Source organism: Variovorax sp. 10L421 (assembly GCF_056395365.1).
This window is the reverse complement of record NZ_JBFTJJ010000009.1, coordinates 112,427-166,657: the sequence shown is the minus strand read 5'-3', so window position 1 is coordinate 166,657 and position 54,231 is coordinate 112,427. Positions and strand designations below refer to the sequence as shown.

Annotated in this window: 58 protein-coding genes and 1 pseudogene (2 of these 59 only partly in view); 41 read left to right on the top strand and 18 right to left on the bottom strand. The window is 66.6% G+C overall.

All coding sequences use genetic code 11. The features are described from left to right. Positions 1-461 carry the 5' portion of a peptidoglycan recognition protein family protein gene (locus AC1DFC_RS14680; protein ID WP_478179475.1) on the bottom strand. Its footprint begins 205 nt before the window's first position, so 461 of the gene's 666 nt are visible here — the first part of the coding sequence; the start codon lies at positions 459-461; its stop codon lies off the left edge, out of view. A 258-nt stretch (positions 462-719) separates the two neighbouring features. On the opposite strand from AC1DFC_RS14680, the gene AC1DFC_RS14675 reads away from it, so the two are divergent. Genes AC1DFC_RS14675 through AC1DFC_RS14665 form a run of 3 tightly spaced genes read left to right on the top strand, consistent with a single transcriptional unit; the run spans position 720 to position 4,000 of the window. After that, the gene (locus tag AC1DFC_RS14675; RefSeq protein WP_478179474.1) at positions 720-1,748 is read left to right on the top strand and encodes an aldo/keto reductase; all 1,029 of its coding nucleotides are present in this window, start codon (positions 720-722) and stop codon (positions 1,746-1,748) included. Between the two features lie 18 nt (positions 1,749-1,766). Beyond that, positions 1,767-2,939, top strand: a complete 1,173-nt coding sequence (locus AC1DFC_RS14670; RefSeq protein WP_413331587.1) for an NAD(P)/FAD-dependent oxidoreductase — start codon at positions 1,767-1,769, stop codon at positions 2,937-2,939. 47 nt (positions 2,940-2,986) lie between these two features. Then, a complete protein-coding gene (locus tag AC1DFC_RS14665) occupies positions 2,987-4,000 on the top strand; it encodes a class I fructose-bisphosphate aldolase (protein ID WP_007839321.1) in 1,014 nt (337 codons plus the stop codon). A gap of 6 nt (positions 4,001-4,006) precedes the next feature. On the opposite strand, the gene msrA is transcribed toward AC1DFC_RS14665, so the two are convergent. From msrA to AC1DFC_RS14645, 4 genes and pseudogenes are all read right to left on the bottom strand, one after another. Beyond that, entirely contained in the window at positions 4,007-4,708 is a 702-nt protein-coding gene (msrA, locus tag AC1DFC_RS14660; protein WP_007839322.1) for a peptide-methionine (S)-S-oxide reductase MsrA, read from the bottom strand. A gap of 95 nt (positions 4,709-4,803) precedes the next feature. Beyond that, complete coding sequence (locus AC1DFC_RS14655; RefSeq protein WP_007839323.1) at positions 4,804-5,040, bottom strand: pentapeptide MXKDX repeat protein; 237 nt, start codon at positions 5,038-5,040, stop codon at positions 4,804-4,806. A gap of 105 nt (positions 5,041-5,145) precedes the next feature. After that, entirely contained in the window at positions 5,146-5,937 is a 792-nt protein-coding gene (locus AC1DFC_RS14650) for a molybdopterin-binding protein (protein ID WP_478179473.1), read from the bottom strand. Between the two features lie 142 nt (positions 5,938-6,079). Continuing rightward, positions 6,080-6,724: pseudogene (locus tag AC1DFC_RS14645) on the bottom strand (cytochrome b/b6 domain-containing protein); the annotation flags it as partial. A 97-nt stretch (positions 6,725-6,821) separates the two neighbouring features. On the opposite strand from AC1DFC_RS14645, the gene AC1DFC_RS14640 reads away from it, so the two are divergent. Beyond that, positions 6,822-7,547, top strand: coding sequence for a response regulator transcription factor (locus AC1DFC_RS14640; RefSeq protein WP_413747515.1), 726 nt, complete (start codon positions 6,822-6,824; stop codon positions 7,545-7,547). After that, positions 7,544-9,034 carry a sensor histidine kinase gene (locus tag AC1DFC_RS14635; protein WP_478179472.1) on the top strand — a complete coding sequence of 497 codons (1,491 nt, stop codon included), beginning with the start codon at positions 7,544-7,546 and terminating at the stop codon, positions 9,032-9,034. Before AC1DFC_RS14640 ends, AC1DFC_RS14635 begins: the two co-directional genes overlap by 4 nt. A 34-nt stretch (positions 9,035-9,068) precedes the next feature. Here AC1DFC_RS14635 and AC1DFC_RS14630 read toward each other — a convergent pair whose 3' ends face one another. The 3 genes from AC1DFC_RS14630 to AC1DFC_RS14620 all read right to left on the bottom strand — a co-directional run bounded on the left by AC1DFC_RS14630 (position 9,069) and on the right by AC1DFC_RS14620 (position 12,225). After that, entirely contained in the window at positions 9,069-9,968 is a 900-nt protein-coding gene (locus AC1DFC_RS14630) for a transglutaminase family protein (RefSeq protein WP_007829270.1), read from the bottom strand. A gap of 123 nt (positions 9,969-10,091) precedes the next feature. Next, positions 10,092-11,933, bottom strand: coding sequence for a bifunctional tRNA (5-methylaminomethyl-2-thiouridine)(34)-methyltransferase MnmC2/FAD-dependent 5-carboxymethylaminomethyl-2-thiouridine(34) oxidoreductase MnmC1 (gene mnmC / locus AC1DFC_RS14625; RefSeq protein WP_478179471.1), 1,842 nt, complete (start codon positions 11,931-11,933; stop codon positions 10,092-10,094). A 16-nt stretch (positions 11,934-11,949) separates the two neighbouring features. Continuing rightward, the gene (locus tag AC1DFC_RS14620; protein ID WP_007829266.1) at positions 11,950-12,225 is read right to left on the bottom strand and encodes an oxidative damage protection protein; all 276 of its coding nucleotides are present in this window, start codon (positions 12,223-12,225) and stop codon (positions 11,950-11,952) included. Positions 12,226-12,371: 146 nt separating this feature from the next. Here AC1DFC_RS14620 and AC1DFC_RS14615 point away from each other — a divergent pair, with 146 nt between their 5' ends. From AC1DFC_RS14615 to AC1DFC_RS14570, 10 genes are all read left to right on the top strand, one after another. Beyond that, the gene (locus tag AC1DFC_RS14615) at positions 12,372-13,424 is read left to right on the top strand and encodes a sulfate ABC transporter substrate-binding protein (RefSeq protein ID WP_007829264.1); all 1,053 of its coding nucleotides are present in this window, start codon (positions 12,372-12,374) and stop codon (positions 13,422-13,424) included. Between the two features lie 101 nt (positions 13,425-13,525). Beyond that, entirely contained in the window at positions 13,526-14,110 is a 585-nt protein-coding gene (gene ssuE, locus AC1DFC_RS14610) for an NADPH-dependent FMN reductase (protein WP_007829262.1), read from the top strand. Positions 14,111-14,235: 125 nt separating this feature from the next. Next, positions 14,236-14,373, top strand: coding sequence for a hypothetical protein (locus tag AC1DFC_RS14605; protein ID WP_007829260.1), 138 nt, complete (start codon positions 14,236-14,238; stop codon positions 14,371-14,373). Positions 14,374-14,401: 28 nt separating this feature from the next. Then, positions 14,402-15,364, top strand: a complete 963-nt coding sequence (locus AC1DFC_RS14600; RefSeq protein WP_007829258.1) for a sulfonate ABC transporter substrate-binding protein — start codon at positions 14,402-14,404, stop codon at positions 15,362-15,364. Further along, positions 15,364-16,533: an FMNH2-dependent alkanesulfonate monooxygenase gene (gene ssuD, locus AC1DFC_RS14595; RefSeq protein ID WP_007829256.1), complete on the top strand. Its 1,170-nt coding sequence runs from the start codon at positions 15,364-15,366 to the stop codon at positions 16,531-16,533. Before AC1DFC_RS14600 ends, ssuD begins: the two co-directional genes overlap by 1 nt. A gap of 121 nt (positions 16,534-16,654) precedes the next feature. Next, on the top strand, positions 16,655-17,500 hold the full coding sequence (gene ssuC, locus AC1DFC_RS14590; protein WP_007829255.1) for an aliphatic sulfonate ABC transporter permease SsuC: 846 nt from the start codon (positions 16,655-16,657) through the stop codon (positions 17,498-17,500). A 10-nt stretch (positions 17,501-17,510) separates the two neighbouring features. Next, entirely contained in the window at positions 17,511-18,482 is a 972-nt protein-coding gene (locus AC1DFC_RS14585; protein ID WP_007829254.1) for an aliphatic sulfonate ABC transporter substrate-binding protein, read from the top strand. Between the two features lie 3 nt (positions 18,483-18,485). Beyond that, positions 18,486-19,316: an ATP-binding cassette domain-containing protein gene (locus AC1DFC_RS14580; protein ID WP_007829253.1), complete on the top strand. Its 831-nt coding sequence runs from the start codon at positions 18,486-18,488 to the stop codon at positions 19,314-19,316. A 151-nt stretch (positions 19,317-19,467) separates the two neighbouring features. Next, positions 19,468-20,754, top strand: a complete 1,287-nt coding sequence (locus AC1DFC_RS14575) for an O-acetylhomoserine aminocarboxypropyltransferase/cysteine synthase family protein (protein ID WP_413311604.1) — start codon at positions 19,468-19,470, stop codon at positions 20,752-20,754. 62 nt (positions 20,755-20,816) lie between these two features. After that, on the top strand, positions 20,817-21,032 hold the full coding sequence (locus tag AC1DFC_RS14570; protein WP_007829250.1) for a TOBE domain-containing protein: 216 nt from the start codon (positions 20,817-20,819) through the stop codon (positions 21,030-21,032). Between the two features lie 255 nt (positions 21,033-21,287). On the opposite strand, the gene AC1DFC_RS14565 is transcribed toward AC1DFC_RS14570, so the two are convergent. Then, positions 21,288-21,419 carry a hypothetical protein gene (locus AC1DFC_RS14565; protein WP_478179470.1) on the bottom strand — a complete coding sequence of 44 codons (132 nt, stop codon included), beginning with the start codon at positions 21,417-21,419 and terminating at the stop codon, positions 21,288-21,290. Between the two features lie 207 nt (positions 21,420-21,626). Between AC1DFC_RS14565 and AC1DFC_RS14560 the strand changes: the two genes are divergently transcribed. The 7 genes from AC1DFC_RS14560 to AC1DFC_RS14530 all read left to right on the top strand — a co-directional run bounded on the left by AC1DFC_RS14560 (position 21,627) and on the right by AC1DFC_RS14530 (position 28,034). Further along, on the top strand, positions 21,627-22,190 hold the full coding sequence (locus AC1DFC_RS14560; protein WP_478179469.1) for a hypothetical protein: 564 nt from the start codon (positions 21,627-21,629) through the stop codon (positions 22,188-22,190). Positions 22,191-22,364: 174 nt separating this feature from the next. Then, positions 22,365-23,318 (top strand): TauD/TfdA dioxygenase family protein, encoded by a 954-nt coding sequence (locus AC1DFC_RS14555; protein WP_478179468.1) that lies wholly within the window; start codon positions 22,365-22,367, stop codon positions 23,316-23,318. Positions 23,319-23,445: 127 nt separating this feature from the next. After that, positions 23,446-23,925, top strand: coding sequence for a rhodanese-like domain-containing protein (locus AC1DFC_RS14550; protein WP_007829249.1), 480 nt, complete (start codon positions 23,446-23,448; stop codon positions 23,923-23,925). Between the two features lie 34 nt (positions 23,926-23,959). Further along, complete coding sequence (gene epsC / locus AC1DFC_RS14545) at positions 23,960-24,871, top strand: serine O-acetyltransferase EpsC (protein WP_007829248.1); 912 nt, start codon at positions 23,960-23,962, stop codon at positions 24,869-24,871. Then, positions 24,868-25,137: a helix-turn-helix domain-containing protein gene (locus tag AC1DFC_RS14540; protein ID WP_007829247.1), complete on the top strand. Its 270-nt coding sequence runs from the start codon at positions 24,868-24,870 to the stop codon at positions 25,135-25,137. The genes epsC and AC1DFC_RS14540 overlap by 4 nt, the downstream gene beginning before the upstream one ends. A 62-nt stretch (positions 25,138-25,199) precedes the next feature. Beyond that, a complete protein-coding gene (locus tag AC1DFC_RS14535; protein ID WP_478179467.1) occupies positions 25,200-26,132 on the top strand; it encodes a family 2A encapsulin nanocompartment shell protein in 933 nt (310 codons plus the stop codon). 66 nt (positions 26,133-26,198) lie between these two features. After that, entirely contained in the window at positions 26,199-28,034 is a 1,836-nt protein-coding gene (locus tag AC1DFC_RS14530) for a family 2A encapsulin nanocompartment cargo protein cysteine desulfurase (protein WP_478179490.1), read from the top strand. Positions 28,035-28,044: 10 nt separating this feature from the next. On the opposite strand, the gene AC1DFC_RS14525 is transcribed toward AC1DFC_RS14530, so the two are convergent. Next, on the bottom strand, positions 28,045-29,013 hold the full coding sequence (locus AC1DFC_RS14525; RefSeq protein ID WP_478179466.1) for an alpha/beta hydrolase family protein: 969 nt from the start codon (positions 29,011-29,013) through the stop codon (positions 28,045-28,047). A 137-nt stretch (positions 29,014-29,150) separates the two neighbouring features. On the opposite strand from AC1DFC_RS14525, the gene AC1DFC_RS14520 reads away from it, so the two are divergent. Continuing rightward, entirely contained in the window at positions 29,151-30,509 is a 1,359-nt protein-coding gene (locus AC1DFC_RS14520) for an NAD(P)/FAD-dependent oxidoreductase (RefSeq protein ID WP_478179465.1), read from the top strand. Here AC1DFC_RS14520 and AC1DFC_RS14515 read toward each other — a convergent pair. Then, complete coding sequence (locus tag AC1DFC_RS14515) at positions 30,496-31,158, bottom strand: Asp/Glu/hydantoin racemase (RefSeq protein WP_478179464.1); 663 nt, start codon at positions 31,156-31,158, stop codon at positions 30,496-30,498. The genes AC1DFC_RS14520 and AC1DFC_RS14515 overlap by 14 nt on opposite strands. 4 nt (positions 31,159-31,162) lie before the next feature. Next, entirely contained in the window at positions 31,163-32,098 is a 936-nt protein-coding gene (gene panE / locus AC1DFC_RS14510; protein ID WP_478179463.1) for a 2-dehydropantoate 2-reductase, read from the bottom strand. Positions 32,099-32,408: 310 nt separating this feature from the next. Here panE and AC1DFC_RS14505 point away from each other — a divergent pair, with 310 nt between their 5' ends. Continuing rightward, positions 32,409-32,963 carry an NADPH-dependent FMN reductase gene (locus AC1DFC_RS14505; protein WP_413311623.1) on the top strand — a complete coding sequence of 185 codons (555 nt, stop codon included), beginning with the start codon at positions 32,409-32,411 and terminating at the stop codon, positions 32,961-32,963. 71 nt (positions 32,964-33,034) lie between these two features. Here AC1DFC_RS14505 and AC1DFC_RS14500 read toward each other — a convergent pair whose 3' ends face one another. After that, the gene (locus AC1DFC_RS14500) at positions 33,035-33,682 is read right to left on the bottom strand and encodes an FMN-dependent NADH-azoreductase (RefSeq protein ID WP_007829228.1); all 648 of its coding nucleotides are present in this window, start codon (positions 33,680-33,682) and stop codon (positions 33,035-33,037) included. Between the two features lie 136 nt (positions 33,683-33,818). On the opposite strand from AC1DFC_RS14500, the gene AC1DFC_RS14495 reads away from it, so the two are divergent. The 8 genes from AC1DFC_RS14495 to AC1DFC_RS14460 all read left to right on the top strand — a co-directional run bounded on the left by AC1DFC_RS14495 (position 33,819) and on the right by AC1DFC_RS14460 (position 40,667). Further along, the gene (locus AC1DFC_RS14495; protein ID WP_007829226.1) at positions 33,819-34,733 is read left to right on the top strand and encodes a LysR family transcriptional regulator; all 915 of its coding nucleotides are present in this window, start codon (positions 33,819-33,821) and stop codon (positions 34,731-34,733) included. Between the two features lie 154 nt (positions 34,734-34,887). Continuing rightward, positions 34,888-35,529 carry a peroxiredoxin gene (locus AC1DFC_RS14490; RefSeq protein ID WP_413331560.1) on the top strand — a complete coding sequence of 214 codons (642 nt, stop codon included), beginning with the start codon at positions 34,888-34,890 and terminating at the stop codon, positions 35,527-35,529. A gap of 139 nt (positions 35,530-35,668) precedes the next feature. Further along, entirely contained in the window at positions 35,669-36,244 is a 576-nt protein-coding gene (locus AC1DFC_RS14485; RefSeq protein WP_413331561.1) for an RBBP9/YdeN family alpha/beta hydrolase, read from the top strand. Next, positions 36,241-37,257 (top strand): sulfate ABC transporter substrate-binding protein, encoded by a 1,017-nt coding sequence (locus AC1DFC_RS14480; protein WP_007829223.1) that lies wholly within the window; start codon positions 36,241-36,243, stop codon positions 37,255-37,257. Before AC1DFC_RS14485 ends, AC1DFC_RS14480 begins: the two co-directional genes overlap by 4 nt. Then, on the top strand, positions 37,257-38,144 hold the full coding sequence (cysT, locus tag AC1DFC_RS14475; RefSeq protein ID WP_007829222.1) for a sulfate ABC transporter permease subunit CysT: 888 nt from the start codon (positions 37,257-37,259) through the stop codon (positions 38,142-38,144). Before AC1DFC_RS14480 ends, cysT begins: the two co-directional genes overlap by 1 nt. 1 nt (position 38,145) lies before the next feature. Then, complete coding sequence (gene cysW / locus AC1DFC_RS14470; protein ID WP_413331562.1) at positions 38,146-39,048, top strand: sulfate ABC transporter permease subunit CysW; 903 nt, start codon at positions 38,146-38,148, stop codon at positions 39,046-39,048. Between the two features lie 21 nt (positions 39,049-39,069). Beyond that, positions 39,070-40,167 (top strand): sulfate/molybdate ABC transporter ATP-binding protein, encoded by a 1,098-nt coding sequence (locus AC1DFC_RS14465; RefSeq protein ID WP_007829220.1) that lies wholly within the window; start codon positions 39,070-39,072, stop codon positions 40,165-40,167. Then, positions 40,164-40,667, top strand: coding sequence for a disulfide bond formation protein B (locus AC1DFC_RS14460; protein WP_007829219.1), 504 nt, complete (start codon positions 40,164-40,166; stop codon positions 40,665-40,667). The genes AC1DFC_RS14465 and AC1DFC_RS14460 overlap by 4 nt, the downstream gene beginning before the upstream one ends. Before the next feature lie 44 nt (positions 40,668-40,711). Here the strand turns inward: AC1DFC_RS14460 and AC1DFC_RS14455 are convergent, their stop codons facing one another. The 4 genes from AC1DFC_RS14455 to AC1DFC_RS14440 are packed head-to-tail and all read right to left on the bottom strand — an operon-like array spanning position 40,712 to position 44,119. After that, the gene (locus AC1DFC_RS14455; protein ID WP_478179462.1) at positions 40,712-41,488 is read right to left on the bottom strand and encodes a glycosyltransferase family 2 protein; all 777 of its coding nucleotides are present in this window, start codon (positions 41,486-41,488) and stop codon (positions 40,712-40,714) included. Then, entirely contained in the window at positions 41,455-42,252 is a 798-nt protein-coding gene (locus AC1DFC_RS14450) for a lysophospholipid acyltransferase family protein (protein ID WP_007829217.1), read from the bottom strand. The genes AC1DFC_RS14455 and AC1DFC_RS14450 overlap by 34 nt, the downstream gene beginning before the upstream one ends. 41 nt (positions 42,253-42,293) lie before the next feature. Beyond that, complete coding sequence (locus AC1DFC_RS14445) at positions 42,294-43,328, bottom strand: chorismate transformation FkbO/Hyg5 family protein (RefSeq protein WP_478179461.1); 1,035 nt, start codon at positions 43,326-43,328, stop codon at positions 42,294-42,296. A 2-nt stretch (positions 43,329-43,330) separates the two neighbouring features. Continuing rightward, entirely contained in the window at positions 43,331-44,119 is a 789-nt protein-coding gene (locus AC1DFC_RS14440) for a class I SAM-dependent methyltransferase (RefSeq protein WP_478179460.1), read from the bottom strand. Between the two features lie 117 nt (positions 44,120-44,236). On the opposite strand from AC1DFC_RS14440, the gene AC1DFC_RS14435 reads away from it, so the two are divergent. The 8 genes from AC1DFC_RS14435 to rng all read left to right on the top strand — a co-directional run bounded on the left by AC1DFC_RS14435 (position 44,237) and on the right by rng (position 51,259). Further along, positions 44,237-44,962, top strand: a complete 726-nt coding sequence (locus tag AC1DFC_RS14435; protein WP_007829214.1) for a YebC/PmpR family DNA-binding transcriptional regulator — start codon at positions 44,237-44,239, stop codon at positions 44,960-44,962. A gap of 46 nt (positions 44,963-45,008) precedes the next feature. After that, complete coding sequence (gene purD / locus AC1DFC_RS14430) at positions 45,009-46,307, top strand: phosphoribosylamine--glycine ligase (protein WP_413331566.1); 1,299 nt, start codon at positions 45,009-45,011, stop codon at positions 46,305-46,307. Next, positions 46,307-47,224, top strand: coding sequence for an oxygen-dependent coproporphyrinogen oxidase (gene hemF / locus AC1DFC_RS14425; RefSeq protein WP_007829212.1), 918 nt, complete (start codon positions 46,307-46,309; stop codon positions 47,222-47,224). The genes purD and hemF overlap by 1 nt, the downstream gene beginning before the upstream one ends. Continuing rightward, positions 47,221-47,850, top strand: a complete 630-nt coding sequence (gene nadD, locus AC1DFC_RS14420) for a nicotinate (nicotinamide) nucleotide adenylyltransferase (protein ID WP_413311647.1) — start codon at positions 47,221-47,223, stop codon at positions 47,848-47,850. Before hemF ends, nadD begins: the two co-directional genes overlap by 4 nt. Next, positions 47,850-48,533 carry a ribosome silencing factor gene (gene rsfS, locus AC1DFC_RS14415; RefSeq protein ID WP_007829208.1) on the top strand — a complete coding sequence of 228 codons (684 nt, stop codon included), beginning with the start codon at positions 47,850-47,852 and terminating at the stop codon, positions 48,531-48,533. The genes nadD and rsfS overlap by 1 nt, the downstream gene beginning before the upstream one ends. Continuing rightward, complete coding sequence (gene rlmH, locus AC1DFC_RS14410) at positions 48,530-49,009, top strand: 23S rRNA (pseudouridine(1915)-N(3))-methyltransferase RlmH (protein ID WP_007829199.1); 480 nt, start codon at positions 48,530-48,532, stop codon at positions 49,007-49,009. The genes rsfS and rlmH overlap by 4 nt, the downstream gene beginning before the upstream one ends. Before the next feature lie 113 nt (positions 49,010-49,122). After that, entirely contained in the window at positions 49,123-49,725 is a 603-nt protein-coding gene (locus AC1DFC_RS14405) for a Maf family protein (protein ID WP_413331567.1), read from the top strand. Positions 49,726-49,732: 7 nt separating this feature from the next. Next, positions 49,733-51,259, top strand: coding sequence for a ribonuclease G (gene rng, locus AC1DFC_RS14400; RefSeq protein ID WP_413331568.1), 1,527 nt, complete (start codon positions 49,733-49,735; stop codon positions 51,257-51,259). On the opposite strand, the gene msbA is transcribed toward rng, so the two are convergent. Then, a complete protein-coding gene (msbA, locus tag AC1DFC_RS14395; protein ID WP_007829191.1) occupies positions 51,256-53,040 on the bottom strand; it encodes a lipid A export permease/ATP-binding protein MsbA in 1,785 nt (594 codons plus the stop codon). The genes rng and msbA overlap by 4 nt on opposite strands. 254 nt (positions 53,041-53,294) lie before the next feature. Here msbA and tolB point away from each other — a divergent pair, with 254 nt between their 5' ends. Further along, positions 53,295-54,231, top strand: partial view of a Tol-Pal system beta propeller repeat protein TolB gene (gene tolB, locus AC1DFC_RS14390; protein WP_007829189.1) — the 5' portion only. 290 nt of this gene lie beyond the right edge of the window; 937 of the gene's 1,227 nt are visible here — the first part of the coding sequence; its start codon is at positions 53,295-53,297; the stop codon falls past the right edge of the window.

Below are 54,231 nucleotides of genomic sequence, written 5' to 3'. Positions count from 1 at the left end.
AAGTTTCTGTGCCGGGTTTCTGGCTTGAAACCTTCCGGCAGCCTTGCCCTGCCAACCATCTCGATTCCTATGGCTTCCATGTTGCTCGGATACCGGTCGCCAGGTGCCTTGCGCATTTCAATGCGATGCATCGCCGTGGCTCCCACTTTCTCAGGAAAGTCGCGCAACTTGCACGTCCGCATCACCAGGCATCTCGCCTTCAGCGGCCCCACATGATTCGTACGCTGATAAATCGCCGCAGTCTGATAGATGGTCCCATCCGTATCGATGAGAAAGTGCGCGCCATTCGCCTTCGGCCGCTTGTAGCTGTTCAGTGAAGATGCCGATGTGTCGGCATCGGTTTGATGAACGACGATGCCGGTGATCGCACCGGTCCGCCTGCCTCTTTCGATTTCGGGGCTGCGAGCACTTCTGACTCGCGCGTGATTGATCATTCCGTTCGCGTCAATTTCGACAAGCATGCGGGTCCTCCTGAAAATAATTATTTAGTTATCGATTCCCACCAAGGCGTGTCTTTCCATCAATTCACGGCCCAGATCACGGCTTCGCGGCGCATGCTACAGCAGGGAATTCAGTGACGGTTGTCAACTTATTCCGATCGATTTCCACAAAGTCCGCCGGCCTGCAGGGTTCACTGCTTCGTCCAAGAATGGCGCGACGACAAGCCGGTCGGCTTGTCGGTTTTCTCCCCGAATCCGCAAACACGAAGGAGCAGTACTTTGGAATACCGTCAACTAGGTAAATCGGGCCTCAAGGTCCCCGTGTTGAGCTTTGGCACCGGCACCTTCGGAGGCAAGGGCGAGTTATTCAGCGCCTGGGGGAGTACCGACGTGGCCGAGGCGCGCAACTTGATCGACATCTGCATCGATGCCGGCGTCAACATGTTCGACAGCGCCGACGTCTACTCGGGCGGCGCCGCCGAATCGGTGCTCGGCGAGGCGATCAAGGGCCGGCCGCGCGACCGGCTGCTGATCTCGACCAAGGCCACCTTCCGCAGCGGCGAAGGGCCGAACGACGTGGGCTCGTCGCGCCACCATCTCGTGCAGGCCGTCGATGGCGCGCTCAAGCGCTTGGGCACGGACTACATCGACCTCTACCAGCTGCACGGCTTCGACGCGAGCACACCGGTGGAAGAAACGCTTTCGACGCTCGACGACCTCGTGCGCGCGGGCAAGCTGCGCTACATCGGCGTGTCGAACTTCTCGGGCTGGCACCTGATGAAATCGCTGGCCACTTCAGAGCGCTACGGCCTCGCGCGCTATGTCGCGAACCAGGCTTACTACTCGCTGGTCGGCCGCGACTACGAATGGGAGCTGATGCCTCTCGCGCAAGACCAGGGCGTTGGTGCCGTGGTGTGGAGCCCGCTCGGATGGGGCCGGCTCACGGGCAAGATCCGCCGCGGCCAGCCGCTGCCCGCCAAAAGCCGCCTGCACGCGACAGCGGACATGGGCCCGCCGGTGCCGGACGAACTGCTTTACCGCGTGGTCGAGGCGTTGGAAAAGGTTGGCGCCGAAGTGGGCAAGACCGTGCCGCAGGTCGCGCTGAACTGGCTGCTGCAGCGACCGACGGTGTCGAGCGTGGTGGTGGGCGCGCGCGACGAGGCGCAGTTGCGCCAGAACCTCGGCGCCGTGGGCTGGAACCTCACACCCGCGCAGGTTGCGGAACTCGATGCGGCCAGCGCGACGACGCGGGCTTATCCGTACTGGCATCAGCAGGGCTTTCTTGAGCGCAATCCGAATCCGGTCTAGGCTGGCATGAGGCCCCGTATGCGTCGTGTGGTGATCATCGGAGGCGGGGCGATCGGCTCCGCCATCGCCTATTTCCTGACCCGGGACCCGAAGGAGGAGCCCTTCGAGGTCACGGTGGTCGAGCGCGACTTCTCTTACAAGCAGGCGTCCTCGGCCTTGTCCGCGAGCTCGATACGGCAGCAGTTCTCGACCGCCATCAACATCGAGATGTCGCTTTACGGCATCGACTTTTTCCGCGCGCTCGGCGAGACCCTGCGCGTGGGCGATGACGTGCCCGACATAGGCCTGGTCGAGCCCGGCTACCTGTACCTGGCCTCGCCGGCTGGCGTCGACGTGCTGCGCGAGAACCATGCGATGCAGAAGGCGCACGCGGTGGACGTGGCGCTGATGACGCCCGGCGAACTGAAGGCGCGCTTTCCATGGATTTCGACCGAGGGCATTGCGCTCGCGTCGCTGGGCCTCTCGGGCGAGGGCTGGTACGACGGCTACAGCCTGCTGCAGGCCTTTCGCAAGAAGGCCGCCTCTCAAGGCACGCGTTATGTGCAGGCTCATGCAACGGGTTTGCGCCGCAACGGCCGCGCCGTGACGGGTGTGCAGCTGGACCGTGGCGAGACCCTGGAAGCCGAGGTTGTCGTCAACGCCGCGGGCGCATGGGCCGCCCAGGTCGCCGGATGGGCCGGCATCGATCTTCCGGTGCGCGGCCGCCGTCGCAGCGTGTTCAGCTTCTCGTGCCCCGAGACATTGCCGGGCTGCCCGCTGGTGATCGACACCTCCGGCATCTGGCTGCGCCCCGAAGGCCGCCAGTTCATCTGCGGCTTCGCGCCGCCCGAGGACCAGGACCACGACGACGTTCCGCTCGACGTCGAGTACGAAGCCTTCGACAGCTTCATCTGGCCGTCATTGGCCGAGCGCGTGCCGGCCTTCGAGGCCATTCGCATGACCGGTGCGTGGGCCGGCTACTACGAGATGAACGTGTTCGACCACAACGCCATCCTCGGCCTGCACCCGGAGCGCGACAACCTGTACTTCGCCAATGGCTTCTCGGGCCATGGGCTGCAACAGTGCCCGGCCGCAGGGCGCGGCATTGCGGAACTGATCCGCTTCGGCGAGTACCGCAGCCTCGATCTATCGCCGGTGTCTTTCGCGCGCATCCTGGAGAACCGGCCGCTGCTGGAGAAGAACGTGATCTAGGCGGAGCCCGGGGGAGGGCGTACGATCTTCCGCAAAAGAGGTGCCCCATGACCGCACAGACGCTGATCGATACCGCCCGCGCGCTCGTCGCCGGCGACAAGGGCCTGCTCGCGATGGACGAGAGCAACGCCACCTGCAACAAGCGCTTTGCCGCGCTCGGCATCCCGCAAACCGAGGCGGCGCGGCGCGAATGGCGCGAACTGATCGTCACCGCGCCGGGCCTGGCCGACAGCATCAGCGGCGCGATCCTGTTCGACGAGACGATCCGCCAGCAGACCCATGCAGGTGTGCCCTTCGCGAAGGCGTTGTCCGACGCTGGCATCGTCCCCGGCATCAAGGTCGACACCGGAGCGAAGCCGCTGGCCGGACATCCGGGCGAAACCGTTACCGAAGGCCTCGACGGCCTGCGCGAGCGCCTCGCCGAATACGCTGGCATGGGTGCGCGCTTTGCCAAGTGGCGCGGCGTGATCGCCATCGGCGACGGCTTGCCGACGCGCGCATGCATCGACGTCAACGCGCATGCCCTGGCACGCTATGCGGCGCTGTGCCAGGAGGCCGGGCTGGTGCCCATCGTCGAGCCGGAGGTGCTGATGGACGGTGGCCATGCCTTGGCGCAATGTGCCGAGGTGACCGAAGAGGTGCTGCACCGGACCTTCGCCGAGTTGCGCGCGCAGGGTGTGCTGCTCGAAGGCATGCTGCTGAAGCCGAACATGGTGCTGCCTGGGCTGAAGGCGCCCACGCAGGATTCGGTCGAAGCGGTGGCCGAGGCTACGGTCGCCTGCCTGCTGCGCACAGTGCCCGCCGCTGTGCCCGGCGTGGCGTTTCTCTCGGGTGGCCAGCCGGCGCAGCTGGCTTCCGCCCGCCTCAATGAAATGAACGCCCGGTTCAGGCCGCGCGTGCCGTGGGCGCTGGCCTTCTCTTTCTCCCGTGCGGTGCAGCAGCCCGCGCTCGACGCATGGAAGGGCGATGCCGCCAACGCGTCCGCTGCGCAGCAGGCGCTGGTGCTTCGCACCCGATCCAACCAGGCCGCGCGCCGCGGGGCACTGGCCACAACGCCTTAATCGGCCTTAGCTGGCCTTGGCCGCCTTCACCAGTGAAGGCGTAGCCCGGTAGCTCTCGGGGAACAGCTTCTTCAGCTCGTCGATCTTCGGCATGTCGTTGATCGCGATGTAGGGCTGGCTCGGGTGCAGCGTCAGGTAGTCCTGGTGATAGTCCTCGGCCGCGTAGAAGGGTTTGGCCATCTCGACGGTGGTGGCCAGCGGCTTGCCGAAGGCCTTGGCCTGGTTCAGCTGCGCGATGTAGGCGCTGGCAATGCGGGCCTGCTCGGCGTTCTCGGCGAACACGGTGGAGCGGTATTGCGTGCCGGTGTCGGGACCCTGCCGATTGAGCTCGGTCGGGTCGTGCGCCACCGAGAAGTAGATCTGCAGCAGCTTGCCGTAGCTGATCTGCTGCGGGTCGTAGGTGATGCGCACCGATTCGGCATGGCCGGTGCGCCCGGAGCCGACCTCGTCGTAGCGCGCCGTCTTCGCATCGCCGCCGGCATAGCCCGACACCGCATTGCTCACGCCCTTGACGCGCTGGAACACGCCCTGCACGCCCCAGAAGCAGCCACCGGCGAACACGGCGGTTTCGGTCTTGGCGGCCGGCGGCGCCACGAGGTCGGCCGTGGGCGCGGGCACGCGGCGGGCGGTTTCGGCGAACGAGGGCACCGCGTACCAGACCAGGGCGGCAGCCGCCAGCGTGCCGGCAGTGAGTGCAAGGGATTTCATGAGGGTTCCTTGAGAGAGCTTTCAGTGGCTGGGAAACCGGCCGACGCGACATTGACGCCGAATCTGCCGGGCGTCAATGGCGGTTGCGAAGGCGCTTACTTCTTCATCTCGTCCTTGTCCATGCTGTCCTTTTTCATGGCGTCCTTCTTCATGCCGTCCTTCGACATCGAATCCTTGGCCATCGAGTCCTTCTTCATGCCGTCCTTCGACATGGCGTCCTTCTTCATGCCGTCCTTGGCCATGCCGTCTTTCACCATTTCGTCTGCGGCGAATGCCGAGGCGCCGGCGAAGGCCATGCAGGTTGCGAGCAGGGTTGCGGTGAGCTTGTTCATTTGGAATTTTCCTAGTGGTTGATGAAGTTTCGTTTTCAGGATCGGCTCGGTTCAATGAACACGGCCTCGCGCTTTCTTCGGCAGTCGAGCGGCTTCAGCAGCCCCTCAGCTCCCTCCGAACCAGTTGTAGCCCTGGTCTTCCCAGTAGCCGCCGGAATAGGTGTTGGTGACGAACATCGCCTTGATGTGCTTCGGGTTCTTGTAGCCAAGCTTCGTCGGCATGCGCAGCTTCATCGGAAAGCCGTACTTGGGCGGCAGGGGCTGTCCGTCGTAGGTGAGCGTCAGCAAGGTCTGCGGATGCAGCGCGGTGGGCATGTCGATGCTGGTGTAGTAGTCGTCGGCGCACTTGAAGCCGACGTACTTGGCAGTGGTGTCGGCGCCGATGTGGCGCAGGAAGTCGGCAAAGCGCACGCCGCCCCATTTGCCGATGGCGCTCCAGCCTTCCACGCAGATGTGGCGCGTGATCTGGTCGTGCTGCGGCATGGCGCGCAGCTCGGCGAGCGTCCAGGCGTGCCTGTCGGCGACCATGCCGGTCACTTCGAGCTTGTAGCTGGCCTCGTCCACCTCGCGCACCTCGTCCTCGCCGTAGTAGGCGTTGAAGGGGAAGGGACGCGTGATCTCTGCCTCCGAATAGGTCGGTGCGAGCTGCGTCGGGCTGAAGATCAGGCCCTGCACCTTGTCGTTGAAGCGCGAGATCTTCGTGAGCGCGGCTTCCACCTGCGCGTTGTCGCTGAGGCTGCAACCCGTGAGCAGCGAGAGGCCGCCGAGCGTCAGCGAGCGCTGCAGGAAGGCGCGGCGCGAGGGCTGGTCGAGCTGCTTCGCGATCAGTGTGCGGGCTTCGCGCAGCACGGCGTCACCGTCGATGCCGCTCAGGGTGGGGGCTTTGAAGATCTTCACGTCACTTTCCTGCGCTGTGTTGCGTAAGTTGCGCGGTCTCTTCGTGGGACACCGCGGAACCGGCTTTGCCGGGCCGCTGGTGTTGCCCCCGGAAGGGGGTTGACGGAGCGACACGAAGTGCGCGAAGGCTGGGGGAGAGCTCCGTTTTCGGCGCGCGGCCGCGGATCATGGTGAGCAGGGTTCGGGGCACCAGGGCGACCATCACGAGGTGCACGGCGACGAAGGCGACGATGGCCGCCATCGCGAAGAAATGGATGCGGCGCGCGAACTCGTAGCCACCCATCAGTTCGCGCAGCACGGGGAACTGCACCGACTTCCACAGCACCAGGCCCGACAGCACGATCACGATCAGGTCGAGCATCACGAACAGGTAGGCCAGCTTCTGCACGCTGTTGTAGTGGCGCGGGTCGGCATGCGAGAGCTGGCCTTTCAGTGCGGCCAGCGCGTCGTGCCAGACGCCGCGGGGCGTCACGGGAAAGAACTTGCGCGCCAGTCGTCCGCTGGCGATGTTGATGGCGAGGTACACGAAGCCGTTGAACACCAGCAGCCACATCGCCGCGAAGTGCCACTGCAGCGCACCGCCGAGCCAGCCGCCGAGCGTGATGACGGCCGGAATGGTGAACGGGAAGAACGGCGACGCGTCGTAGATGCGCCAGCCGCTCGTCGCCAGGATCATCACGGCCAGCGCGTTGAGCCAGTGCGTGATGCGCATCCACAGCGGATGGATCGGGCGGGGATCGGACGCCGCGGCCGGGTCGGCAGGAGGGGCGATGGCTGAGCTGTTCATGGGGTGGATTGTTGGGCGCACCCCATGGCCGATTCATCACGCAAAGTTCAATTAATCGTGATAACTCCAGAACCCGGATGGCGGGACAATCGAGGCCATGGACACCCCCAAACGCGTGCTGATCGTCGAGGACGACGCCCATATCGCCGAACTCCTGCGCATGCACCTGCGCGACGAAGGCTATGCGGTCGAGCACGCCGCCGACGGCCATGCCGGCCTGCGCGAGTTGGAGCGCGGCAGCTGGGACGCGCTGGTGCTCGACCTGATGCTGCCCGGCATCGACGGCCTCGAAATCTGCCGCCGTGCCCGCGCCATGACGCGTTACACGCCCATCATCATCATCAGCGCGCGGTCGAGCGAGGTGCACCGCATCCTCGGGCTGGAACTGGGCGCCGACGACTACCTGGCCAAACCTTTCTCGGTGCTGGAGCTGGTGGCCCGCGTAAAGGCGCTGCTGCGGCGCACCGATGCGCTGGCGCGCAACGCACGCATGGAGTCCGGCAGCCTCACGCTCGGCAACCTCGGCATCGAGCCGTTGGCGCGCGAGGTGCGCGTGGACGGCAGGCTCATCGAGCTCACGCCGCGCGAGTTCGACCTGCTGTACTTCTTCGCGCGCAACCCGGGCAAGGTGTTCTCGCGGCTCGACCTGCTCAACCAAGTCTGGGGCTACCAGCACGATGGCTACGAGCACACGGTGAACACGCACATCAACCGGCTGCGCACCAAGGTGGAGGCCGACCCGGCAGAGCCACGGCGCATCCTCACGGTGTGGGGGCGCGGCTACAAGTTGTCGGCCACCGGGAGCGGGGAGGACGTGGCGTGATCGCCTGGGCCACCCTGTCGCGGCGGCTGTCGGCCGTGTTCGCGGTGCTGCTGCTGGTTTGCTGCGGCGCCTCGGTGTGGCTGCAGGTGCGCTCCAATGGCATGCACGAGCAGGAGGTCGTCCAGCGCCTGTCGACCGGGCTGGCGGCGCACATCGCGGAAAACTCCGAGCTGATGAAGCCGGGCGGCCTCGACCAGGAAGCGGTAAAGGACCTGTTCGACAAGCTGATGGCCGTCAACCCGAGCGTGGAGGTCTACCTGCTGGGGCTCGACGGCCGCATCGAGGCGCAGGCCGCACCGCCCGGGCACCTGAAGCGCGACAGGGTCGCGCTGGGGCCGATCCGCAAGCTGCTGTCGGGCGCGCCACTGCCGATCGCGGGCGACGACCCGCGCAGCCTCACAACCTCCAAGGTATTCAGCGCCGCGCCGCTGCGCATGGGCGGGCGCGATGCGGGTTACGTCTACGTGGTGCTGCAGGGCGAGGACCACGACGCGCTGGTCGCCAACGTGGGCGCCGACAACGTGCTGCGCACCACGCTCTGGTCGATGGGGCTGGTGGCGCTGCTCGGGCTGCTCGCGGGCCTCGCGGCCTTTCGCCTCATCACGCGGCCGTTGCGCGAGCTGACGGCGGCGGTGAAGCGCTTCGAGACCGAGGGCATCGCTTCACTCGAAAGCGAAGCGCCCACGCTGGAGCGCCTCTCCCACGGCACTGACGAAATCGCCCAGCTGGGCCAGGCCTTCACGCAGATGACGCGCCGCATCGCAGAGCAATGGCGCGAGCTCACGCTGCAGGACCAGCAGCGCCGCGAGCTGTTCGCCAACATCTCGCACGACCTTCGCACGCCGCTCACTTCGTTGCATGGCTACCTCGAGACCCTGCTGCTCAAGGCGGGCACGCTCAGTGAAGAAGAGCGCCGGCGCTACCTGGAGATCGCGCTCGGCCAGAGCCGCAAGGTCGGCCGGCTCGCGCAAGAGGTGTTCGAGCTGGCGCGGCTCGAATACGGCGTGGTCAAGCCCGAGAAAGAGAACTTCGCGCTGGCCGACCTCGTGCAGGACGTGTTCCAGAAGTTCGAGCTGGCGGCCGAAGCGCGCCATCAACGCCTCGAGCCCGACATCGCACCGGGCCTGCCGGTGGTGTCGGCCGACCTCGGGATGATCGAGCGCGTGCTGACCAACCTGCTGGACAACGCCATCCGCCACACGCCCGAGGGTGGCGAGATCGTGGTGCAGCTGCGGGCGGAGAACGCGGGCGTGACGGTGCAGGTGAGCGACACGGGCCCGGGCATTCCGGGTGAACTGCAGAAGGCCCTGTTCATGCGCCCGGTGTTCATGAACGGTTCGCGCACCGACAGCGCCAGCAGCGGCGGGCTGGGCCTCGTGATCGTGAAGCGAATCCTGCAGCTGCACGGCAGCGACATCCGGCTGGTGCAGCAGCCCGACAAGGGCGCGGTGTTCCGGTTCCAGTTGGGCGGGGCGGCGGGGGGCTGAGGCCCAAGCGCCGGCGGCCCCCGGCGATGCCCGTTCAGTCCTTGCGGCGCGTGACGACCACCGTCGCTTCGAGGCCCTCATAGGCCTCGGCATCCCCATACCAGCTGCCTGAGATCGGCGCCGCCTGCGCCGGGTCGCGCGTGACGCCCACGCGGATCAGTTGGCCGCTGCCCATCAGATTGTTGGTCGGGTCGAAGGCCAGCCAGCCGATGCCCGGCAGGTAGGCCTGCAGCCAGGCATGCGTGGTGCCGGCGCCGGTCATCGATTCGCCCTGGGCCTGCGCGGCGTTGTCGAGCGCGGCGTCATAGATGTAGCCCGAGACGAAACGCGTCGCGATGCCCAGGCGCCGCGCGGCTTCCATCATCAGCAGCGCGTAGTCGCGGCAACTGCCGCTGCCGAGCGCCAGCGTGACGAGCGGCGTTTGCGTGCCTTCCTCATCGCGTGCCTTGTATTCGAGACTCTGGCCGATGTGCGCGTTCATGCGTGCGAGCACCTCGCGCGTGCTGTTGGGCTTGTCGGTGTGCAGGAACTGGTGGGCCCAGCGGATCAGCGTGCCCTGGGCGTCGTCGTCGTGGTGCGGGCGCAGGTAGTGCTCGAGGTCGAGACGCTCCTGCACCGAGTAGGCAAAGGGCAGGAATTCGGCGGCCGGGTCGAGCGCCAGCTGGTCTTGCTGCGCCGGCACCTGCTCGATGGTGAACGAGCAGACGATGCGCAACTCGGTCGCCTCGCCCATCGGCTGCACCAGCGCCACGGAGTTGGAATGCGGGTCTTGAATGAGCCGGGTGAAGGCCTGCGGGCTCACCTGCAGGTCGGTGGCCAGCACGCGCAGGTCATGGCTATCGCGCGGGCGGAACATCACACGGTGCTGGCCGAAGGTGACCGGCTTCTTGTAGCGGTAGACGGTTGTGTGCTTGATGTCGTACTGGATGGCCATGCGCCGCATTCTCACGCGTTCGCGTGGCAAAGCGGTGATTGCGCTGGCGCATGCCACAAAATCGGCGCACCTATGGGGACTGCCGGATCGACCACAGCGGGCAGCTTCGGGGCAGGGTGCTGGCTAGAGCCGCTGCGTTCCAAGCGCCTTGGCCAGCGTGGCCGGCAGGGGCAGCGGCTCGGCATGCCACTGCGCAGCCAGCAGTTCGGCGCACAGCGCAGCGAAGCTCAGGCCGCGCGAACCCAATGCGGTGCAGGCCCAGAGGCCCGGTGCTTCCGCGCCGATCGGGCCGACCAGCGGGCGCCGGTCGCCCGAAGCGCAGCGGATGCCAACCCAGCTGCGGACCTTGCCGTGCGCGAACGATGGAGCCAGTGCAGCGACCGACGCCGGGTGCAGCCGCGCAAGGCGCTCCCGGTTGGAGTCGCTGTCGGCCGCGGTCGGGGCGAGGTCCGTGCTGTCGCGATCGAAGGTCGCGCCGGCCAGCCAGATCGGGGTGCCTTCGGCATCGGGCACGCGTGCGACCAGATGGCCGTCGCCGTTCAGGGGTGTGGCGGGCAATTCGATGCCGTCGGCCATGTAGCCCCAGGCGACCTGGCCGCGCACCGGCTGCAGGGGCAGCTTGGGGGCGAAGCGGTCCGATTCGAAGCCTGCGCAAATGACCACGCGGTCGGCGTCTGTCAGCAACTCACCGGCCGGGTCGAACAATTGCCAGCTGTTCGCACGGCGCTCCAAGCGTGCCACCTGGCATCCGCCGCGAAACTCAACGCCCGGCTGGCGCAGCCATGCGGCGATCAGCCGGTGCGGCCGCACCCAGGCGGCGCGTGCGTGCCAGAGGGCGGGCACATCGACCGGCAGGCCAACCGCCGCCAACTGCGCCCCATTCGCGGGCCACGATTCGTTGGGCCCGTCGTCGTTCCAGCCGGCCGGAACGCGCACATCGCCGTCGGGCCGGCGCTCCAGCACGCCGCTGGCGCGCCAGTCGCGGCCTTCTTCGAGCAGCCGCGTCAGCTCGATCCACGTGGCGCGGATGCCGGCACGCGTGAGGCGCGAGAGCAGGGAGTCGTCAGGCGACACGTGCGGCGCCAGCATGCCCACGGGCAGCCCCGAAGCGCCTGATGCGGGCCGCTCGGCGGCATCCAGCACCGTGACCTGCCAGCCGCGCCGCGCCAGGCTGGCCGCCACGGCCGCGCCCGCAAGCCCGGCACCAATGACGGCGCAATGGCCTGGCGTGCCGATTCGCTCGGGCATGGGGCCGCGGCGGCGCACCGTCCAGGCGGGCGCGAACACGCCGTGCAGGCAATCGCGCTTGGGCGGCAGGCCCTGGCGCTTCTCGACCGTGAACCCGAACTGCAGGAGCGCATCACGCACCGCCCGTGCGATGGTCCAGGTGGCGATGCGCGTGCCCTGCCGCGCGAAGCGAGACACCGCTTTGAGCGTGTCTTCCGACCACATTGCAGGGTTCTGCTGCGGGCTGAAGCCGTCCAGAAAGATGCTGTCGGCCTCGAAGCGCTGAGCGCGCAGCATCGGCTGCACGTCGCCGATGCAGAGGGTGAGCAGCACGCGGCCCTCATCGAACGCCAGCCGGTGAAAGCCGGGCAGCAGCCCATGCCACTGCGCAGCCAGTTCGCCGGCGAGGGACGCCAGTTCGGGATACGCGCCGGCCGCGCGCAGCAGATCGTCGGGTGAAACCGGATGGGCCTCGACCGAGACGAAGTGCAGCATGCGCGGCCGCGCCGAATCCGAGCGCCACGCCTGCCAGGTTGTCAGGAAATTGAGGCCCAGCCCGAAGCCGGTTTCGAGAATCAGCCATTGCGGCTGTCCGGCCCAGGCTTCGGGCAGGCCGCAGCCGCCCAGGAACACATGGCGCGATTGCGCCAGGGCCCCGGTTTCGGTGTGGTAGATGTCGTCGAAGCGTTCGCTTCGGGGCACGCCGTCGGCGCGCCAGGCCACCGGTTCTGCGTTCACGACGCAGCGGCGGCGATCAGCTTCCCGACGGGGGTACGTAACCCTGGGCCACGTCGGCGCCTTCGCCGAAGAAATGCTTTTCCATCTGCCGCGCCAGGTACTGGCGGGCGCGCAGGTCGGCCAGGTTCAGCCGGTTTTCATTGACCAGCATGGTCTGCTGCTTGAGCCAAGCGGCCCAGGCTTCCTTGCTGACGTTTTCCCACAGGCGCTTGCCCAGATCGCCTGGGTAGGGCGGGAAGTCGAGCCCTTCGGCCTCTTTGCCGAGCTTGATGCACTGAACCATGCGTGCCATTTCGATTGCCTTTGAACGGAAAAGTGGGGAAAGCGGGTGCTTAGTTGATTTGGCTATTTAGAACTGAAAACTTGGTTGTTCCAGTTTCTATATGTCGTATTGAGAATACGCAGCTTCATTGATATGCCTTTTTAGAGCAAGACACCATGAGCCTTCGCCGCGACTTTATCAAGCTTTCCCTGGGTGCCGGTGCGGCCGGTGCCATGGCCCTGTCGGCGTTGCCGGCGTTCACGCAGCAGGTTCCTGCCGCGGCCAAGGGTCCGGTGACGCTGCTGAACGTGTCGTACGACCCGACGCGCGAGCTCTACGTGGACTACAACCAGGCCTTCGCCAAGTACTGGAAGGCCAAGACCGGCCAGGATGTGTCGGTCAAGCAGTCGCACGGCGGCTCGGGCAAGCAGGCACGCTCGATCATCGACGGCATCGACGCCGACGTGGCCACGCTGGCGCTGGGCGGCGACATCGATGCCATCGTCAAGCATGGCGGCCTCGTCAACGCGGACTGGCAGAAGCGCCTGCCGCACAACTCGGCTCCCTATACCTCGACCATCGTGTTCCTGGTGAAGAAGGGCAACCCCAAGGGCCTGAAGGACTGGGACGACCTGATCAAGCCCGGCGTACAGGTGATCACCCCCAACCCCAAGACCTCGGGCGGCGCCCGCTGGAACTACCTGGCGGCATGGGAGTTCGCCAAGCGCAAGTACGGCAGCGACGCCAAGGCCAAGGAATACATCGGCAGCCTGTTCAAGAACGTGCCTGTGCTCGACACCGGTGCGCGCGGCTCGACCATTACCTTCGTGCAGCGCGGCGTGGGCGACGTGCTGCTGGCCTGGGAAAACGAAGCCTTCCTGGCGCTGAAGGAATTCGGCCCCGAGAAGTTCGAGATCGTCGTGCCGTCGATCTCCATCCTGGCCGAGCCCAGCGTGTCGGTGGTCGACAAGGTCGTCGACAAGAAGCGCACGCGTGCCGTGGCCGAGGAATACCTGAAATACCTTTACTCCGACGAAGGCCAGGACATCGCCGGCCGCAACTTCTACCGCCCGACGTCGGACAAGGCGAAGGCCAAGTACGACAAGCAGTTCCCCAAGCTCACGCTGGTGACCATCGACCAGGCCTTCGGTGGCTGGGCGAAAGCCGACAAGGAGCATTTCGCTGACGGCGGCTCCTTCGACCAGATCTATACGACCAGGCAGAAGTAAGAAGCCAACCCGCTGCCAAGCCGGCAGTGCAGGGCGCCGTTCGACGAGCGCCGTGGCCCGGCTCGCCCTGAATTTCCGAAGATCAAAAACGAAAGCTTCCCGTGTCCGTTCTCCTGATTGCCGGCAGTCCCTCGACCCCGTCCCGCTCTACCGCGTTGCTCGACGCGGTGGGCGAGCGCCTGGCCCAGCGCCATGCGCGGATCGAGCGGCTCGCCATCCGCGAGTTGCCGGCGCAGGCGCTGCTGCTGGCCGACTGGAACCATCCGGCCATCGTGAACGCGATTGCCAAGGTGGCCGAGGCCCGCGTTGTCGTGGTGGCCACGCCGGTCTACAAGGCGGCCTACAGCGGTGTGCTCAAGGTCTTCCTCGACCTGCTCTCGCAGAACGCGCTCAAGGGCAAGACGGTGCTGCCGCTGGCCACTGGCGGCAGCCCGCACCACATGCTCGCGCTCGACTACGCATTGCGGCCCGTGCTGCAGTCGCTGGCGGCGCGTCACATCCTGCCGGGCGTCTACGCCAGCGAATCGCAGATTGCGCTGACGCCAGAGAACGCCTACCAGGTGCACCCCGACCTGGCCGAACGGCTCAACGAGGCCACAGAGGTGCTGGCCACGGAAGGCCTGAAGCTGCCCGCGACCCACGGCTTCGAGCCGGTGCCGTTCTCCCGAGTGCGATGTAGCGTCTGAAAGCGCGGACTCGTCGCGAGTCCGGCTTCTCGACCTCACCCTTCATTCCCGCTGTTTTGAGAACCGCCTGCGCGCGGTGCGGGACAGCCTTTGCCCGACGTTTTGCAACACCAAGGAATCTCCGCATGAACCCCGTTGCCACCGAAGACTCCGTGCTCGACACGACGCCGCGCTCCCTCTGGCACGCGCTGGGCGATCTCGCCGTGAGCGTCGTCGTCGTCAGCGCCATCGCGCTGATCGTGAGCTTCATTGCCGCCGCCTGAGCGCGGCGCATTCCACACAAGCCTTGCCATGACACAACAGATTTCCGCTCCCCGCCGCCGCCTGATCCAGGGCGCTGCCGCCGCCATCGCGCTGCCTTCCTCGTTCGCCGCATTGGCGCAGGCGCCCGCGCGCCAGTTCCGCATCGGCCACCAGAAGGGCTATCTCACGTTGCTCAAGGGCCGCGGCACGCTCGAGAAGCGCCTGGCACCGCTCGGCGTGAGCGTGAAGTGGACCGAGTTCACGGCCGGCCCCGTGCAGCTCGAAGCACTGAACGTCGGCTCGATCGATTTCGGCGACGTGGGCGAGGCGCCGCCCATCTTCGCGCAGGCCGCCGGTGCGCCGCTGGCCTACGTGGGTGCGACGGTGCCGCGTCCGCAGGCCGAGGCGGTGCTGGTGCCCAAGGGCTCCGCCATCAAGACCGTGGCAGATCTGAAGGGCAGGAAGATCGTGCTCAACAAGGGCTCGAACGTTCACTACTTCATCGTCAAGCTGGCCGAAAAGCACGGCCTCGCATACGCGGACCTCGACCTGGTCTACCTGCCGCCGGCCGATGCGCGCGCCGCGTTCGAGAAGGGCTCGGTCGACGCATGGGTCATCTGGGATCCGTTCCTGGCCGCGGCCCAGAAGTCGCTCGACGCGCGCATCCTGGCCGACGCCACCGGTGTGGTCGGCAACCGCGGCTACTACTTCTCGTCGCTCGACTACGTCGCGAAGAACGCCGACGTGCTCGCGATCGCGATCGAGGAAGTCAACAAGGTCGACACCTGGGGCGCCGCCCACAAGGACGAACTGGCCACCGAGCTGGCCGCGCTCTGGGGCCTGCCCAAGCCGGTGGCCGACCTCGCGCAGGGCCGCACGGCCTTCGGCACCTCGCCCATCACCAAGGCCATCCTGGGCGAGCAGCAAAAAATTGCCGACACCTTCTTCGCGCTGAAGCTGATCCCCAAAAAGATCAACGTGCTCGAAGCCGCCGGCGCGGGAGTCGCGTGATGCAGATCTTCTGGTTCCTCCCCACGCACGGCGACAGCCGCTACCTCGGCACGAGCGAAGGCGCGCGCCCCGTCGACCTGGCCTACCTGCAGCAGATTGCCGGCGCGGCCGACAACCTCGGCTACGAAGGCGTGCTGATCCCGACGGGCCGTTCGTGCGAAGACCCTTGGGTCATCGCCTCCAGCCTGATCGGCTCGACGAAGAAGCTCAAGTTCCTGGTCGCGGTGCGCCCCGGCCTGCATCAGCCCAGCCTGGCCGCGCGCATGGCCGCGACCTTCGACCGGCTCTCGGGCGGGCGTGTGCTCGTGAACCTCGTGACCGGCGGCGACCAGACCGAGCTCGAAGGCGATGGTGTCTACCTCGACCATGCATCGCGCTACGAGCAGTCGGCCGAGTTCATCCGCATCTGGCGCGAGATTCTTGCGCGCAGCCACGGCGGGCAGGCCTTCGACTACGAGGGCCGGCACCTGAGCGTGAAGGGCGCGAAGCTGCTCTATCCGCCGGTGCAGAACCCTCATCCACCGGTGTGGTTCGGCGGCTCGTCGGCCGCCGCGCACGAGCTTGCGGCCGAGCAGGTCGATGCCTATCTCACATGGGGCGAACCGCCCGCGGAGGTGGCCAGGAAGATCGCCGACGTGCGCAACCGTGCCGCGCGCAAAGGGCGGACGGTGGAGTTCGGCATTCGCCTGCACGTGATCGTGCGCGAGACCGAAGACGCCGCATGGAAGGCTGCCGAGGAACTGATCAGCCGCGTCGACGACGAGACGGTCATTCGCGCCCAGGCCGCCTTTGCGCGCATGGACTCCGAAGGCCAGCGCCGCATGGCCGCGCTGCATGCGGGCGGCGCCAGGCGCTCGCGTGCAGAACTGGAGATTTCGCCCAACCTCTGGGCCGGCGTGGGCCTCGTGCGCGGTGGCGCCGGCACCGCGCTGGTGGGCGACCCGAAGACCGTCGCGGCGCGCATCGAGGAGTACGCAGCGCTCGGCCTCGACAAGTTCATTCTCTCGGGCTATCCGCACCTCGAAGAGGCTTACCGCTTCGCCGAGCTGGTGTTCCCGCTGCTCTCGCGCAAGGCGAAGACGCAGCTGGCCGGCGGCTCGCTGAGCGGCCCGTTCGGCGAAGTCGTTGCCAATCTCGACGCGCCCTCGCGCCTCGCTTCCCAAAGCTAGAAATGACGCACATCCCCAGTCTTCGCGCACTTCGTGTCGCTTCGCCAACCCCCTTGCAGGGGGCAACACCAGCGGCCCGGCAAAGCCGGCTCCGCGGTGTTTCTTGAAAAGAGGGAATCACATGACCGAACAAGTTCAGGAGCTGCCGGCCGTGGCGCCGGTGGAAAACACCGGCAGCACGCTCGCAGGGTTCGCCGTCAACGTCGCGAAGCGGTTGGTGCCGTGGCTCGTGCCCGTCGGGCTCATCGTGTTCTGGCAGATCGCGTCGTCGCTGGGCTGGCTCAGCACCCGCGTGCTGCCGGCGCCGGTCGACGTGGTCAAGGCCGCATGGACGCTCACGGCCTCGGGCGAGCTGTGGACACACGTGAAGGTCAGCGCGGGCCGCGCGCTGGCGGGGCTCGCCATCGGCGGCGGGGCAGGGCTCGCGCTGGGCCTGCTGACGGGCTCGGTGAAGTTCGCCGAGACGCTGCTCGACTCCACCATCCAGATGGTGCGCAACATTCCGGCGCTCGCGCTGATCCCGCTGGTGATCCTGTGGTTCGGCATCGACGAATCGGCCAAGCTGTTCCTGATCTCGGTGTCGGTGTTCTTCCCGATCTATCTCAACACCTTCCACGGCATCCGCAACGTCGATCCGCAGCTGATCGAGATGGGCCGCACCTATGGCCTGTCGCGATGGCAGCTGTACCGCGAGGTGATCCTGCCGGGGGCGCTGTCGTCGATCCTGGTGGGCCTGCGCTTCTCGCTCGGCCTGATGTGGGTGATCCTGATCGTGGCCGAGACCATCTCGGCGCAGGCCGGTATCGGCTACCTCACGATGAACGCCCGCGAGTTTCTGCAGACCGACATCGTGCTGGTGGGCATCCTGCTGTACGCGCTGCTCGGCAAGCTGGCCGACCTGTTCGCGCGCGGGCTGGAGCAATGGTGGCTGCGCTGGCACCCCGGCTACCAGAAGAAGGCGAAGTGAGGGCCGAGGCATGACACATTCGTCCATCATCTCCCGACGCGCGGCCATCGCCACGCTGGGCGCAATGGGGGCCAGCACGGTGCTTGCACAAGGCGTGGCCGCGCGGCCGGTCATCGTGCGGCTCGGCTACCAGAAGTCGTCGACGTTGATCGCCGTGCTCAAGGCACAGGGCGCGCTCGAGAAACAGCTCGCGCCGCTCAACGCCGCGCTGAGCTGGCACGAGTTCACCAGCGGCCTGCCGCTGCTCGAAGCGCTGAACCTCGACAACCTCGATATCAGCGCCGACGTGGCCGACACCGTGCCCGTGTTCGCACAGGCGGCAGGCGCCGACCTGACCTTCATCGCGCAGGAAGCGCCGTCGCCCGCCGCGCAGGCCATCGTCGTGCGTGAAGATTCGCCGCTCAAGATCGTGGCCGACCTGAAGGGCAAGAAGGTCGGTTTTGCCAAGGCGGCTGGTGCGCACTACCTGCTGATCGCCGCGCTCGACAATGCCGGTCTGTCGTTCAAGGACATCGAGCCCGCCTACCTCACGCCTGCCGACGGCCGTGCAGCCTTCGAGAAGGGCGCGATCGACGCCTGGGTGGTGTGGGATCCGTTCCTCGCCGCCGCGCAGCGCCAGTCGAAGGTGCGCGTGTTGGCCGACGGCACGGGCATCGCGTCGTACCAGCGCTACTACCTGGCGCGCACCAGATTCGCGAAGGCGCGACCCGACGTGCTGCGCGTGGTCTATGCCGAACTGGAGAAGACCGGCCGGTGGGTCAAGCAGAACCCGAAGGAGGCGGCCGCATTGCTGTCCCCGGTGTGGGGCCTCGACGCCGCGACCATCGAACAGGCCAACGCCCGCCGCAGCTACGCGGTGCGCCCGGTGGCGCCCGAGGGTCTGGTCGAACAGCAGCGTATCGCCGACGCCTTTTTCGCCGAAAAGCTGCTGCCCCGAAAGATCGATGCGCTGAATGTGGCGCTGTTCAAGCCTGGAGCCTGACCCATGAGTGCCGTTCTGAAAGACATCCAATCCCAGGCCATCGCCGGCGGCGTGCGCCTCGAAGCGCGCGGCCTGCACAAGCGCTATGGCGCGCGCGAAGTGCTGCGCAACACCCGGTTGACCATCGAGCCGGGTCAGTTCATCGCCATCGTCGGGCGCAGCGGCTGCGGCAAGAGCACGCTGCTGCGGCTCGTCGCGGGCCTGGAGGAACCGAGCTCTGGCGGGCTCTACACCGACGGCAAGGCCGTGAACGGGCTGCACGACGACACCCGCATCATGTTCCAGGAGGCGCGCCTTCTTCCCTGGCGCCGCGTGCTCGACAACGTGACGCTGGGCCTGTCGAACGATGCGAAGGCGCGCGGCAAGGAAGTGCTCGCGCAAGTCGGGTTGGCCGACCGCGAGAACGAATGGCCTGCACGCCTGTCGGGCGGGCAGCGCCAGCGAGTGGCACTGGCGCGCGCGCTGGTGCACCACCCGCGCCTGCTGCTGCTCGACGAGCCGCTGGGCGCGCTGGATGCGTTGACGCGCATCGAGATGCACCGCCTCATCGAGAACCTGTGGCAGCACCACCGCTTCACCGCGCTGCTGGTGACGCACGACGTGCAGGAAGCCGTTGCGCTGGCCGATCGCGTGATCCTGATCGAAGACGGCCGCATCGCACTCGACGAGAACATCGCGCTGGCCCGTCCGCGCTCGCAGGGCGACCCTGCCTTTGCGGCGATTGAAAAACGAATCCTCGACAGGGTGCTGCAGAAGTCCGAAGAGACCGACGCGCAAAGCACCGATGCCAGTTGGCTCACGCCCCCGGCCCATGCCCTGCGCTGGGCAATTTGATGTTCACCCCCCAGGCTTGCCCACTTCGTGTGGCCGCCAACCCCCTCGCTGGGGGCAATACCAGCGGCCCGGCAGAGCCGGTTCCGCGGTATTCCTGGATGAATTCAATCCGCCAGCTCGCTTTTTCCTTCAACTCTGAAAGGTGATCCGCATGTCGCAGAACTGGAAATTCGAAACCCTGTCGGTGCACGCCGGCTATTCGCCCGAGCCGACCACCCGCGCCGTCGCGCCGCCGATCTACCAGACGGTGGCCTACGCCTTCGACAGCGCGCAGCACGGCGCCGACCTGTTCGACCTGAAGGTGCCGGGCAACATCTACACCCGCATCAACAACCCGACGCAGGACGTGCTGGAGCAGCGCGTGGCCGCGCTGGAAGGCGGCATCGCGGCGCTCGCGCTGGCCTCGGGCCAGGCGGCCGTGACCTATGCGATCCAGACCATCGCGGAGGCGGGCGACAACATCATCAGCAGCACCGCGCTGTATGGCGGCACCTACAACCTGTTCGCCCACACGCTGCCGCAGTTCGGCATTACCACGCGTTTCGCGGACCACCGCGATCCGTCGAGTTTCGATAAGCTGTTCGACGAGAAGACCAAGGCGGTGTTCGTCGAATCGTTGGGCAACCCGGCCGGCAACGTGACCGACATCGCGGCCATCGCCGAGATCGCGCACCGCCACGGCGTGCCGCTGATCGTCGACAACACGGTGCCGTCGCCGTACCTGAGCCGACCCATCGAGCACGGCGCCGACATCGTGGTGCATTCGCTCACCAAGTACCTGGGGGGCCACGGCACCAGCATCGGCGGCGCCATCGTCGATTCGGGCAAGTTCCCGTGGGCGGAGCACAAGCAGCGCTTCAGGCGCTTGAACGAACCCGACGTGAGCTATCACGGCGTGGTCTACACCGAGGCGCTGGGCGCGGCCGCCTACATCGGCCGCGCACGCGTGGTGCCGCTGCGCAACACGGGCGCGGCCATCTCGCCGTTCAACGCCTTCCTGATCCTGCAGGGCATCGAGACGCTGGCGCTGCGCATGGACCGCATCAGCAGCAATGCACTGGCGGTGGCGCAGCACCTCAAGCAGAGCAAGGCCGTCAACTGGGTGAACTACGCGGCGCTCGAAGACCATGCCGACCATGCGCTGGCGAAGAAGTACTTCGGCGGCCGTTCCAGCGGCGTGCTGACCTTCGGCATCGGCGCCGGTCGCGAGGGCGGGGCGAAGTTCCTCGATGCGCTGAAGCTCTTCACGCGCCTCGTGAACATCGGCGACGTGCGCTCGCTGGCCACGCACCCCGCATCGACCACGCACCGGCAGTTGTCGCCCGAAGAGCTTGCCAAGGCCGGCGTCACGGAGGACACAGTTCGCCTGTCGGTCGGCATCGAGCACATCGACGACCTGATCGCCGACCTCGAACAGGCCTTGGCCGCGGCCAGGTGATCGCATCGCTCCTGTTTTACCCATCCCGATCATTCCTTCAACCTGAAAGAGAAAGAAACATCATGTCCATCCAAGCCATCAACGTGCGCAACCAGTTCAAGGGCAAGGTCCGCGAGATCATCCGCGGCGACGTCGTCTCCGAAGTCGACGTCGAGACCGCCTGGGGCATCGTCACCTCGGTCATCACCACGCGCTCGGTCGACGAGCTGCAGCTGAAGGTGGGCTCCGACGTGGTCGCGCTCGTGAAGTCGACCGAGGTTTCGATCGCGAAGCTCTGACGGACCCTCGGGCATCTGCGATGACCCGGCGCCGCTTTGGCGCCGGGTTTTTTCGTTTTCGAGGGTGTGTGCTTGCAGCGATCTGCGGGGCATGCATTCGTCGACTGTGCTGAATTTCGGGAATCCGTCGAATCTTTCGGGGACCTCCGTTTCCTTTGAAGATATCGCCATAGCATGCGCCGCGAGGCCGTGATCCGCGACATGCATCGGTGCACGGACACACCTCGCGAAAAGTCGGAAACCAATCGAATAAATTCAGGGAGAAACCGCATGCTTGTCGAAGTTGACGAACATGGAATGATCAATCACGCACGAGTCAGACATGCTCGCAGCCCCCAGATCGAACGGGGGAAACGGGCCGGCGCAATCACCGGCATCGTCGTCCATCAAGCTGACTCTCGACGAATTGCGCGGCAGGCATGGAATATATGACGAACCAACTGCGGCACAGAATCAGTCGCTCTCGTGGCTTGTCCGTGTGCTTCAGGAATCGGTCCGAATAGGCCACGAGGAAGTGTTTCGTCATCCTTTGGTCAGCCGCAAGAACCCGACTGAGGCCCAGGGTGCGAACTGGAAGATGCAGGTACCAATGCCATGAATAGGAACACCACTCTCCTGATCTCAGCAGCGTTGCTGATTGCGGCTGCTGTGCTTCCGGCCCAAGCGGCGGACAGGCGATATCCCATCAGCTATGTGCAGAAGGTGGAAATCACGGAGCCTTCGGGCAGAACGGTATGGGAGAACAAGGAATTTCTGAGTTGCGACGACGTCGTTTTGACAGAAGAGGACGTCTTTTTTGCCTTGCGACATATGCGCCGGATTTCGCGGAGTGCCTACGATCCCGAGAAAACCGACACCACAGGGTGCGAAGGAGATGCCCTCGTCACGTTCAAGAACGGAAGGATTCTTGCCATGGGTATCGAACCGAACGGGCGAACTCTTGCCTTGGAGTACAACGCCAGGATGAAACTCACGGGGAGTCCTACGAGCGTCTATGAATGCGCCCCCTGCAGGGACCGCAAGATGGCTCTTCTGAAGGATGCGCTGCATCGCGCGGATGAGCGACGGCTCAAGCGACTTGAGGCAGAGGGCAAGATCCCTCCCGGCGAGGCGGAAGTCCGACTGAAGAGGAGCAAGGCTGAACGCGACAAGCCCTGACCGGCTCGGCCGGTCGGTGTTTCCCCGATAACCCGCTACGGCGGGTTTTCTTTTGCCTGTCCACAAACGCCAACCACCCTTAGTCGCACAGCGCATTAGGAACTGCAAACAGCTTCCTTCCACCCCCACAAGGTGCCTCGCAGAATCTTGCGGAACCCCGAAAAAGGACCTCCGATGAGCGCCATTCTTTCTTCCGTAGCCCCTGCGCAAGCCGCACAGGCCCACGAACTCGACATCGTCCGCCAGGCCGGCCACATCGGCGCCGAAGTGCGCGGTGTGCGCCTCTCCGGCACGCTACAGCCCGAAGTGTTCGGTGCCATCAAGGCCGCATTGCTCAAACACAAGGTGCTCTTCTTCCGCGGCCAGCAGCACTTGGACGACGCGCAGCAGGAGGCCTTCGGCCGCCTGTGGGGCGAACTGGTGCCGCACCCGACCGTGCCTTCGAGGGACGGCACACGGCTGCTGGAACTCGATTCGCGCCACGGCGGCCGTGCCAATTCATGGCACACCGACGTGACCTTCGAGGTCGCCTATCCGCAGGTATCGATCCTGCGGGCCGTGGTGATCCCGGCCTATGGCGGCGATACGGTCTGGGCCAACACGGTGGCGGCATACGAGAGCCTGCCCGGCGACTTGAAGGCGCTGGCGGACCGGCTGCGCGCCATCCACGGCAACGATTACGACTACGCCGCGACGCGCTCGCCCGGCGACCTCGACGAGGAGGGCACCAGGCGCTACAGGGAGGTCTTCACGCGCCGCCTGCTCGAAGCCGAGCACCCGGTGGTGCGCGTTCACCCCGAGACGGGTGAGCGCAGTCTGGTGCTGGGCCATTTTGCGAAGAAGCTCGTCGGCCATTCGACGAACTACTCGGGCCACCTGCTGAGCGTGCTGCAGAGCCACGTGCATCGCCTGGAGAACACGGTGCGCTGGCGCTGGACGCAGGGCGACGTGGCGACCTGGGACAACCGGGCCACGCAGCACTATGCAATCAACGACTACGGTGACCAGCACCGCGTGGTGCGGCGGGTGACGGTTGCGGGCGACGTGCCGTTCGGCGTGGATGGCGCGAGGAGCGTGGACCGGACCGCGCCGGCCGTGCGCGCCGCCACCGCGGGAGCCGCTGCCTGACATGCGGCTATACAACGTCTGGTTGTTAGGAACCGACTTTTCGGTTGTTTGAGCTTGCGCCCCGGGCTCCTACAGTGGTGGCCATCGCCATCAAGGCGAATCCAACGCACAACAGGAGCCGCACAGCATGTCAGTGGAAGTTGAAGAACTCGTCTTGCCCGAAGCACTGGAACAGGCGCGCGCCAAGGCCACCGAAAGCAATTTACCTTACGCCGGCGGCGTGACGCCACCGGTGGCCTGGGAGTTGGTGCAGAAGGGCCTGGCCGTGCTGGTCGATGTGCGCTCGGGTGAAGAACGCAAGTTCGTCGGCCATGTGCGCGAGAGCCTGCACGTGGCGTGGGCCACCGGTACGGCGCTCACGCGCAACCCCCGCTTCGTGCGCGAACTCGAAGCCAGGCTTGCGAAGGACGGCGGCAAGGAGGCCGTGGTGCTGCTGTTGTGCCGCAGCGGCAAGCGGTCCGCGCTGGCGGCCGAGGCCGCTGCCAAGGCGGGTTTCACGCAGGTGTTCAACGTGCTCGAAGGCTTCGAGGGCGAGATCGATGCGCAGCAGCATCGCGGCGGCTCCGACGGTTGGCGCTTCCACGGCCTGCCGTGGGTGCAGGACTGAGCGCACCAGGCACATCTTCCAGGGAGAAACACACATGGCCCATTTCGAAGTGAGCGACATCGTGCGTGCGCTGCACAGCGTGCGCGACGAGTGGCGCGACTCGCAGCGCCGCTCGCGCGAGCCCGGCGCACGCGAGTTTCCGTCGCGCGATGCGCTTGCGCAGACCGTCGAGTCGCTGAAAGGTGCGCTCTTTCCGATGCGGCTGGGCCCGCCGGACCTGCGCCACGAGAGTGAAGACTTCTACGTCGGCCACACGCTCGATGCGGCCCTGCAGGCGCTGCTGGCGCAGGCACGGCTCGAACTCAACTACAACGCGCGCCACGAGCCGCGCCCCGCGCACGAGGTCGATGACATCGCCACCGAGGCCGTGCGCCGGTTCGCGAACGCACTGCCTGGACTGCGCCGCCTGCTCGACAGCGACGTGCTCGCGGCCTACCAGGGCGACCCGGCTGCGCGCAGCGTCGACGAGGTGCTGCTGTGCTACCCCGGCGTGCTCGCGATGATCCACCATCGCCTTGCGCACGAACTCTACAAGCTCGGCCTGCCGCTGCTGGCACGCATCGTGGCCGAGTTGGCGCACGGGCAGACGGGCATCGACATCCACCCGGGCGCGCAGATCGACGCGGGCTTCTTCATCGACCATGGCACTGGCGTCGTGATCGGCGAGACGGCGGTCATCGGCAAGCGCGTGCGGCTGTACCAGGCCGTGACGCTCGGTGCCAAGCGTTTTCCGATCGACACCGAGGGCAACCTGCAGAAGGGGCTGCCGCGGCATCCGGTGGTGGAAGACGACGTGGTCATCTACGCGGGCGCGACCATTCTCGGCCGCGTCACGCTTGGCAAGGGCGCGGTCATCGGCGGCAACGTCTGGATCACCGACGACGTGAAACCGGGTGCGAGCATCACGCAGGCCAGCCTGCAGAACGCACCGAAGGGTGGCGCATGAAAGCATTCGTCGAAGACTTCGGCGTGACCATCCGCCAGCTGCGCGAAGGCGAGGGCTGGTCGCAGGAGGAGCTGGCCGAGCGCTCCGATCTGAACCGCTCCTACGTGGGCGAGATCGAACGCGGCCGCGTCATCCCGTCGATCGTTACCGCGCAGAAGCTGGCCACCGCGCTCGGCATCAACATGGTCGGCCTGCTCATGCGCTGCGAGCAGTTGGAACAATCGCGTCTTGCGCGAAGGATCAACTTGGCGGCTATAGCCTGTTGAGGGAAAACCCGTGGCTACCGGACACTGGCGGCCACTTTCTTCTCAACACGGAGCCTTGATTCATGAGCGCAACAGTCGGTGGTATCACCGCCCTTGGCGACAACGCCGCACGCCAGCTGGCCAATGCCACCAAGACAGTCCCCCAGCTCGAAACCATCAGCCCGCGCTGGCTGACGCACCTGCTGCAATGGGTGCCGGTGGAGGCCGGCATCTACCGCGTGAACAAGGTCAAGAATCCCGAATCGATCAAGGTCACCTGCACCTCGCGCGAAGAAGAAAACCAGCTGCCGCGCACCTTCGTCGACTACGAAGAAAGCCCGCGCGAGCACTACCTCAATGCCGTGAGCACCGTGCTCGACGTGCACACCCGCATCTCCGACCTCTACAGCAGCCCGCACGACCAGATCAAGGAGCAGCTGCGCCTCACGATCGAGACGATCAAGGAGAACCAGGAGAGCGAGCTCATCAACAACCCCGACTACGGCCTGCTGGCGCAAGTGACGGAAGAGCAGCGCATCTTCCCGCTGACCGGTGCGCCCACGCCTGATGACCTCGACGAGCTGTTGACCAAGGTGTGGAAGGAGCCGGCATTCTTCCTCGCGCACCCGCTGGCCATCGCCGCTTTCGGGCGCGAAGCCACGCGCCGCGGCACGCCGCCGCCGACTGTGAGCCTGTTCGGTTCGCAGTTCATCACCTGGCGCGGCATTCCGCTGATTCCGTCGAACAAGGTGCCGGTGGCCGACGGCAAGAGCAAGATCCTGCTGCTGCGCGTGGGCGACAAGCGCCAGGGCGTGGTGGGCCTGTTCCAGCCGGGTCTGTCGGGCGAGCAGGGCCCGGGGCTGTCGGTGCGCTTCATGGGCATCAACAATCACGCGATCGCGTCTTACCTGATCTCGCTGTACTGCTCGCTCGCGGTGCTGACCACCGACGCGCTGGCCGTGCTCGACGACGTCGAGATCGGCAAGTACCACGACTATCCCGACACCTACAAGTAAGCCGCGGTGAGCAGCACACCCACGTTCCCGGGCGAGGCGCCGTTCGATCCGGCCGTTCTCGCGCGCATGGCCAGCGCCATGTTCTCCGCGCCGCCGGGCGCGCAGTTTCCCGCCAACGTCGCACCGCCGGGCTCGCCGCTGGTGAGCCCCGCGGGCTTTGGGCCGAGCGTGCCGGGCACGCCGATCCCACAGGGGCAGATTCCGGGCGCCAACGTGCTGCCGGCATCGCCGACGCAGCTGCCCTCGCTCGCGAACCGCGCGCCGGCGCTGCTGCCGCATGCTGTGGCGGGCAACGGCGTGCCGGACACGGTGCTGTCGGTGGCGCCGGCTTTCGAGCCGCGCTCGGGCGGCGTGGTGCAGGGCGTGCCGCAGCAGGTGGGGGCGCCTGCGTCGCCGCAGGCAGCCTCTGCATCACCGTTCTACTTCCTGAACAACAGCTACGGACATCCGACGGCCGTTGCCAGTGACGGTTTCGCGATCCACGATCCGTTCGCGGGCCTCGCTGCGTCGACGACGCAGCCCGCATTGCCACCGAGCCCGCCTTCGGCGCCGGCCGGACGCGATGCGCAGTTCTACTTCGTCGATGCGGTGCGCTTGCCCAACGGCTTCGTCACGCCGGCCAAGCCCGATCCGCGCGGCCCCGACGCGGTGCCGCTGGCCGGCAGCGGCCAGCATCCGCCGTTCGACGTGCACGCCGTGCGACGCGACTTCCCGATCCTGCAGGAGCGCGTGAACGGCAAGCAGCTCGTGTGGTTCGACAACGCGGCCACCACGCACAAGCCGCAGTCGGTCATCGACCGCATCGCGTACTTCTACGAGCACGAGAACTCGAACATCCACCGCGCAGCCCATGAGCTGGCCGCGCGCGCGACCGACGCCTACGAAGGCGCGCGCGAACGGGTGCGCCGCTTCATCAACGCACCCGAAGTCGAAGAGGTGATCTTCGTGCGCGGCACCACCGAGGCCATCAACCTCGTGGCCAAGAGCTGGGGCAGCCCGCACGTGGGCGAGGGCGACGAGATCATCGTGTCGAACCTGGAGCACCACGCCAACATCGTGCCGTGGCAGCAGCTTGCCGCCGCCAAGGGCGCGAAGCTGCGCGTGATCCCGGTGGACGACTCGGGCCAGGTGCTGCTCGACGAATATCGCAAGCTGCTGAACGACCGCACGAAGATCGTGGCAGTCACGCAGGTCTCGAATGCGCTGGGCACCGTGGTACCGGTGAAGGAGATCGTCGAGCTGGCGCACCGCGCGGGCGCGAAGGCGCTGGTCGACGGCGCGCAATCGGTGTCGCACATGCGCGTGGACGTGCAGGACATCGGAGCCGACTTCTTCGTGTTCTCGGGCCACAAGGTCTTCGGCCCCACCGGCATCGGCGTGGTCTGGGGCAAGCGCGAGGTGCTCGAAGACATGCCGCCGTGGCAGGGCGGCGGCAACATGATTGCCGACGTGACCTTCGAGAAGACCGTGTTCCAGCCGATCCCGAACAAGTTCGAGGCCGGCACCGGCAACATTGCCGATGCCGTGGGGCTGGGCGCCGCCATCGACTATGTCAACAAAGTCGGTATCGAGAACATCGCGCGCTACGAACACGACCTGCTGCTGTACGGCATGGCGCAGCTCGGTGCGATTGCGGGTGTGCGGCTGATCGGCACGGCGGCCGACAAGGCCAGCGTGATGTCCTTCGTGCTCGACGGCTACAGCACCGAGGAGGTGGGCCACGCGCTCAACGACGAGGGCATTGCGGTGCGCACGGGGCACCACTGCGCGCAGCCGATCCTGCGGCGCTTCGGCGTCGAGACCACAGTGCGGCCGTCGCTGGCGTTCTACAACACCTTCGACGAAATCGACCGGCTGGTGGCGGTGGTACGGCGGCTGGCCGGCCAGTGGCGCACGCGGTAGCGCGGCCGGATCAGGGCTTCGATGTGAGGTGCTGCCTGAAAAAGGCGAGCACCCTGGCATTGAAGTCCGCATGGAAGGCGGAGCGGTCGAAGCCGGCGCCGTCGTTGCAGATCTCCGGCAGGGCCTTGGCCATGGCGGGCGCGCAGGGCGCCAAAAACGCGAAGTGCCCGGCGTTCGCGGCCACGTGCCAGTCCGGCGGCACGGGAAGGTTGCGGCGGATGGCTTCCACGTCGTCCGGGGTCACCCCGTCGCCGCCACGGGCAGAGGCCCAAAGCTGGACGGGCACCGCGACCTGATTCAACCCCTCGGCGTCGAAGAAGCTCAGCGGATCGACGATGACGGCGGCCTTGATGCGCGCATCGCGCACCGGAGGCGCAGGCAGCTCCTGGCGCTGGATCTGTCCGCAGAACGGAATCTTCGATGTCGGCGTGCAAAAGCGCAGGCCGAGCCTGAAGTCAGGCACCGCGCCCGTCGCCACGAGGCCGGTGAAGCCACCGCGGGAGAAGCCGAAGAAGCCGACCTGGTCGGCGGCGAGCTTCTCGCGCGCGGGCCACGCGCCGAGCATGTGGTCGGCCAGCCGCCGCATGTCGACAGGCCGCGCGGCCAGGGTCGAGAGATGGCCCCGGCGCTCGAGATCCTGGAAGTTGTCGTTCGGGTGGTTGATGGCGGCGACCACGAAGCCGGCATCGGCCAGCGCGGCCGCCGTGTCGTGGTGACCCAGGAACGAGCCGCCCGAGCCGTGCGACATCAGCACCAGCGGGAGCTTCCTGCCGGCGATGGGGCAGTCCCTGGCGGCCGAAATGGCGATCAGTCCGAACGCGATCTCGCCGGGCGCCGTCTCGCAAGGTGTCCACACCGCGCCACGCAAGGCCGGCCCGTCCTTGTCGGCCGGGACTTCGATGAAGCTGAAGCCCGCCGCATGGCTCCATGCGGCAGTCAGGCAGAGCGCGGCAGCCAAGGCAAGGCGATGCAGGAACATGGCGTGCAATGCCTCAAAGGCAAGGGATGGTGGGGCACAAGTGTGCCGTCTCCCGACCCATGCGAACAGCCCGTTTTGCGTCGGGCGATGCGAGCGCGCTATGCTCTGTCGCTGTCAACAACGCAGCTTGTCTTCGCATGTCCCAGCCCCAGGTTTCCTCTCCCGGCGTTTCCAGTTCTCCAGAATCCTGCGACGTGTTCGTGATCGGCGGCGGCCCCGCCGGGTCGACGATTTCGGCGCTGCTGGCGCAGCAGGGCCGCAAGGTGGTGCTGGTCGAGAAGGAACACCATCCGCGTTTTCACATCGGCGAGTCGCTGCTGCCCGCGAACGTCGAATTGTTCGACAAGCTCGGCGTGCGCGACCAGGTCGAGCAGATCGGCATGCCCAAGTTCGGCATCGAGTTCGTCTCGCCCGAGCACGAGCACCGCAGCTACGTGGACTTTGCCGAAGGGATGGACAAGTCGCTCGACTCCGCCTGGCAGGTGCGCCGTTCGGAGCTCGACGAACTGCTGTTCCGCAACGCGGCCGCGCGCGGCGCGCAGACGATCGAAGGCTGCAAGGTGCGCGACGTGGCCTTCGATGCCGACGGCGCCACGGTGCGAGCCGAGATGGACGACGGCGCGCGCCGCAGCTGGCGCGCCCGCTTCGTGGTCGATGCCACCGGCCGCGACACGCTGCTGGCCAACAAATTCCGCTGCAAGGAAAAGAACCCGGACCACAACAGCACCGCGCTGTTCGGCCACTTCACGAACGCCGAGCGGCTGGAGGGCAAGAAGGAAGGCAACATCAGCATCTGCTGGTTTCCGCACGGCTGGTTCTGGTTCATTCCGCTGGCCGACGGCACCACCAGCGTGGGCGCGGTGTGCTGGCCGTACTACCTGAAGACGCGCGACAAGCCGCTGAAGGAGTTCTTCTACGACACCATCGCGACCTGTCCGGTGCTGGTGGAACGCCTGAAGAACGCCACGCTGGTCGACGACGCAGTGCACGCCACCGGCAACTTCTCGTACTCGAGCACGCATGCCACGGGCGATCGCTACCTGTTGCTGGGCGACGCCTTCACCTTCATCGACCCGATGTTTTCCTCGGGCGTGTACCTCGCGATGCACAGCGCCTTCGACGGCGCCGAACTGGTGGCAAAGGCGCTCGATCGGCCCACCGAGCTGGCGGCCGCACGCAAGGACTTCGAGGCCATGATGCGCAAGGGCCCGCGCGAGTACTCGTGGTTCATCTACCGCGTGACCAACCCGACCATCCGCGACATGTTCATGCACCCGGGCAACCCCTTCCGCGTGAAGGAGGGGCTGATGTCGCTGCTGGCCGGCGACATCTACCGCGGCACGCCGATGCGGGGGCCGCTCGGCATGTTCAAGGTTCTGTACTATTTCATCTCGGTCACGCACATGCGGCGGACCTGGGAGGGCTGGAAGCGGCATCGCTTCAACATCCGGGACATGGGCATGTTGAAGGGGGAGACGATCCTCAAGTCGGAGTAGCCGCCAGCGCTACTGCGCGTTCAACGCCCAGTGCGGGGCTGCTGAGTACGTCGATGCCGAGGTCCGCGAGCAGGGCGGCCACGGGGGCCATCGAGGCCTGTGCCAGCACGACGACGTCAGCCCTGCCTGACGCAGCGCGGATCGAACGGGCCAGGGCCTCGATGTAGCGCGTGCCGTCGCCGGCTTCGAAATAGGGCCAGGCTTCTTCGACGAGCAATGCGTCTGGCTGCACCGTGACGCTCGCGTTCTCCGCAGCGCAGAGAATCAAGGCCTCTGTAGGCGCAAGCGTGCTTTCGAGCGCCGCCACGATCAGCACGCGCGGCCCGGCGCGCACAGCGCGGTCGGCCATGGCGCGATCGATGCGCATGGCCTTGAACGCGCCGCTCGAAGCTGTTCGTTCCGCGATGGCGCCAATGGTCGAGCAGGTGCAGACGACGACCGCAGCACCGCCGGATGCGGCTTCGCGCATGGCGTCGTGAACGCGTGTCACGAGCCCCGAGTCATCGAGGCCCACCACGCGCGCATCGGCCAGCAGGTCCTCCCGCACCGAATGCCGCACGCGCAGGGCGGGCGCGATCTCGCTCGCCAGCCGCTCGAAGGTCGGCACATGCACGTGTGCCGTGTGCAGGAACGCCAGCGCGTCGCGCATGGCCTCAGGCGCTCGCCGTGCGGGCGCGTTGCGCTTCGTAGGCCTTGAGGTGGACGTATGCGGTGCGCAGCACCGTCGGCACTGGCGAATTACTTGGCGCCGCGCGGCTCAGCAGGTCGCCGACGATGTGATCCGCCTCGACCGCCGCGCCGCGCACCATGTCCTTGTACATCGACGCCGTCATCGGCGAGCCGGCGGCCGTCATGATGGCGCGCCCGCGCTGCACGGCGGCGGGGCGGGGCGCAAAGCCTTTGTGCGCGGCGATGGCGCAGCACTCGTCGAAGATCGACAGCGCCACGTCCTGCCCGCCGGCGCTCACGATGTCGCCAATGGACGCGCGCATCAAGCTCGTGAGGCCTGCTGCCGAAGCGATGAAGACCCACTTTTCCCACATGTCCTGCGAGATGCTCTCGCTGGCCGTGGCATCGAATTTCGCACCCGCGAACTGTGCCGCGATGGCATCTACGCGGGCCGAGCGGCCGCCGGCGCGTTCGCCGTAGCTCAGCCCATGCATGTCGTTGAGGTGCAGCACGTGGCCCTCGTCGTCGAGCGTGGCCGAGATCATGCACAGGCCGCCCAGCACACGCTCGCTGCCGAAGCGTTCGGCCAGGTGGTCGAGGTGGCTCATGCCATTGAGCAGCGGAAGGATCACGGTGTCGGGGCCGACCGCCGGCGCGAAGGAGTCCATCGTCGAATCGAGGTCGTAGGCCTTGCTGCCGACCACGACCACATCGTAGGGGCCGTCGATGCCGTCGGCCAGCACGTGCCTGGGTGCGGGCAGCTGCAGGTTGCCGAAGGGACTCTGCACCACCAGCCCGGTTTTTGCGAGCTGTGCCGCACGGCGCGGGCGCAGCAGGAAGGTGACGTCTCGCCCCGCCTCCAGCAGACGGCCGCCGAAATAACCACCGAGTGCGCCGGCACCCACCACCAGAAATCTCATCGCGTGTCGCTCCTGAGCCAAAAAAAGATCGGAAGCGATGATGCCTTCGTTCGCGCGAGGCTGCTTTGCGCCGTCGCCTTCTCCAGCAGTCGCTGGCGGGCAAAGGGCCGCATCAGGCGTGCGCCTTGGGGGCGCAGTGCGAAGAAGAGGACCGGGTCACGGGAGCGTCCTGCGCCTTGATGGGGTTGGCGGAATGCGGTTCAATTCGACGCCGTACGCCCGGCACCGCATGGGCTTTTCCAGATAAGGTCTTGGGCGCTTCGCATAATCGTGTCCGTCATTCCAACCCCTCACACAAGGAGTTTCGTCCATGGCCCAGACCCGGATCGCCGTCATTGTCGGCAGCCTGCGCAAGGATTCGTACAACCACAAGCTGGCCCTCGCGCTGGCGCACCTCGCACCCGCGGACTTCACTTTCGAGAACCTGCGCATCGACGACCTGCCGCTGTACAACCAGGACGACGACGGCAACCAGGCGCCGGCGGTGAAGCGCATCAAGACCGAGATCGCGGCGGCTCAGGGCCTGCTGTTTGTCACGCCCGAATACAACCGTTCGGTGCCCGGCGTGCTGAAGAACGCCATCGACCATGCGTCGCGCCCCTATGGCCAGAGCGCATGGGCGGGCAAGCCGGCCGGCGTGCTCGGCATTTCGGTGGGTGCCATCGGCACCGCGCTGGCGCAGCAGCATCTGCGCAACATCCTGGCCTACCTCGATGTGCCCACGATGGGCACGCCCGAAGTGTTCCTGCAAGCCAAGGACGACCTGTTCGACGACAAGGGCCACATCGGCAACGAAGGCTCGAAGAAGTTCCTGCAGAGCTGGATGGACAAGTACGTGGCCTGGGTCAAGAACCACGCAGCCTGATCTGATCTGCTCTGCGCAAAGCAAAAAAAGCCGCCCTGCCGGGCGGCTTTTTTCATGGTGCGGGAGCGAACTCAGGCTGCGATGGCGGCATCGCGCTGGTTCGCGGCTTCGGCCGTCGCCACCAGGATGTCGGCGCGGGCCGCGGCCAGGGCCTTGCCCCTGGCTTCGTCGCCCATCGCCACGCCCTCGGCGCGCACGAAGCGCACGTCGGTGATGCCGAAGAAGCCGAAGATCACCTTGAGGTAGCTCTCCTGGTGTTCCATTGCCTGGCCGCCTTCGCTGGTCGAGTAGATGCCGCCGCGGGTCGAGGCCACGATGACGGTCTTGCCGCCGGCCAGGCCCACGGGGCCCTTGTCGGTGTACTTGAAGGTGCGGCCGATCTGCGCGAGGCGGTCGATCCAGGCCTTCAGTTGCGTCGGGATCGAGAAGTTGTAGAAGGGCGTGCCGATGACGATCACGTCCGAGGCCAGGAACTGGCTCACGAGCTTTTCGGACAGGGCGTTTTCACGCTGTTGTGCTTCCGTGGGCTGTGCTTGCACGCCGGTCTTGATGCCCAGCGCATCGGCGCTGAAGTGCGAGGGGGTGTCGACGGCCAGGTCGAGGTATTCGACGGCGGTGTCGGGGTGGGCGGCGCGCCACGCGGTCACGACCTCGGCCGAGAGCAGGCGCGAGGTGGAGTTGGTACCGAGGATGCTGGAGTCGATGTGGAGCAGCTTCATGTCAATCAATCACTTTCTGTGTTGGCTGTCGGCGCTCAAGGTGGCCGGCGGATGGAAGAATTCTATTTTTGTATCGAGTCTTCGATAAGTGGCCAAAAATTGCCTAGATCGTCCTGTTTGCAGGACAATTGATGCCATGCAAGACCTCAACGACATGGTTTTCTTCGCCGAAGTGGCTGAGCGCGGCGGCTTCGCGGCAGCCAGCCGGGCGCTCGGAATTCCCAAATCGCGCCTGTCTCGCCGCGTGGCGGATCTGGAGGAGCGGCTCGGCGTGCAGCTGATGCAGCGCAGCACGCGGCGCCTGTCGCTCACGCCGGCCGGCGAGATCTACTTGCGGCATTCGTCCGCCATGCGCGATGCGGCGCAGGCGGCGGCCGAGGCGGTGGCGCAGGTGCAGACCGAGCCGAGCGGGCTGGTGCGGCTGAGCTGCCCCGTCACCATCGCCTACAGCGGGCTCGCCCATCTGCTGCCTCAGTTCATGGAGCGCTATCCGGCGGTGCGGGTCGACGTGCGGGTCATCAACCGACCGGTGGACCTGATCGAGGAGGGCATCGACATCGCGCTGCGCGTGCGGCCCAGCATCGAGGACAGCACGGCGCTGGTGGCCAAAGTCCTGGGCACCAGCCGTGGCGTGCTGGTAGCCAGCCCCGAGCTGATGCAGCGCCAGGGGCCGGTCCAGGCGCCGGCCGACCTGGCGCGGCTGCCGACGCTGGCGATGTCGGCCAACGGCGAGGGCCGCAGCGAATGGCGCCTCGAAGGCCCGAATGGCGAGATCCACCTGCATTCGCACACACCGCGCTACGTAGCGGACGACATCGCGACCCTGCAGGCGGCCGCGCTCGCCGGCATCGGCGCCACGCTGCTGCCCGACTACATGTGCCGCCCCGATCTCGATGCGGGCCGGCTCGTGAAGGTGTTGTGCGACTGGGGGCCGTCAACGGTCATCGCGCACATGGTGTTTCCGCCGCGGCGCGCGCTGGTGCCGGCAGTGCGGCGGCTGATCGATTTCCTCGTCGAGCATATGCAGGGCGTGGAGATGCGGATGTACTGAGGGGGCCGCGGCTTGCTGTGAAAAGATGAGCGCCAAATTTCCCCGCCATGTCTTCGTTATGCGGAAAACGCCATATCCAAACAAGCAGATATTCGTTTGGCATTGAAGCAATGGTTCGCACAATCCGAAGCTCCCATCCATCCCAGGAGCGACCATGGCGACTCTGCGACTCGGCGATACAGCCCCCAATTTCACCCAGGATTCCAGCGAAGGCCCCCTCGACTTCTACCAATGGGCCGGCGATTCGTGGGTGGTGTTCTTCTCGCACCCGGCCGACTTCACGCCCGTGTGCACCACCGAACTCGGCAAGACCGCGGCGCTGTCGGGCGAGTTCGCCAAGCGCGGCGTGAGGCCCATCGCGTTGAGCGTCGATCCGGCCGACAAGCACAAGGAATGGATCGGCGACATCAACGAGACGCAGAACACCACGGTCAACTTCCCGATCATTGCGGACGCAGACCGCAAGGTGGCCGACCTGTACGACCTGATTCACCCGAACGCCTCGGCCACGGCCACGGTGCGCAGCGTCTACATCATCGACCCGAAGAAGGTCATCCGCGCGACCATCACCTACCCGGCCTCGACCGGCCGCAACTTCGACGAGATCCTGCGTGTGATCGACTCGCTGCAACTCACCGACAGCCACAAGGTGGCCACGCCCGTGAACTGGAAGGACGGCGACGACGTGGTCATCATCCCGAGCATCCAGGACCCGGCCGAACTGGCCCAGCGCTTCCCCAAGGGCTTCAAGGCCGTCAAGCCTTACCTGCGCATCACGCCGCAGCCGAACAAGTAAGAGCGGAACAGCAGGCGGTGAAAGCATCGACGCTCCTTCGTGGAACACCGCGGAACCGGCTTTGCCGGGCCGCTGGTGTTGCCCCCGGCGAGGGGGGAGGCGAAGCGACACGAAGTGCGCGAAGCCTGGGGGAGTGCTCATGAACACCCGCGTCATCATCGTGCCAGGTTGGCGCGACTCCGGGCCCGGCCACTGGCAGAGCCTGTGGCAGGAGCGCATTCCCGGCGCGGCGCGGGTGGTGCAGGACGATTGGGCCTCGCCCAAGCGCGATGCGTGGGTGTCGACGCTGGCGAAGCTGGTGCTCGACAGCCCCGGCCCGGTGGTGATCGCAGCGCACAGCCTGGGCTGCATCGCCACGGCGCACCTGCCGGCCGAAGCCGCTGCCCGCATCCAGGGCGCGCTGCTGGTGGCGCCTGCGGACCCCGAACGCCGCGCCGTGCTGTCCGACTTCGCGCCCGTGCCGTACGCCGCGCTGCCGTACCGCAGCATCGTGGTGGCCAGCAGCAACGATCCGTACTGTCCGATCCGCCTGGCGGGCGCCTATTCGCGCGCCTGGGGCAGCGAGTTCGTGCGGATGCAGAATGCGGGCCACATCAACATCGATTCGGGGCACGGGGACTGGCCGCTGGGCCTTGCCTTGCTTCAGTCCTTGACCGACGAGCCCGCCGCCTGGTCGGCGGGCCGTGAATTTTCAGAAAACCTGGCAACCACATGACTTCCAGAATCAAGACCTTCGTCGCCGTGCTCGCGCTGGCGTCTTCCGCACTCGCCGGCAGCAGCGCCTTTGCCCAGGGCACCGGGCTGCTGAACGCCTCGTACGACGTGGCGCGCGAGTTCTACAAGGACTACAACGCGGCCTTCGTGGCGCACTACAAGAAGGCCACCGGCAAGGACGTGAAGATCGACCAGTCGCACGGCGGCTCCAGCGCGCAGGCCCGCGCGGTGGCCGACGGCCTCGACGCCGACGTGGTGACGATGAACACCTCCACCGACATCGACTTCCTCGCCAACGCCGGCGTGGTCGCGAAGGACTGGAACAAGAAATTCCCCGACAACGCATCGCCGACCACGTCGACCATGCTGTTCCTGGTGCGCAACGGCAACCCCAAGGGCATCAAGGACTGGGACGACCTGGTCAAGCCCGGCGTGCAGGTCGTGATCGTCAACCCCAAGACCGGCGGCAACGGCCGCTACGCCTACCTGGCCGCCTGGGGCTACATCAAGAAGAAGGGCGGCACCGACGCCCAGGCCGCCGAGTTCGTCGGCAAGCTGTTCAAGAACGTGCCGGTGCTGGCGCGCGGTGGCCGCGACGCGACCACCGCCTTCCTGCAACGCAACATCGGCGATGCGCTGATCACTTTCGAATCGGAAGTGGTGTCCATCGACCGTGAATTCGGCACCGGCAAGGTCGACTCGGTGTACCCGTCGATCAGCATCGTGGCCGAGAACCCGGTGGCCGTGGTGGAACGCACCGTCAACAAGAAGGGCACGGGCGAACTGGCCAAGGCTTACCTCGACTGGCTGTACTCCGACGAAGCGCAGGAAATCGCGGCCAAGCATGCGCTGCGCCCGCGCTCGCAGGCTGTGCTCAAGAAGTACGCATCGACCTTCAAGCCGCTGCAACTGTTCACGGTGCAAGAATTGTTCGGCAGCCTCGGCGAAGCGCAGAAGGTGCACTTCAACGACGGCGGCCAGTTCGACAAGTTGTACACCCCCGGCGGCAGGTAATGAGCGGCGCTGTTTCTTCGGCGCTCCCGTCAGCGGGAGCGCCTTTTTCTCGTGCCAACCGGGCAGGGGGCGCCAAGCGCGTGCTGCCCGGTTTCCACATCACGCTCGGCTTCTCGATTCTTTACCTCAGCCTGATCGTGCTGATCCCGCTGTCGGCGCTGGTCTTCAAGACATTCACGCTGACCTGGGAGCAGTTCTGGGTGGCCGTGACCGCGCCGCGCGTGATGGCCTCGTACCGGCTGACCTTCGGCGCCTCGCTGATCGCGGCCATCGTGAACGCGGTGTTCGGCCTGCTGGTGGCCTGGGTGCTGGTGCGCTACAAGTTCCCGGGCAAGCGCATCGTCGATGCATTGGTCGACCTGCCGTTCGCGCTGCCGACGGCCGTGGCCGGCATCTCGCTGACCGCGCTGCTCGCGGGCAATGGCTGGGTCGGGCAACTGCTGGAGCCGCACGGCATCAAGCTGGCGTTCACGCCGGCGGGCATCGTGATCGCGCTGATCTTCATCGGGCTGCCCTTCGTGGTGCGCACGGTGCAGCCGGTGCTCGAAGACACCGAGAAGGAGCTGGAAGAAGCCGCCACCTCGCTGGGCGCGACGCGCCTGCAGACCTTCACCAAGGTGATCTTTCCGTCGATCGCGCCCGCGCTGCTCACCGGCTTTGCCATGGCTTTCGCACGGGCGATCGGCGAGTACGGCTCTGTGATCTTCATCGCCGGCAACATGCCGATGATCTCGGAGATCACGCCGCTCATCATCATCGGGAAGCTGGAGCAGTACGACTACGGGGGCGCCACGGCTGTTGCGCTCGTGATGCTGGTCATTTCGTTCCTCTTGCTGCTGGTCATCAACGGCCTGCAAGCCTGGCAGCGCCGCCGCGCGGGAGCATGAGATGAGCGCCCCTTCCAAAGTCATTCGCCGCGCGCAAGCCGGCACCACCGAGTCGCCCTGGGTGCGCTGGGTGCTGATCGGCCTCGCGCTGGCATTCATGTTCCTGTTCCTCGTGCTGCCGCTAGCTGCCGTGGCGACCGAGGCGCTGCGCAAGGGCGTCGGTGCCTACCTCGACGCACTGAAGGAGCCCGATGCCTGGAGCGCGATCCGCCTCACGCTGATCACGGCCGCCATCGCGGTGCCGATGAACCTCGTGTTCGGCGTGGCGGCGGCCTGGGCCATCGCCAAGTTCGAGTTCCGCGGCAAGGCCTTCCTCACCACGCTTGTCGACCTGCCGTTCGCGGTGTCGCCGGTGGTGGCGGGACTGATTTATGTGCTGGTGTTCGGCGCGCAAGGCTGGCTCGGTCCGTGGCTCGCCGAGCACGACATCAAGATCATCTTCGCCGTGCCCGGCATCGTGCTGGCGACCGTGTTCGTGACCTTCCCGTTCATCGCGCGCGAGCTCGTGCCGCTGATGCAGGCGCAGGGCACCGACGAGGAGCAGGCGGCCATCGTGCTCGGCGCGACCGGCTGGCAGACCTTCTGGCGCGTGACGCTGCCCAACATCAAGTGGGGCCTGCTGTACGGCGTGATCCTGTGCAACGCGCGTGCCATGGGCGAGTTCGGTGCGGTGTCGGTGGTGTCGGGCCACATCCGCGGGCAGACCAACACCATGCCGCTGCACGTGGAAGTGCTCTACAACGAATACCAGTCGGTGGCCGCCTTCGCCGTGGCCTCGCTGCTGGCGATCCTGGCGCTGGTCACGCTGGTGATCAAGTCGGTGATCGAATGGCGCCACGAGCGCGAGATGAAAGCCATTGCCGAGCTGCCCCCGGAGCGCCCCCCTGAAGCCACCGCGGCCTGAGAGAGTGAGAGAGAAGAAATCATGAGCATCGAAATCCGCAACATCAGCAAGCAGTTCGGCGACTTCCGCGCACTGCGCGACGTGAGCCTCGACGTCGATTCGGGCGAACTGGTCGCGCTGCTCGGCCCTTCGGGCTGCGGCAAGACCACACTGCTGCGCATCATCGCGGGCCTGGAAACGGCCGACGCGGGCAGCATTCTTTTCTCGGGCGAGGACACCACCGACGTGCACGTGCGCGAGCGGCAGGTGGGCTTCGTGTTCCAGCACTACGCGCTGTTCCGCCACATGACCGTGTTCGAGAACGTGGCCTTCGGCCTGCGCGTGAAGCCACGCAAGGAGCGCCCGAGCGACGCGCAGATCAAGGCCAAGGTGACCGAGCTGCTCAAGCTGGTGCAGCTCGACTGGCTGGCCGACCGCTACCCGTCGCAGCTCTCCGGCGGCCAGCGCCAGCGCATTGCGCTGGCCCGCGCGCTGGCGGTAGAGCCCAAGGTGCTGCTGCTCGACGAACCCTTCGGCGCACTCGACGCCAAGGTGCGCAAGGAACTGCGCCGCTGGTTGCGCCGGCTGCACGACGAGCTGCACGTCACTTCCATCTTCGTCACGCACGACCAGGAAGAGGCGCTCGAGGTGGCCGACCGCGTGGTGGTCATCAACAAGGGCCAGATCGAACAGGTCGGCTCGCCGCAGGACGTGTGGGACAAGCCCGCGAGCCCGTTCGTCTACGGCTTCCTGGGCGACGTGAACCTGTTCCATGGACGGGCCGACAACGGCCAGGTGCAGCTCGAAGGCATGCGCCTCGACTCGCCCGAGCACAGCGGCGCGCGCGACGCCAGGGCGCGCGCCTATGTGCGCCCGCATGACATCGACGTGACACGCTATGTGCCTGGCGCCTCCGGCATCGTCGCCACGCTGGCGCGCGCCATCGTGGTCGGGCCCATCGCGCGGCTGGAACTTGAACCCACCGAAACGAATCCAGATAATCCGGGCTCCGGAACCATCATCGAGGCGCAACTCCCTGCGCAACAGTTCCGGGAACTGGGCTTGAAGGAAGGCGACACCGTCGTCGCCAATCCGCGCAAGGCCAGGGTGTTCGTAGAAGAAGATTGGGTGTCTCCTTGATCGATTGGTACTTCGGCGCGCCGCGCCGCGCGTTCGCGCTGATCTGCCTGGCCTGCGTTCTCATGCTGGCCTTCGGGCTCTACCTGCAGCACGTGGTCGGGCTCGAGCCTTGTCCCATGTGCATCGTGCAGCGCTATGCGCTGGTGCTGGTGGCGCTGTTCACCGGGCTGGCCGGGGTGTTCCGCAACGTCGGCCTGCGTGTCACGGGCGGAGTGCTGGCGCTGATCGCAGCAGTTGGCGGCGCCTACACGGCGGCCTCGCAAAGCTGGCTGCAGTGGTATCCGCCCGAGGTCGTCTCCTGCGGGCGCGACCTCTACGGGATGATCGAGACCTTCCCGCTGAAGCGCGCACTGCCGATGATCTTCCGCGGCGGCGGTGACTGTTCCAAGGTCGACTGGACGCTGTTCGGCCTGACGCTGGCGAACTGGTCGTTCATTGCTTTCGTCGTTCTCTCGCTGCTGCTGGTCACGCTGCTGCTGCGTTCGCGCCGCGCGCGCTGAACCCCTCACCCCAACCCTCTCCAGGAGGGGGAGGGGACAAGACATCAGTCCTGGAACGGCGGCTTCTTTGCCAGCTTGCGCAACACCAGCGCAGGCAGCCACAACACGAATTCGACCATCAGCCGTGCATGCATCCACGTCAGCAGCACGTTGTCGCGCCCATAGCGGAAGTGCGAGACTCCGCCTTCTTCGGCCGTCAGGTATTTCACGGGCGCATCGATGTTCACGGGCTTGACGCCGCGCCATGCCAGCCGCACGACGGCTTCGGTATCGAAGTCGAAGCGCCGCATCCACGGCTGGCGTGCCATCACGGCGATCAGGTCGGCCACCGGGTACACGCGGAATCCGTAGAGTGAATCGCCCACGCCGGCGAACAGCGTTTCCAGCTGCGTCCATCCGTTCGACACGCGCCGCCCGCGTACGCGCAGCAGCGGCGCGCTGGCGTCGAACACCGGGCGCCCGAGCACCATCGTCTCGGGTCGGGTCAGCGATGCCCTCATGAATGCCGGGATCAGGTCCGCCGGATGCTGCCCGTCGGAGTCCATCGTCAGCGCATGCGTGAAGCCCGCGTCCTTCGCGGCGCGCAGTCCGTGCAGCACGGCAGAACCCTTGCCCTGGTTCTGCGGCAGCACCCACACGCGCAGGCCGGGATCGCTGGCGGCCATCTGCTGCAGCCGCTCGCCCGTGCCGTCGTCGCTGCCGTCGACCACCACCCACACGGGGTTCCATTGCGCGCGCGCCGCCGCGACTGTCGAGAACAGGCGTTCGCCGGTGTTGTAGCTGGGGATCAGGACAAGGTGGGTGCGCGAGGCGTCTGGCATTCGGGGGACGCGTCGATGGCGCGCTGCTCCATGTTTTGGCGGAAGTATTGTTCGAGCTCGGCCTGCAGCACGTCGCTGTTCTGCGTGGGCGCAAAGCGTTTGCCGAGCCGCAAGGTGAAGACGATGGGCAATGGCGGCACGCGCCACAGCGGCCAGCCTTTGCTGAGGTAGGGCGAATCGGTGTCGATGAACACTGTTTGAATGGGCGCCTGCGCGAGCTTGGCGATCAGCGTGGTGCCGGGGCGGAACGGGTTGAGCGGCGGCGTCACCGTGCGTGTGCCTTCTGGAAAGATCACCAGCTGGCCGCCGTTGCGCAGGTCGTTCACGGCCAGTCGCACCATCGTGCGCGCCGACCTGTTGCTGATGTAGCGCGCCAGCCGCGCACCCGCGCCCAGGAAGATGTTGCCCATCAGGTCGGCCTTCATGATGCAGGCGCTGCGCGGCAGGCGCGCCACCAGCAGCAGTGCATCGAGCATGGTCGGGTGGTTGGCCACGAAGATCACGCCGGGCTCCTTGCGCATCGGGTCGAGGCAGGTGGCGTCGATGCGCATCATGCCGGTCACCGATGCCAGCCACCAGAACATGCGGTACGCAAAGGCGATGGTCATGCGGCCCAGAGCGCGTGCTGGCGCGGCCGGCATCACCGGGTGGATCAGCATGGCAACGAAGTTCCAGACCAACGAGATCAGGCCCAGGAACAGCAACAGCGCGTAGAGCATCAACGCGAGCGGAATCGACATGAGAAATCGCAGCACGCGAGTCATTGAATCAGTCAATCGGACGATGGGTGCCGGGCAACGACCGGTCAGGCCCGCAGCTGGCCGGCCGCGACCGTGTGGGCCTCGATCTCGACCAGGAGGTCGCTGCGGCAGATGTCGGCTTCGAGGTACACCGCGTGGCGCGCCATCGGGGCGTCGGCGCCGAGCGTGTCCTCGATGATGCTGCGCACCGTCTCGGTGTCCGACGGATGCCGCACGTAGACCACGCAGTCGAGTTCGGCCAGCGAGAACTTCGCCGTGCCGCGCTCGTTGGCGGCCGCGATCACGGCCTGCAGGTTGCGCAGCGTTTCGCGCGTCTGCTCCGGCAGGTTGCCGCGGTGCACGGTCTCGTGGCCGACGATGCTCGCGGTGCCCGAGATGAAGAGCGCGATGTTTCCATCGCCGATGTCTGCCAGCGCGGCGCGCGAGAAGGTCGGCGAGCGCGGGCCGTAGGTTTCGGGATAGCGGTAGGCCGAGACCTGCCGAGGGTTTTCGACCGGTAGCGGCGCCTGCTGGCCGGCCAGGAAACGGATCGACAGGGCGCCCTGGTGGATGCCCAGCGCGCAGGCCGCCGGTGCGCCTTCGAAAGCAGCGCGGCCGGCTTCGAGAAACGCTTCCTGCCGGCCGAGGTTGAACTGGCGGTAGCGTTCCAGCCCGCCGCCATCGGCGTTGATCTGCGGCAGGTAGTTCCAGATGCGCTGCAGGTGCGGTGTGCCGGCCTGGTCGAGCGTCTTGAAGAGATCGCGGTAGGCGCGGTGCGCGAGTTCGGCGAGGCCCTGCCTTTCCTTGGCCTCGTCGAGATCGATGGCGCCGAGCAGCCAGTGCCCGTCGGTGCGCCAGCGCGCAATGCCGGTGGTGCCCGACTTGATGTTCGGGCCGCTCGCGTGCCACACGTCGGCCATGGCACCGTTGGCAGACAGCACACACGCGTTGACCGTCGGCATCCAGGCCACGCCGTGCGGCGTTCCATAGCCGAGCGCCGCGAAAGGCGCCTTGCCGTCGGTGGCCAGCGCCAGGCTGGCCGGCAGCGACAGGCGCTCGACGCGCAGATGGGAAGAAGAGGTGTCGTCCTGAACTCGCACTGTCAGCTGGCCTCGACGGGATGTTCGGGTTTGATGGCGGTATAGGAAGAGAAGACGCCGAGGCTCGCATGCCGGCGCACGTCGCGAAAGCCCGCGGCGGCCAGCGCCTGCATCACCCGCTCGGGGGGAATGCAGGCCTCGATCGTGTCCCAGTAGTAACGCCACAGTTCGGAAGTGTTGCGCTGGCGGCCGACCACGCGGGCGATCAGCGGCACGACGGCACGCATGTAGCCCTTGAGCAGCGCCGTGGCGACGCGGCCTTCGGGCTTGGTGATTTCGAGCACCGCCACGCGCCCGCCGGGGCGCAGCACGCGGTGGAATTCGCCGAAGGCCGCCGCCACGTCGCTGATGTGGCGCATGGCGTAGCCCATGCTCACGAAGTCGCAGCTGGCGTCGGGCCGGGGCAGGGCTTCGGCCACGCCGCGCACCAGCTCGACGCCGGGCAGCTTGACCTGGCTCATCATGCCGGCGCTGGGATCGACGCCCACGAGGTGGCCCATGGAGCCAATGAGCTTGAGCGCCTCCCGGGCCACGAGCCCGGTGCCGATGCCCACGTCCAGCACCTGCATGCCTGCCGAGAGTCCGGCCTGCTGCAGTGCCGCACGGCGGTACGACGGACCGGTGCCGAAGGCCAGCACGCTCTCGATGCGGTCGTAGTCCGCCGCCGTGCTGTCGAAGATGCGCAGCAGGAACGCCTGATGCTCGGCCTCGGTCTTGTAGTACAGCGGCAAAGGAGCGTGCGGCGGCAGGATGTCGGGATTCCCGGGCCCGACGGAAGGCGATGGCGTCATCGAACGATTATCACCAAAAGCCCTACCCCGAATTCCCGGCCCGCGGCGGGCGTTGTGTGCGCCGGACAGTAAACTCGGAGCTTGCTTTGAAAACACAAGACAGCGAGATAGAAAGCCATGGCCGGACATAGCAAGTGGGCGAACATTCAGCACCGGAAGGGCCGCCAGGACGAGAAGCGGGGCAAGCTCTGGACCCGCGCCATTCGCGAAATCACGGTGGCCGCCCGCGCCGGCGGCGCCGACCTGGGCTCCAACCCCCGGCTGCGGCTGGCGGTGGAAAAGGCCAAGGCGGTGAACCTGCCGATCGACACCATCAAGCGCAACATCGACAAGGCCACGGGCAATCTCGAAGGCGTGAATTACGAAGAAATTCGTTACGAAGGGTACGGCATCGGCGGTGCGGCGATCATCGTCGACACCATGACCGACAACCGCGTGCGCACCGTGGCCGAAGTGCGCCACGCCTTCTCCAAGCACGGCGGCAACATGGGCACCGAAGGCTCGGTGGCCTTCCAGTTCAAGCACTGCGGCCAGTTCGTCTTTGCGCCGGGCACCAGTGAAGACAAGGTGATGGAAGTGGCGCTCGAAGCGGGCGCCGAGGACGTGGTGACCGACGACGACGGCGCCATCGAGGTAATCACCGCCGTGGCTGACTTCGAAGCAGTGAAGAACGCGCTCGAAGCCGCGGGCCTGAAGCCCGACGCGGCTGAAGTCACCATGCGCGCCGAGAACACCGTGGACGTGACTGGCGAGGACGCCGCAAGAATGCAGAAATTGCTCGACGTGCTCGAGGACCTGGACGACGTGCAGGACGTTTATCACAACGCCTCGCTGTCGGAATGAATGACTGTTTGTTTGTTGAATCACTGCGAGAAATGAAGGCCCGCGAATGAAGGTACTGGTAATTGGGGGCGGGGGCCGTGAACACGCTCTGGCATGGCGCCTGGCGCAAGCTGCCCGGGTGAGCCGCGTGTACGTGGCGCCGGGCAACGGCGGCACTGCGGGCGACGAACGCTACGACTGCATCGACATCACCGAGCCTGCCGCATTGCGCGAGTGGGCCATCAAGGAAAAGATCGCGCTGACCGTGGTCGGCCCGGAGGGGCCGCTCGCCGCGGGCGTGGTCGACGAGTTCCGTGCGCACGGCCTGCGCATCTTCGGCCCGACGCAGGCGGCCGCGCAGCTCGAAAGCTCGAAGGCGTTCTCCAAGGCGTTCATGCAGCGCCACAAAATACCGACGGCCGAATACGAGGCCTTCACCGACGCCGCCGCGGCGCATGCGTACATCGATGCCAAGGGTGCACCCATCGTCGTCAAGGCCGACGGCCTGGCGGCAGGCAAGGGCGTGGTGGTGGCCATGACCGCGCAGGAAGCGCACGAGGCCGTCGACTTCATGCTGGTGGACAACAAGTTCGGTGTGTCGCACAACGAAGGCGGCGCGCGCGTCGTCATCGAAGAATTCCTGCAGGGAGAGGAAGCCAGCTTCATCGTACTGTGCGACGGCAAGAACGTGACCGCGCTGGCCACCAGCCAGGACCACAAGCGCCTGCTCGACAATGACGAAGGCCCCAACACCGGCGGCATGGGCGCGTACTCGCCCGCGCCGGTGGTCACGGCCGAGGTGCATGCGCGTGCCATGCGCGAAATCATCCTGCCGACCATCCGCGGCATGGAAAAAGACGGCATTCCGTTCACCGGCTTCCTCTATGCCGGCCTGATGATCGACGCCGCAGGCCATCCGAAGACGCTCGAATTCAACTGCCGCATGGGCGACCCCGAGACGCAGCCGATCATGATGCGTCTCAAGTCCGACCTCTTCGAAGTGTTCTGGCATGCCACCGACGGCACGCTCGACCAGGTCGAGCTCCAATGGGACCGGCGCGTGGCCCTGGGCGTGGTGATGGCCGCGCACGGCTACCCGCTGTCGCCGCGCAAGGGCGACCGCATCACCGGCATTCCGGCCGAGGCGCCCGACGCCGTGGTGTTCCACGCCGGCACGACGCTGCAGGACGGCGAGCTCAAGACCAGCGGCGGCCGCGTGCTCTGCGTGACCGTGCTGGCCGACAGCGTGAAGCAGGCGCAGCAACGGGCCTATGAGGTTGCGGCGCGCGTCAGCTTCGACGGCGCGCAATACCGCAAGGACATCGGATTCCGCGCGATTCATGCGCGCAACCCTCACGGCGCCTGATGCTGCAAACCAATCCGGCAGCGGTCGGCGAATATCTTCGCGGGCTGCAGCAGTCGATCATCGCGGCGCTCGAGAAGGCCGATGGCGGTGCATGTGTGCGCGACGCCTGGCAGAAGGCTGCGGATGAGCCGCTGAGCGGCCACGGGCTGACCTGCATCCTCGAAGGCGGCGAACTCTTCGAGCGCGCGGGCTGCGGCTTCTCGCAGGTGCGCGGAGCGAAGCTGCCACCCTCGGCCACGCAGAACCGGCCCGAGTTGGCGGGCGCGCCTTTCGAGGCGATGGGTGTGTCGCTGGTGTTCCACCCGCGCAACCCCTACGTGCCCATCGTTCACATGAACGTGCGCATGCTGGCTGCCCTGCCCGAAGGCGGCGAGCCGGTCTGCTGGTTCGGCGGCGGCATGGACCTCACGCCTTGCTACGGTTTCGAGGAAGACGCGGTTCACTTCCACGCCGCGTGCCGCGATGCGCTTGCGCCCTTCGGCGACGACAAGTACCCGCGCTTCAAGACGTGGTGCGACGAGTATTTCTTCCTGAAGCACCGCAACGAGCAGCGCGGCATCGGCGGCATCTTCTTCGACGATTTTTCCGAGGGCGGTTTCGAGAACGGCTTCGCGCTGATCCGTTCGGTGGGCAACGGTTTCCTGCCGGCCTACCTGCCCATCGTGGAGCGCCGCCGCGCCACGCCCTACACCGAGCGCGAGCGCAACTTCCAGCTCTACCGGCGCGGCCGGTACGTGGAGTTCAACCTCGTGTGGGACCGCGGTACGCACTTCGGCCTCCAGTCGGGCGGACGCACCGAATCGATCCTGCTCTCGATGCCGCCGCTGGCAAGCTGGGCCTACCGGCAGCAGCCCGAACCGGGCAGCCCCGAAGCCGCGCTGTACAGCGACTTCATCGTGCGGCGCGACTGGTTGTGAACCCTTCCGGCAAAGCTCCCCGCATCGGCGTTTTCGGTGGCGCGTTCGACCCGCCGCACAACGCCCATGTGGCGCTTGCCGAAGCCGCGCTGGCTCAATTGGACCTTGCCGAACTGCACGTCATTCCCACCGGGCAGGCCTGGCACAAGAGCAGGGCGCTGACGCCGAAGGAAGACCGCCTCGCGATGACGCGCCTGGCCTTCTCCGGCCTGAAGGGCACCGTCGTCGTCGACAGCCGCGAAGTGCTGCGCGACGGCCCGACCTACACCCTCGACACGCTGAACGAACTGCAGCGGGAGCAGCCCGGCGCACAGCTGGTCCTGATCATGGGCGCCGACCAGGCGAGCGCATTGCCGACCTGGCACGGCTGGCAGGATATACTCGGCATTGCTATTGTTTCTGTAGCGTATCGCGCATTATCGACGGGCGACACTGCTCGTTTTGATCCGAAAATGCTGCCCGGCCTTCCGGCTGGCGCTCGTTTCGAGGCGCTCGAACTGCCACCCATGGACACCAGTGCCACCGAGATCCGGCGCTGCGCGGCGCTTGGCGTGGACATTTCCTCGCTGGTTCCGCCCACGGTTGCACGCTATATTGACCAACACCACCTCTACCGCTCTGCCTGATGACCACTGAAGCCGCCGCCAAGAAAGACACCCAGAAACTCCAGCGAGCCATCATCGATGGTCTCGAAGACGTCAAGGCGCAGGACATCCAGGTATTCGACACAGAACATCTTTCGCCGCTGTTCGAGCGCGTGATCGTCGCGTCGGGCACCTCCAATCGCCAGACCAAGGCGCTGGCCGCCAGCGTGCGCGATGCGGTGCGCGAAGCCGGTTTCGGCAAGCCGCGCATCGAGGGCGAGGACAACGGCGAGTGGATCATCGTGGACTGCGGCGCGGCCGTGGCGCACATCATGCAGCCCGCCATCCGCCAGTACTACCACCTCGAAGAGATCTGGGGCGACAAGCCGGTGCGCGCCAAGCTCGGCGGCGCCAAGCCTGCCATGGCGACCAGCTCGTCGGTCAAGGACGAACCCGAAGGCAAGAAGAAGGCCGCCGGCAAGGAGCCCACGCTGCGCCGTTCGAGCGCCTCCAAGACCGCGATCCGCGCAGCCGAGCAGGAAGCCAAGGTCGCTAAGGCCCCGGCCAGGAAAACGGCTGCGAAGAAGGTGCCTGCGAAGAAGGTGCCTGCCAAGAAGGCAACCACCGCGCGCGTGCCGGTCAAGGTCGTCGGCAAGCCCGCCGCCAAGAAGCCCGCTGCGAAGAAGGCGGCGGCAGCCAAGAAGGCGCCAGCCCGCCGCGCATGAAGCTGCTGGTGGTCGCCGTCGGGCAACGCATGCCCGATTGGGCTCAGACTGCCTGGGACGACTACGCCAAGCGCTTCCCGCCCGAGCTCAAGCTCGAGCTGCGCGCCGTCAAGACCGAGCCGCGCGGCTCCAAGTCGCTGGAAACGCTGTATGCCGCCGAGCGCGAACGCATCGAGGGCGCCATTGCCAAAAGCTCGGCGCGCGCCATGCGCATCGTCGCGCTCGACGAACGCGGCACGGCACTGACCACCAAGGCGCTTGCTGCACGGCTGCAGGCCTGGCAGGGCGAGGGCGATGACGTGGCCCTGGTCATCGGCGGGCCCGACGGCCTCGACCCGGCCTTCAAGGCTGCAGCCCACGAGCGCATCCGGCTGTCCGACCTGACGCTGCCGCACGCGATGGCGCGGGTGCTGCTGGTCGAGCAGTTGTATCGGGCGTGGTCGGTCAACGCAGGTCATCCCTACCACCGCGAATGACCAGCACCGACGGGCGGGCCGCGCGGCTCGATGCCTCATCGGTGGCCTTGCAGTCCTTCACTTTCTTTTCGGACCCGGGCGGCCGCCGCTCGGCCCTTCAGGAGCACTGAGCCTTGTCGGATTTCATCTACCTCGCTTCACAAAGCCCCCGCCGCGCCCAACTGCTCGGCCAGCTCGGCGTTCGCCATGCATTGCTGCTGGCCGATGCCGGCGAAGACGCCGAATCGCTCGAAGCCGTGCTGCCCAATGAGGCCCCGGCGACTTACGTGCAGCGCGTCACGGCGCTGAAGCTCGATGCCGCCGTGGCCCGGCTCCGGAGCCGCGGACTGGCCGAGGCGCCGGTGCTCTGCGCGGACACCACGGTTACGCTTGGCCGCGCCATCCTCGGCAAGCCCGAGGACGAGAAGGATGCCGCGCGCATGTTGCGGATGCTGTCAGGAAGCACGCATCGCGTGCTGACGGCCGTGGCGCTGCAGCACGGCACGCAGCGCCATGCGGCGCTCAGCGTGTCGCGCGTGCGCTTCGCCGACATCACCGATGCGCAGATCGCCCGCTACGCCGACAGCGGCGAGCCGCTCGGCAAGGCCGGGGCCTATGCCATCCAGGGTGCGGCGGCCGCGTTCATCGAGCACATCAGCGGGTCCTATTCGGGCATCATGGGCCTCCCCATGTTCGAGACCGCGCAGCTGCTTCGAAGCGCCGGTTTCAATACCTGAGAATTCCATGCAAGACATCCTGATCAACTGGTCTCCGCAGGAGACCCGTGTGGCGCTGGTCGAGCACGGCGCGGTGCAAGAGCTGCACGTCGAGCGCACGCTCGAGCGCGGACTCGTCGGCAACATCTACCTCGGCAAGGTGTCGCGCGTGCTGCCGGGCATGCAGTCGGCCTTCATCGACATCGGCCTGGAGCGCACTGCCTTCCTGCACGTGGCCGACATCGTCTCGCCGTTCACGCCGGGCTCGCGGCCCAGCGCACCGGCGCCTGAGCGCGACCATCGCAACGGCGGCCCGATGGTGCCGATCGAGAAGCAGGTGTTCGAAGGCCAGTCGCTGCTGGTGCAGGTCATCAAGGACCCCATCGGCACCAAGGGCGCGCGGCTGTCGACGCAGATCAGCATTGCCGGTCGGCTGCTGGTGTTCCTGCCGCAGGACAACCACATCGGCGTTTCGCAGAAGATTCCGTCGGACCAGCGCGAGTCGCTGCGCAACCGCATGCTCGCGCTGATCGAGGCGGCCGCGGCTGCCGACAGCGGCGGCGTCGTGCCCGTCAACACGGGCGGCTTCATCCTGCGCACCAACGGCGAAGATTCCAGCGACCCCGAACTGGCCGAAGACATCGCCTACCTGCGCAAGACCTGGTCGCGCATCCGCGAGGCATCGATGCGCATGCCGCCGATGTCGCTGCTGCACCAGGACCTGAGCCTGCTGCAGCGCGTGCTGCGCGACATGACCAGCGAGGAAACGCAGACCATCCGCATCGATTCGCGCGAGCAGTTCGAGGTGCTGTTGAAGTTCGGCCTCGAGTTCATGCCCAAGGCGGCCGGCAAGCTGCAGCACTACAGGGGCGAGCGGCCGATCTTCGATCTGTATTCGGTCGACGAGGAAATCGCGAAGGCGCTGGGCCGGCGCGTCGAGCTCAAGTCGGGTGGCTACCTGGTGGTCGACCAGACCGAGGCGCTGACTACGGTGGACGTGAACACCGGCGGCTTCGTCGGCGCGCGCAACTTCGACGACACCATCTTCAAGACGAACCTCGAGGCGGCACAGGCCATCGCACGGCAGCTGCGGCTGCGCAACCTGGGCGGGATCATCATCGTCGACTTCATCGACATGGGCCGCGACGACCACCGCGAGCAGGTGCTGGCGGAATTCCGCAAGCAGCTTGCGCGCGACCGAGTGAAGACCACGGCCGGCGGTTTCTCGCAGCTCGGACTGGTCGAGATGACACGCAAGCGCACCCGCGAATCGCTGGCGCACATGCTGTGCGAGCCCTGCGTGGCCTGTGGCGGGCAGGGCATCGTGAAGACCGCACGCAGCGTGGCCTACGACGTGATGCGCGAAATCCTGCGCGAGGCGCGGCAGTTCACGCCGCGCGAGTTCCGCATCGTGTCGTCGCCGCAGGTGATCGAGCTGTTCCTCGATGAGGAAAGCCAGCACCTGGCGGGGCTGAGCGACTTCATCGGCAAGCCGATTTCGCTGCAGTCCGAGCCCGCGATCGGGCAGGGGCAGTACGACATCGTGCTGCTTTAGAGCGTCGGATCCTGCCCCGGCGTGGCGCTGCGCACGGCCAGTGTCTGCAGCCGCGCATAGAGCCCGTCCAGCGCCATGAGCTGTGCGTGACTGCCTTGCTCCGCGATGCGGCCTTGCTCCATCACGATGATCCGGTCGGCGTGCTGGATGGTCGAGAGGCGGTGGGCCACGATCAGCGTCGTGCGGTTCTGCATCAGGCGCTGCAGGGCGTCCTGAACCAGCCGCTCGGACTCGGTGTCGAGGGCCGAGGTGGCTTCGTCGAGCAGCAGCACGGGGGCGTTCTTGTACAGCGCGCGGGCAATGGCGAGGCGCTGGCGCTGGCCGCCCGACAGCTGTGTGGCGTTGTGGCCGAGCACCGTGTCCATGCCCTGGGGCAGGCTTTCGACGTGCGCACTGAGGTTGGCCGCCGCGATGCACTGCAGCACGCGCTCGCGGTCGATCTCTGCGCCCAGCGCCACGTTGGCGGCCAGCGTCTCGTTGAGCATCACGACGTCCTGGCTCACCATGGCGAACTGGGCGCGCAGGCTCTTCAGTTGCCATTCGCTGGTGTCGTGCCCATCGAGCAGCACCTGGCCGCCGCTGGGCTGCACGAAGCGGGGCAGCAGATTGACCAGCGTGGTCTTGCCCGAACCCGAGGGGCCGACGAATGCGACCACCTGGCCGGGCTCGATGGTCAGGCTCACGCCGTCGAGCGCGCGTTGTTCGTCTTCGCCTCGGTAGCTGACCTGCACGTTGCGCAGCTCGATGTGTCCTTCCGCATGTTCGACCTGGAACGTGCCCTGCGACTCCGATGCCACGTCGTCGATCAGGACCAGCCCGCGCTCCAGTGCGGCGAGGCCGCGCGTGATCGGGCCGGCCACTTCGGCGAGGCGCCGGATCGGCGCAATCAGCATCAGCATGGCCGTGATGTAGGCAACGAAGCCGCCCACCGTGAAGCCCTGCTTGCCGCTTTGCCAGAGCGCGATCATCACCACCACCGACAGCGCGAGAGACGCCATCATCTGCGTGAGCGGCGTGGTGGCCGCCTGCGCGATGGTCGACTTCACGGCCAGGCGGTTCAGTCGCTGGCTCAGCTGTTCGAAGCGGCGGCCTTGCGCGCCTTCCGCGCCGTGCAGGCGCACCACGCGGTGGGCGAGCACGTTCTCCTCGACCACGTAGGCCAGTTCGTCGGTGGCCTGCTGGCCTTGCTGGGTGAGGCGGTACAGCCGCTTGGAGAACACCTTCATGATCCAAGAGATGCTGGGCACGAGGAATGCGACGATCAGTGTGAGCTTCCAGTTCAGGTAAACCAGATAGCCGAGCAGCGCGATGAGCGTGAAGCCGTCGCGCGAAAGGCCGAGCAGCGCCTGCACCAGCAGCATTGCGCCGGTCTGCACTTCGTAGACCACCGTGTTCGACAGGGTGCTGGCCGATTGGCGCGCGAACAGCGCGAGTTCGGCGCCGAGCAGGTGCTCGAACAGCACCCGTCGCAGCTTCTGCATGCCTTCGTTGGCGATGCGCGACAGGGCGTACTGGGAGATGAACTGGGCGATGCCGCGCACCGCGAACAGCAGCAGCACGGCGGCAGGCACGAACCACAGGGGCATTTCGCCGCGCGTGAAGCCGCGATCGAGCAGTGGCTTCAACAGCGCGGCCATTAGCGGCTCGGTGATTGCAGCCAGCATCGCCCCGCTCAGTCCGAGGGCCCACCATTGGCGCGAACCGCCAAACCAGGTCATGAGTCGCGCCAGACGGCGCATCAGGGGAGGGCGGGCGTTCTCGCCGCCGGGGGATGCTTGCATGGCGGCGGATTCTACGGGGGGCCTCGTTCAGCGCTTGCCGCGGTTGCTTCTGTAGGACCGCGCCGCTCGATAAACGTTTTGTGACGGCCGCCCCAAGCCAGTGTGTAACATGTGGCCCGACAAAGCCGGGGAGAACTTTTTACCCGGAAACCTCTCCGAATCGCATGAACAAGCCGTTGCCAACTCCAATTCCAACTCCTTCTTCATCACTTTTTGCACGCCGCACTCTCATTGCGGCCCTCGCTGCCACCCCCATGATTCCTGCACTGGCCCAGTTCCGGGTCGAGGTGTCGGGCGTCGGGCTCACGCAGTTGCCGATCGCGCTCGTTCCTTTCAAGGGCCAGGAAGGCTCGCCCCAGAAGATCTCGGACATCGTCCAGGCCGACCTGGAACGCAGCGGCCAGTTCCGCGGCGTGGATGCCTCGGGCCAGGCGCTGGACGAAGCCTCCCGTCCCGACCTGTCGCTGTGGCGCCAGCGCACCGCCGACTCGCTCGTGGTGGGCAGCGTCACCCGGCTGGGCGACGGCCGCTTCGACGTGAAGTTCCGCCTGTGGGATGTGGTGAAAGGGCAGGATCTCGGTGGCCAGAGCTACACCGTGCCGCAAGGCGACCTGCGCCTTGCCTCGCACCGCATTGCCGACTACGTCTACGAGAAGCTGACCGGCGAAAAGGGCATCTTCTCGACCCGCATCGCTTACGTCACCAAGGGTGGCAGCCGCTACTCGCTGTGGGTGGCCGATGCCGACGGCGAGAACGCACAAGCCGCGCTCGCCAGCCCCGAACCCATCATCTCGCCCTGCTGGTCCTCCAATGGCCAGCAGCTGGCATACGTGTCCTTCGAATCGCGCAAGCCGGTCGTGTACGTGCACAACGTGGCCAGCGGCCAGCGCCGGCTGCTTGCGAACTTCAAGGGTTCCAACAGCGCACCGGCCTGGGCGCCCGACGGCAATTCGCTCGCCGTCACGCTCAGCCGCGACGGCGGCTCGCAGCTGTTCTCCATCCCGGCCGGCGGCGGCGAACCGCGTCGCCTGACGCAAAGCGCAAGCATCGACACCGAGCCTGTGTACTCGGCCGACGGCGGCACCATCTATTTCGTGAGCGATCGCGGCGGTGCGCCCCAGATCTACAAGATGAGCGCCAGCGGCGGCAACCCGACGCGGGTGACCTTCAGCGGCACCTACAACATCTCTC

Coding starts and splice junctions, on each gene's coding strand:
- AC1DFC_RS14670 (WP_413331587.1), top strand. CDS start 1,767: ATGCGTCGTGTGGTGATCATCGGAGGCGGGGCGATCGGCTCCGCCATC.
- AC1DFC_RS14515 (WP_478179464.1), bottom strand. CDS start 31,158: ATGCGCGACGCGCTGGCGTTCCTGCACACGGCACACGTGCATGTGCCG.
- AC1DFC_RS14655 (WP_007839323.1), bottom strand. CDS start 5,040: ATGAACAAGCTCACCGCAACCCTGCTCGCAACCTGCATGGCCTTCGCC.
- AC1DFC_RS14440 (WP_478179460.1), bottom strand. CDS start 44,119: ATGACGCCATCGCCTTCCGTCGGGCCCGGGAATCCCGACATCCTGCCG.
- AC1DFC_RS14575 (WP_413311604.1), top strand. CDS start 19,468: ATGTCGCAGAACTGGAAATTCGAAACCCTGTCGGTGCACGCCGGCTAT.
- AC1DFC_RS14485 (WP_413331561.1), top strand. CDS start 35,669: ATGAACACCCGCGTCATCATCGTGCCAGGTTGGCGCGACTCCGGGCCC.
- AC1DFC_RS14615 (WP_007829264.1), top strand. CDS start 12,372: ATGAGCCTTCGCCGCGACTTTATCAAGCTTTCCCTGGGTGCCGGTGCG.
- AC1DFC_RS14505 (WP_413311623.1), top strand. CDS start 32,409: ATGGCCCAGACCCGGATCGCCGTCATTGTCGGCAGCCTGCGCAAGGAT.
- rsfS (WP_007829208.1), top strand. CDS start 47,850: ATGACCACTGAAGCCGCCGCCAAGAAAGACACCCAGAAACTCCAGCGA.
- AC1DFC_RS14665 (WP_007839321.1), top strand. CDS start 2,987: ATGACCGCACAGACGCTGATCGATACCGCCCGCGCGCTCGTCGCCGGC.
- AC1DFC_RS14500 (WP_007829228.1), bottom strand. CDS start 33,682: ATGAAGCTGCTCCACATCGACTCCAGCATCCTCGGTACCAACTCCACC.
- AC1DFC_RS14455 (WP_478179462.1), bottom strand. CDS start 41,488: ATGCCAGACGCCTCGCGCACCCACCTTGTCCTGATCCCCAGCTACAAC.
- hemF (WP_007829212.1), top strand. CDS start 46,307: ATGCTGCAAACCAATCCGGCAGCGGTCGGCGAATATCTTCGCGGGCTG.
- AC1DFC_RS14490 (WP_413331560.1), top strand. CDS start 34,888: ATGGCGACTCTGCGACTCGGCGATACAGCCCCCAATTTCACCCAGGAT.
- purD (WP_413331566.1), top strand. CDS start 45,009: ATGAAGGTACTGGTAATTGGGGGCGGGGGCCGTGAACACGCTCTGGCA.
- msbA (WP_007829191.1), bottom strand. CDS start 53,040: ATGCAAGCATCCCCCGGCGGCGAGAACGCCCGCCCTCCCCTGATGCGC.
- AC1DFC_RS14640 (WP_413747515.1), top strand. CDS start 6,822: ATGGACACCCCCAAACGCGTGCTGATCGTCGAGGACGACGCCCATATC.
- AC1DFC_RS14465 (WP_007829220.1), top strand. CDS start 39,070: ATGAGCATCGAAATCCGCAACATCAGCAAGCAGTTCGGCGACTTCCGC.
- panE (WP_478179463.1), bottom strand. CDS start 32,098: ATGAGATTTCTGGTGGTGGGTGCCGGCGCACTCGGTGGTTATTTCGGC.
- ssuC (WP_007829255.1), top strand. CDS start 16,655: ATGACCGAACAAGTTCAGGAGCTGCCGGCCGTGGCGCCGGTGGAAAAC.
- AC1DFC_RS14495 (WP_007829226.1), top strand. CDS start 33,819: ATGCAAGACCTCAACGACATGGTTTTCTTCGCCGAAGTGGCTGAGCGC.
- AC1DFC_RS14600 (WP_007829258.1), top strand. CDS start 14,402: ATGACACAACAGATTTCCGCTCCCCGCCGCCGCCTGATCCAGGGCGCT.
- AC1DFC_RS14620 (WP_007829266.1), bottom strand. CDS start 12,225: ATGGCACGCATGGTTCAGTGCATCAAGCTCGGCAAAGAGGCCGAAGGG.
- AC1DFC_RS14605 (WP_007829260.1), top strand. CDS start 14,236: ATGAACCCCGTTGCCACCGAAGACTCCGTGCTCGACACGACGCCGCGC.
- AC1DFC_RS14525 (WP_478179466.1), bottom strand. CDS start 29,013: ATGTTCCTGCATCGCCTTGCCTTGGCTGCCGCGCTCTGCCTGACTGCC.
- msrA (WP_007839322.1), bottom strand. CDS start 4,708: ATGAAATCCCTTGCACTCACTGCCGGCACGCTGGCGGCTGCCGCCCTG.
- rlmH (WP_007829199.1), top strand. CDS start 48,530: ATGAAGCTGCTGGTGGTCGCCGTCGGGCAACGCATGCCCGATTGGGCT.
- ssuD (WP_007829256.1), top strand. CDS start 15,364: ATGCAGATCTTCTGGTTCCTCCCCACGCACGGCGACAGCCGCTACCTC.
- epsC (WP_007829248.1), top strand. CDS start 23,960: ATGGCCCATTTCGAAGTGAGCGACATCGTGCGTGCGCTGCACAGCGTG.
- AC1DFC_RS14580 (WP_007829253.1), top strand. CDS start 18,486: ATGAGTGCCGTTCTGAAAGACATCCAATCCCAGGCCATCGCCGGCGGC.
- AC1DFC_RS14555 (WP_478179468.1), top strand. CDS start 22,365: ATGAGCGCCATTCTTTCTTCCGTAGCCCCTGCGCAAGCCGCACAGGCC.
- AC1DFC_RS14540 (WP_007829247.1), top strand. CDS start 24,868: ATGAAAGCATTCGTCGAAGACTTCGGCGTGACCATCCGCCAGCTGCGC.
- cysW (WP_413331562.1), top strand. CDS start 38,146: ATGAGCGCCCCTTCCAAAGTCATTCGCCGCGCGCAAGCCGGCACCACC.
- AC1DFC_RS14630 (WP_007829270.1), bottom strand. CDS start 9,968: ATGGCCATCCAGTACGACATCAAGCACACAACCGTCTACCGCTACAAG.
- AC1DFC_RS14435 (WP_007829214.1), top strand. CDS start 44,237: ATGGCCGGACATAGCAAGTGGGCGAACATTCAGCACCGGAAGGGCCGC.
- cysT (WP_007829222.1), top strand. CDS start 37,257: ATGAGCGGCGCTGTTTCTTCGGCGCTCCCGTCAGCGGGAGCGCCTTTT.
- AC1DFC_RS14480 (WP_007829223.1), top strand. CDS start 36,241: ATGACTTCCAGAATCAAGACCTTCGTCGCCGTGCTCGCGCTGGCGTCT.
- AC1DFC_RS14560 (WP_478179469.1), top strand. CDS start 21,627: ATGAATAGGAACACCACTCTCCTGATCTCAGCAGCGTTGCTGATTGCG.
- AC1DFC_RS14450 (WP_007829217.1), bottom strand. CDS start 42,252: ATGACTCGCGTGCTGCGATTTCTCATGTCGATTCCGCTCGCGTTGATG.
- AC1DFC_RS14570 (WP_007829250.1), top strand. CDS start 20,817: ATGTCCATCCAAGCCATCAACGTGCGCAACCAGTTCAAGGGCAAGGTC.
- rng (WP_413331568.1), top strand. CDS start 49,733: ATGCAAGACATCCTGATCAACTGGTCTCCGCAGGAGACCCGTGTGGCG.
- AC1DFC_RS14530 (WP_478179490.1), top strand. CDS start 26,199: ATGGCCAGCGCCATGTTCTCCGCGCCGCCGGGCGCGCAGTTTCCCGCC.
- AC1DFC_RS14535 (WP_478179467.1), top strand. CDS start 25,200: ATGAGCGCAACAGTCGGTGGTATCACCGCCCTTGGCGACAACGCCGCA.
- AC1DFC_RS14550 (WP_007829249.1), top strand. CDS start 23,446: ATGTCAGTGGAAGTTGAAGAACTCGTCTTGCCCGAAGCACTGGAACAG.
- AC1DFC_RS14585 (WP_007829254.1), top strand. CDS start 17,511: ATGACACATTCGTCCATCATCTCCCGACGCGCGGCCATCGCCACGCTG.
- AC1DFC_RS14565 (WP_478179470.1), bottom strand. CDS start 21,419: ATGGACGACGATGCCGGTGATTGCGCCGGCCCGTTTCCCCCGTTCGAT.
- AC1DFC_RS14520 (WP_478179465.1), top strand. CDS start 29,151: ATGTCCCAGCCCCAGGTTTCCTCTCCCGGCGTTTCCAGTTCTCCAGAA.